This window comes from Pseudomonas sp. FG29 (assembly GCF_057809355.1).
Window position 1 is genome coordinate 1 of sequence record NZ_JBMDJU010000012.1, and the last position, 55,570, is coordinate 55,570.

At 63.3% G+C, this 55,570-nt stretch carries 53 protein-coding genes and 2 pseudogenes (1 of these 55 cut by a window edge); 27 read left to right on the forward strand and 28 right to left on the reverse strand.

What is annotated here, in order from left to right; translation table 11 throughout:
* A partial coding sequence (locus ACODS1_RS13805; RefSeq protein ID WP_489086101.1) for a hypothetical protein occupies positions 1–211 on the forward strand: 211 nt, incomplete at its 5' end.
* A gap of 43 nt (positions 212–254) precedes the next feature.
* Positions 255–656, forward strand: a complete 402-nt coding sequence (locus ACODS1_RS13810) for a hypothetical protein (RefSeq protein WP_489086102.1) — start codon at positions 255–257, stop codon at positions 654–656.
* 6 nt (positions 657–662) lie between these two features.
* Here ACODS1_RS13810 and ACODS1_RS13815 read toward each other — a convergent pair whose 3' ends face one another.
* From ACODS1_RS13815 to ACODS1_RS13840, 6 genes are all read right to left on the reverse strand, one after another.
* Positions 663–1,361 carry an SDR family NAD(P)-dependent oxidoreductase gene (locus ACODS1_RS13815; RefSeq protein ID WP_489086103.1) on the reverse strand — a complete coding sequence of 233 codons (699 nt, stop codon included), beginning with the start codon at positions 1,359–1,361 and terminating at the stop codon, positions 663–665.
* The gene (locus ACODS1_RS13820) at positions 1,358–1,891 is read right to left on the reverse strand and encodes a DUF3833 domain-containing protein (RefSeq protein ID WP_489086104.1); all 534 of its coding nucleotides are present in this window, start codon (positions 1,889–1,891) and stop codon (positions 1,358–1,360) included. Before ACODS1_RS13820 ends, ACODS1_RS13815 begins: the two co-directional genes overlap by 4 nt.
* An 8-nt stretch (positions 1,892–1,899) precedes the next feature.
* The gene (locus ACODS1_RS13825) at positions 1,900–2,439 is read right to left on the reverse strand and encodes a chalcone isomerase family protein (protein ID WP_489086105.1); all 540 of its coding nucleotides are present in this window, start codon (positions 2,437–2,439) and stop codon (positions 1,900–1,902) included.
* Positions 2,440–2,568: 129 nt separating this feature from the next.
* Positions 2,569–4,347, reverse strand: coding sequence for an acyl-CoA dehydrogenase C-terminal domain-containing protein (locus ACODS1_RS13830; RefSeq protein WP_489086106.1), 1,779 nt, complete (start codon positions 4,345–4,347; stop codon positions 2,569–2,571).
* A 230-nt stretch (positions 4,348–4,577) separates the two neighbouring features.
* Positions 4,578–5,270, reverse strand: coding sequence for an SDR family oxidoreductase (locus ACODS1_RS13835; RefSeq protein WP_489086107.1), 693 nt, complete (start codon positions 5,268–5,270; stop codon positions 4,578–4,580).
* On the reverse strand, positions 5,267–6,130 hold the full coding sequence (locus tag ACODS1_RS13840) for an MBL fold metallo-hydrolase (RefSeq protein WP_489086108.1): 864 nt from the start codon (positions 6,128–6,130) through the stop codon (positions 5,267–5,269). The genes ACODS1_RS13835 and ACODS1_RS13840 overlap by 4 nt, the downstream gene beginning before the upstream one ends.
* Positions 6,131–6,231: 101 nt before the next feature.
* On the opposite strand from ACODS1_RS13840, the gene ACODS1_RS13845 reads away from it, so the two are divergent.
* From ACODS1_RS13845 to ACODS1_RS13855, 3 genes are all read left to right on the forward strand, one after another.
* Positions 6,232–7,131 (forward strand): LysR family transcriptional regulator, encoded by a 900-nt coding sequence (locus ACODS1_RS13845; protein WP_489086109.1) that lies wholly within the window; start codon positions 6,232–6,234, stop codon positions 7,129–7,131.
* Between the two features lie 72 nt (positions 7,132–7,203).
* A complete protein-coding gene (locus ACODS1_RS13850) occupies positions 7,204–8,559 on the forward strand; it encodes a putative bifunctional diguanylate cyclase/phosphodiesterase (RefSeq protein WP_489086110.1) in 1,356 nt (451 codons plus the stop codon).
* Between the two features lie 202 nt (positions 8,560–8,761).
* Positions 8,762–9,427 carry a TIGR04211 family SH3 domain-containing protein gene (locus ACODS1_RS13855; protein WP_489086111.1) on the forward strand — a complete coding sequence of 222 codons (666 nt, stop codon included), beginning with the start codon at positions 8,762–8,764 and terminating at the stop codon, positions 9,425–9,427.
* A gap of 4 nt (positions 9,428–9,431) precedes the next feature.
* Here ACODS1_RS13855 and ubiM read toward each other — a convergent pair whose 3' ends face one another.
* From ubiM to ccoG, 3 genes are all read right to left on the reverse strand, one after another.
* The gene (ubiM, locus tag ACODS1_RS13860; protein ID WP_489086112.1) at positions 9,432–10,604 is read right to left on the reverse strand and encodes a 5-demethoxyubiquinol-8 5-hydroxylase UbiM; all 1,173 of its coding nucleotides are present in this window, start codon (positions 10,602–10,604) and stop codon (positions 9,432–9,434) included.
* 229 nt (positions 10,605–10,833) lie between these two features.
* Positions 10,834–12,246 carry a GntR family transcriptional regulator MpaR gene (mapR, locus tag ACODS1_RS13865; protein WP_489086113.1) on the reverse strand — a complete coding sequence of 471 codons (1,413 nt, stop codon included), beginning with the start codon at positions 12,244–12,246 and terminating at the stop codon, positions 10,834–10,836.
* A 166-nt stretch (positions 12,247–12,412) separates the two neighbouring features.
* Entirely contained in the window at positions 12,413–13,825 is a 1,413-nt protein-coding gene (ccoG, locus tag ACODS1_RS13870; protein ID WP_489086114.1) for a cytochrome c oxidase accessory protein CcoG, read from the reverse strand.
* 342 nt (positions 13,826–14,167) lie between these two features.
* On the opposite strand from ccoG, the gene ACODS1_RS13875 reads away from it, so the two are divergent.
* The 5 genes from ACODS1_RS13875 to ACODS1_RS13895 all read left to right on the forward strand — a co-directional run bounded on the left by ACODS1_RS13875 (position 14,168) and on the right by ACODS1_RS13895 (position 19,284).
* Complete coding sequence (locus tag ACODS1_RS13875; RefSeq protein ID WP_489086115.1) at positions 14,168–15,835, forward strand: nitrite/sulfite reductase; 1,668 nt, start codon at positions 14,168–14,170, stop codon at positions 15,833–15,835.
* Positions 15,832–16,350, forward strand: coding sequence for a DUF934 domain-containing protein (locus ACODS1_RS13880; RefSeq protein ID WP_489086116.1), 519 nt, complete (start codon positions 15,832–15,834; stop codon positions 16,348–16,350). The genes ACODS1_RS13875 and ACODS1_RS13880 overlap by 4 nt, the downstream gene beginning before the upstream one ends.
* Complete coding sequence (locus tag ACODS1_RS13885; protein WP_489086117.1) at positions 16,347–16,703, forward strand: CidA/LrgA family protein; 357 nt, start codon at positions 16,347–16,349, stop codon at positions 16,701–16,703. Before ACODS1_RS13880 ends, ACODS1_RS13885 begins: the two co-directional genes overlap by 4 nt.
* Positions 16,700–17,383, forward strand: coding sequence for an LrgB family protein (locus ACODS1_RS13890; protein ID WP_489086118.1), 684 nt, complete (start codon positions 16,700–16,702; stop codon positions 17,381–17,383). Before ACODS1_RS13885 ends, ACODS1_RS13890 begins: the two co-directional genes overlap by 4 nt.
* A 293-nt stretch (positions 17,384–17,676) precedes the next feature.
* Positions 17,677–19,284 (forward strand): malate:quinone oxidoreductase, encoded by a 1,608-nt coding sequence (locus tag ACODS1_RS13895; RefSeq protein ID WP_489086119.1) that lies wholly within the window; start codon positions 17,677–17,679, stop codon positions 19,282–19,284.
* 234 nt (positions 19,285–19,518) lie between these two features.
* Here ACODS1_RS13895 and ACODS1_RS13900 read toward each other — a convergent pair whose 3' ends face one another.
* The 8 genes from ACODS1_RS13900 to ACODS1_RS13935 all read right to left on the reverse strand — a co-directional run bounded on the left by ACODS1_RS13900 (position 19,519) and on the right by ACODS1_RS13935 (position 26,714).
* Entirely contained in the window at positions 19,519–20,232 is a 714-nt protein-coding gene (locus ACODS1_RS13900; RefSeq protein ID WP_489086120.1) for a trypsin-like peptidase domain-containing protein, read from the reverse strand.
* Between the two features lie 187 nt (positions 20,233–20,419).
* Positions 20,420–22,918: a glycerol-3-phosphate 1-O-acyltransferase PlsB gene (gene plsB, locus ACODS1_RS13905; RefSeq protein WP_489086121.1), complete on the reverse strand. Its 2,499-nt coding sequence runs from the start codon at positions 22,916–22,918 to the stop codon at positions 20,420–20,422.
* 446 nt (positions 22,919–23,364) lie between these two features.
* Positions 23,365–24,207, reverse strand: a complete 843-nt coding sequence (locus tag ACODS1_RS13910) for an EamA family transporter (protein ID WP_489086122.1) — start codon at positions 24,205–24,207, stop codon at positions 23,365–23,367.
* A gap of 86 nt (positions 24,208–24,293) precedes the next feature.
* Positions 24,294–24,869 (reverse strand): hypothetical protein, encoded by a 576-nt coding sequence (locus ACODS1_RS13915; protein ID WP_489086123.1) that lies wholly within the window; start codon positions 24,867–24,869, stop codon positions 24,294–24,296.
* A complete protein-coding gene (locus ACODS1_RS13920; RefSeq protein WP_489086124.1) occupies positions 24,866–25,282 on the reverse strand; it encodes a GFA family protein in 417 nt (138 codons plus the stop codon). Before ACODS1_RS13920 ends, ACODS1_RS13915 begins: the two co-directional genes overlap by 4 nt.
* Before the next feature lie 147 nt (positions 25,283–25,429).
* On the reverse strand, positions 25,430–25,645 hold the full coding sequence (locus ACODS1_RS13925) for a hypothetical protein (protein WP_489086125.1): 216 nt from the start codon (positions 25,643–25,645) through the stop codon (positions 25,430–25,432).
* A gap of 209 nt (positions 25,646–25,854) precedes the next feature.
* Positions 25,855–26,256: a lysozyme inhibitor LprI family protein gene (locus tag ACODS1_RS13930; protein ID WP_489086126.1), complete on the reverse strand. Its 402-nt coding sequence runs from the start codon at positions 26,254–26,256 to the stop codon at positions 25,855–25,857.
* Positions 26,257–26,342: 86 nt separating this feature from the next.
* Complete coding sequence (locus ACODS1_RS13935) at positions 26,343–26,714, reverse strand: MAPEG family protein (RefSeq protein WP_489086205.1); 372 nt, start codon at positions 26,712–26,714, stop codon at positions 26,343–26,345.
* Between the two features lie 193 nt (positions 26,715–26,907).
* Here ACODS1_RS13935 and ACODS1_RS13940 point away from each other — a divergent pair.
* A pseudogene (locus tag ACODS1_RS13940) lies at positions 26,908–27,099 on the forward strand (IS110 family transposase); the annotation flags it as partial.
* A gap of 109 nt (positions 27,100–27,208) precedes the next feature.
* On the opposite strand, the gene ACODS1_RS13945 reads toward ACODS1_RS13940, so the two are convergent.
* Complete coding sequence (locus ACODS1_RS13945; RefSeq protein WP_489086127.1) at positions 27,209–29,008, reverse strand: methyl-accepting chemotaxis protein; 1,800 nt, start codon at positions 29,006–29,008, stop codon at positions 27,209–27,211.
* A gap of 381 nt (positions 29,009–29,389) precedes the next feature.
* Here ACODS1_RS13945 and ACODS1_RS13950 point away from each other — a divergent pair, with 381 nt between their 5' ends.
* The 5 genes from ACODS1_RS13950 to ACODS1_RS13970 all read left to right on the forward strand — a co-directional run bounded on the left by ACODS1_RS13950 (position 29,390) and on the right by ACODS1_RS13970 (position 34,505).
* The gene (locus ACODS1_RS13950; RefSeq protein WP_489086128.1) at positions 29,390–30,310 is read left to right on the forward strand and encodes an ABC transporter ATP-binding protein; all 921 of its coding nucleotides are present in this window, start codon (positions 29,390–29,392) and stop codon (positions 30,308–30,310) included.
* Complete coding sequence (locus tag ACODS1_RS13955; RefSeq protein WP_322978445.1) at positions 30,310–31,041, forward strand: ABC transporter permease subunit; 732 nt, start codon at positions 30,310–30,312, stop codon at positions 31,039–31,041. Before ACODS1_RS13950 ends, ACODS1_RS13955 begins: the two co-directional genes overlap by 1 nt.
* Positions 31,042–31,053: 12 nt before the next feature.
* Complete coding sequence (locus ACODS1_RS13960; protein ID WP_489086129.1) at positions 31,054–32,886, forward strand: GldG family protein; 1,833 nt, start codon at positions 31,054–31,056, stop codon at positions 32,884–32,886.
* Between the two features lie 189 nt (positions 32,887–33,075).
* On the forward strand, positions 33,076–34,065 hold the full coding sequence (locus tag ACODS1_RS13965; RefSeq protein WP_489086130.1) for a DUF4340 domain-containing protein: 990 nt from the start codon (positions 33,076–33,078) through the stop codon (positions 34,063–34,065).
* Positions 34,066–34,295: 230 nt separating this feature from the next.
* Positions 34,296–34,505: a cold-shock protein gene (locus ACODS1_RS13970; protein WP_322978442.1), complete on the forward strand. Its 210-nt coding sequence runs from the start codon at positions 34,296–34,298 to the stop codon at positions 34,503–34,505.
* Positions 34,506–34,810: 305 nt separating this feature from the next.
* Here the strand turns inward: ACODS1_RS13970 and ACODS1_RS13975 are convergent, their stop codons facing one another.
* The 3 genes from ACODS1_RS13975 to dapE all read right to left on the reverse strand — a co-directional run bounded on the left by ACODS1_RS13975 (position 34,811) and on the right by dapE (position 37,286).
* On the reverse strand, positions 34,811–35,182 hold the full coding sequence (locus tag ACODS1_RS13975) for a hypothetical protein (RefSeq protein WP_489086131.1): 372 nt from the start codon (positions 35,180–35,182) through the stop codon (positions 34,811–34,813).
* A 5-nt stretch (positions 35,183–35,187) separates the two neighbouring features.
* Entirely contained in the window at positions 35,188–35,997 is an 810-nt protein-coding gene (locus tag ACODS1_RS13980) for a putative RNA methyltransferase (protein WP_489086132.1), read from the reverse strand.
* Positions 35,998–36,143: 146 nt separating this feature from the next.
* A complete protein-coding gene (gene dapE / locus ACODS1_RS13985) occupies positions 36,144–37,286 on the reverse strand; it encodes a succinyl-diaminopimelate desuccinylase (RefSeq protein ID WP_489086133.1) in 1,143 nt (380 codons plus the stop codon).
* Between the two features lie 141 nt (positions 37,287–37,427).
* Between dapE and tcdA the strand changes: the two genes are divergently transcribed.
* The 3 genes from tcdA (at position 37,428) to ACODS1_RS14000 (ending at position 39,610) form a co-directional block, all read left to right on the forward strand.
* Complete coding sequence (gene tcdA / locus ACODS1_RS13990; protein ID WP_322978438.1) at positions 37,428–38,243, forward strand: tRNA cyclic N6-threonylcarbamoyladenosine(37) synthase TcdA; 816 nt, start codon at positions 37,428–37,430, stop codon at positions 38,241–38,243.
* A gap of 95 nt (positions 38,244–38,338) precedes the next feature.
* The gene (locus ACODS1_RS13995; RefSeq protein WP_489086134.1) at positions 38,339–39,121 is read left to right on the forward strand and encodes a substrate-binding periplasmic protein; all 783 of its coding nucleotides are present in this window, start codon (positions 38,339–38,341) and stop codon (positions 39,119–39,121) included.
* Positions 39,122–39,139: 18 nt separating this feature from the next.
* A complete protein-coding gene (locus tag ACODS1_RS14000; protein WP_489086135.1) occupies positions 39,140–39,610 on the forward strand; it encodes a YehS family protein in 471 nt (156 codons plus the stop codon).
* Here ACODS1_RS14000 and ACODS1_RS14005 read toward each other — a convergent pair.
* From ACODS1_RS14005 to ACODS1_RS14020, 4 genes are all read right to left on the reverse strand, one after another.
* Positions 39,607–40,011 (reverse strand): SufE family protein, encoded by a 405-nt coding sequence (locus ACODS1_RS14005; RefSeq protein WP_489086136.1) that lies wholly within the window; start codon positions 40,009–40,011, stop codon positions 39,607–39,609. The genes ACODS1_RS14000 and ACODS1_RS14005 overlap by 4 nt on opposite strands.
* 118 nt (positions 40,012–40,129) lie before the next feature.
* Positions 40,130–41,335 (reverse strand): aminotransferase class V-fold PLP-dependent enzyme, encoded by a 1,206-nt coding sequence (locus ACODS1_RS14010; RefSeq protein ID WP_489086137.1) that lies wholly within the window; start codon positions 41,333–41,335, stop codon positions 40,130–40,132.
* 168 nt (positions 41,336–41,503) lie between these two features.
* Complete coding sequence (gene dapD / locus ACODS1_RS14015) at positions 41,504–42,538, reverse strand: 2,3,4,5-tetrahydropyridine-2,6-dicarboxylate N-succinyltransferase (RefSeq protein ID WP_322978433.1); 1,035 nt, start codon at positions 42,536–42,538, stop codon at positions 41,504–41,506.
* A 37-nt stretch (positions 42,539–42,575) separates the two neighbouring features.
* Complete coding sequence (locus tag ACODS1_RS14020) at positions 42,576–42,923, reverse strand: ArsC family reductase (protein ID WP_322978432.1); 348 nt, start codon at positions 42,921–42,923, stop codon at positions 42,576–42,578.
* A 158-nt stretch (positions 42,924–43,081) separates the two neighbouring features.
* Between ACODS1_RS14020 and ACODS1_RS14025 the strand changes: the two genes are divergently transcribed.
* Positions 43,082–44,716, forward strand: a complete 1,635-nt coding sequence (locus ACODS1_RS14025; RefSeq protein ID WP_489086138.1) for a Na+/H+ antiporter — start codon at positions 43,082–43,084, stop codon at positions 44,714–44,716.
* A 163-nt stretch (positions 44,717–44,879) separates the two neighbouring features.
* Here ACODS1_RS14025 and dapC read toward each other — a convergent pair whose 3' ends face one another.
* Complete coding sequence (gene dapC / locus ACODS1_RS14030; RefSeq protein WP_489086139.1) at positions 44,880–46,076, reverse strand: succinyldiaminopimelate transaminase; 1,197 nt, start codon at positions 46,074–46,076, stop codon at positions 44,880–44,882.
* Between the two features lie 225 nt (positions 46,077–46,301).
* Between dapC and ACODS1_RS14035 the strand changes: the two are divergent.
* Both ACODS1_RS14035 and ACODS1_RS14040 read left to right on the forward strand, forming a co-directional pair.
* Positions 46,302–47,309 (forward strand): annotated as a pseudogene (locus ACODS1_RS14035) (cache domain-containing protein); the annotation flags it as partial.
* A 90-nt stretch (positions 47,310–47,399) separates the two neighbouring features.
* Positions 47,400–48,164, forward strand: a complete 765-nt coding sequence (locus ACODS1_RS14040; RefSeq protein ID WP_489086206.1) for a methyl-accepting chemotaxis protein — start codon at positions 47,400–47,402, stop codon at positions 48,162–48,164.
* A 45-nt stretch (positions 48,165–48,209) separates the two neighbouring features.
* Here the strand turns inward: ACODS1_RS14040 and ACODS1_RS14045 are convergent, their stop codons facing one another.
* Positions 48,210–50,909 carry a [protein-PII] uridylyltransferase gene (locus ACODS1_RS14045; RefSeq protein WP_489086140.1) on the reverse strand — a complete coding sequence of 900 codons (2,700 nt, stop codon included), beginning with the start codon at positions 50,907–50,909 and terminating at the stop codon, positions 48,210–48,212.
* 33 nt (positions 50,910–50,942) lie between these two features.
* Positions 50,943–51,725 carry a type I methionyl aminopeptidase gene (gene map / locus ACODS1_RS14050; RefSeq protein WP_322978427.1) on the reverse strand — a complete coding sequence of 261 codons (783 nt, stop codon included), beginning with the start codon at positions 51,723–51,725 and terminating at the stop codon, positions 50,943–50,945.
* Between the two features lie 284 nt (positions 51,726–52,009).
* On the opposite strand from map, the gene rpsB reads away from it, so the two are divergent.
* The 5 genes from rpsB to uppS all read left to right on the forward strand — a co-directional run.
* Complete coding sequence (gene rpsB / locus ACODS1_RS14055) at positions 52,010–52,750, forward strand: 30S ribosomal protein S2 (RefSeq protein ID WP_322978426.1); 741 nt, start codon at positions 52,010–52,012, stop codon at positions 52,748–52,750.
* 112 nt (positions 52,751–52,862) lie between these two features.
* Positions 52,863–53,726: a translation elongation factor Ts gene (tsf, locus tag ACODS1_RS14060; RefSeq protein WP_322978425.1), complete on the forward strand. Its 864-nt coding sequence runs from the start codon at positions 52,863–52,865 to the stop codon at positions 53,724–53,726.
* Between the two features lie 189 nt (positions 53,727–53,915).
* Positions 53,916–54,659 (forward strand): UMP kinase, encoded by a 744-nt coding sequence (gene pyrH, locus ACODS1_RS14065; RefSeq protein ID WP_322978424.1) that lies wholly within the window; start codon positions 53,916–53,918, stop codon positions 54,657–54,659.
* Positions 54,656–55,213: a ribosome recycling factor gene (gene frr, locus ACODS1_RS14070; RefSeq protein WP_322978423.1), complete on the forward strand. Its 558-nt coding sequence runs from the start codon at positions 54,656–54,658 to the stop codon at positions 55,211–55,213. The genes pyrH and frr overlap by 4 nt, the downstream gene beginning before the upstream one ends.
* 18 nt (positions 55,214–55,231) lie before the next feature.
* On the forward strand, positions 55,232–55,570 hold the 5' end (the start) of the coding sequence (gene uppS / locus ACODS1_RS14075; protein ID WP_489086141.1) for a polyprenyl diphosphate synthase. 408 nt of this gene lie beyond the right edge of the window; only the first 339 of its 747 coding nucleotides appear in the window; the start codon lies at positions 55,232–55,234; its stop codon lies beyond the right edge, outside the window.

Sequence of the window (55,570 nt, forward strand, 5' to 3'; positions counted from 1 at the left end):
GAGTGAGCGAACCCTCGCGCAGCGAGGGCCGGATGAACGGGCGGAAGGGTTTGGTTACTTTGCTCGCAAAGTAACTTGCCCGGGAGGGCAAAACCAAAAACATCAACAAAAACGCGGCAATTCGGAACAGACACCAAAAAACACAAATTTGCTAGTCCGGTATCAAGCCAGCATTCCCCGCAACATGTTCATGACGTCAGCCAGCCGGTAGCCATGGATGGGCAGCTCGCCTGGCTATGGCTATGATCAGAACCATGAATTCCCCATTACCTCTGCGTAATCCCTGCCCACCGGGTGCCTGCGACTGCCAGCGCGACGAGCTGCTGGACATGCCGGGTGCCGACACGCGCGTGCTGCTGCTAACCCGCAACGAGGAGCAGCGCCTGCTCGAACGCCTGGAAAATCTGCAAAGCCTGGAAGACCTTGAGCGCATGCAACAGCGCATGTTCGAGAACCTCGGCATTCGCCTGCATATCGAGCCGAGCCATGGTGAGGTGCGCAGCATGCGCGGCATTCACATGCGCTTCGACGCGCATCCTGGTTTGTGCCGCAAGACCCGGCAGAGCATTCCTGCCGCCATCCGCCGAGCCATGGAAAAGAACCCGGAAATCGCCTGGCGTCTGCTGGATTCCTTCGATCTGTTCGGCGGCCTGTAACGGCCCTTACCAGGGCAGTGGCTGTCCATCATAGGCGTGGAAGCTGCCGCTGTGCTCGGGGCCGAGGCTGTCGATCACCTGCAGCATTTGCGCGGCGGCCAGGTCTGCCGGTCGCGCGGCTGTGGCGCCGCGAAAGGGTTGCGACAGCGGGGAGATCACCGTGCCGGGGTGCAGGCTGAGCAGCCGCGCCTTGGGCTTGCTGCGCGCCAGTTCGATGGCGGCGGTCTTGATCAGCATGTTCAGCGCGGCCTTGGATGCGCGGTAGGCGTACCAGCCGCCCAGGCGGTTGTCGCCGATGCTGCCGACCTTGGCCGAGAGCATGGCCATGGCGCCCTGTTTATCGAGCAACGGCAGGAAGTGACGCAGCACCAGCGCCGGGCCCAGGGCATTGACCTGAAACACCGCCTGCAAGGCATCGGCCTCGATGGCGTTGAGGCTTTTCTCCGGGGCGATGCCAGGGCGATGCAGCAGCCCTGCGGTGTGCAAAATAAGCTGGAAAGGCCCTTCGTCAGCAAGCGCTTCAGCGGCAGTGGCAATACTGTGCGGGTCTTCCAGATCGAGCGCCGGCGTGCTGTTGCGGCTCAGCTCACATACGCTGGCGCAGTTGTCATCGGCGCGCAGCAATTGGCAGAAGGCCTGGCCAACGGTGCCGCTGGCGCCGATCACCAGTGCCTTATAGCCGCTGCCCAGGCTCGTCAGGCTCATGGCTGCGCCGCGCCACGACGGAAGAACAGCGTCACCTGACCGAGTTCGACACCGAATTTGCTCATCACCGAGCGGTTGACCATGGTGTCGTCGTCCATTAGGTACATCCAGTCATCGAAATGGACGACGTAGGTGCTGTCATCCACCGGCAGGTTGAGGTAGTAGCGCCAGTGCAGGGCATTGCCGGCGACTTCGCCGATGGCCTCACCGACCACATCGCCGGCGGTACCGATCCAGCGGCCCGTGCCGTCGGGCGTCAGCGTCCAGACCCGGCGCTGGCGAGTGCCGTCGCTGTAGAGGAAGCGCTCATCGAGGATCAGCTTGTCGCCCTCGCGGCGGCTGTCGATGTTTACATGGAAGCGTTTGATCACCTCACCGGAACGATCCTGGAACATACCCCAGGCTTGTACAGGGCCGGAGAAGAAGGTCGGCAGATCCAGAGCCGGTTTCTCGTTGGCGTAGCGCTCGACCGGCACCTGGCCACAACTGATCAGCAGCAGGCTGGCGAGCACCATCAACAGGGCTTTCATGGAATACCTCATGGGTTGAGCCCGAGCAGCGCTGCGCGCAGTTTCGGGCTGCGGGTCTGCGGATCGAGCCAGATGGAAAAGAAGGCGCGGGCGAAGGCCGGGTCGTCGACCTCATGCTGCAGCTTGCCGTCGACATAGAACTGGCAACCCTTGCCGGGCAGGTACACGCCGGTGATGCGCGTGCCGTCACTTACATCGACGAAGGCTTTGCTCATCTGCCGGGCCCATTGCACCTCGCGTTCGCCTTGCAGGGCGTTGGCGTCGATGCGGCGTATCTCGTCGAGGCTGGTCTCGACCAGGGTTTCGCGGCTGATACTGCGGCGGTAGGTCAGCTCCAGTGCGAAAGGCTCCGCGAAATCCACCTGCGGTGATGGGCTCCATAGCTTGGCGTTGTAGACCGAGAAGCCGAACCAGCTGAAATCACCACTGCCCACCAGGTTGGCTTGCGGCAATTGCTCACGCCAGCCCTGGCTGTTGGCCTGCACCGGCAGAACCAGTACCAGGCTGAGCAGGCAGGCTGAACACAGGCGCAATGCAGGCGTCGCCATGTTCCATCCCTCCGATGGCTGGGTGGTCGTGACCGCTGCGGGTCACGACCACGGAATAAAAAAATCCGACAACCAAAAAGGGGGAGTGGTGGGTTGTCGGATTGCGCAGCTTGTCGAGGCTGCCCGGCGTCAGGCAGCAAACTCCTCTTCAGTGAAGGCCATCAGGCTGGCTTTGCCAGCCTTGATTTCGTTGAGCAGGGCTTCGGTCTCGGGCAGCACCCGAGCCACGAAGAAGTCGGCCGACTTGATCTTGGCCGAATAAAAATGGGTTTCCGCGCTGCCGGCATCCAGTTGTCGTTGGGCAACCTGAGCCTGCTGCGACCACAGCCAGGCCAGGCTGCTCAGGGCGAACAGACGCAGATAGGGCGTGGCAGCGGCGGCGGCCTGTTCCGGATCCTTGCTGCCTTCGCTGGCCAGCCACAGGGTGGCCTGTTGCAGTTGCCGCAGCGTCTGGGTAACGGCCGCCACGTGCGGCGCTTCCGGGTTGGCCTTGAGCCAGCTATCTACCAGGGCGAAGAAGGCCCGTACCGCGCGACCACCGCCGAGGGCGAGCTTGCGGCCGACCAGATCCAGCGCCTGGATGCCGTTGGTGCCTTCGTAGATGCGTGTGATGCGGCTGTCACGCACCAGTTGTTCGATGCCCCAGTCCTCGGTGAAGCCGGAACCACCCAGCACCTGCAGGCCTTCGTTGGCGCAGGTGAAGCCCTCATCGGTGAGGAAGGCCTTGACCACCGGCGTGAGCAGTTGCACCAGGTCGTCGGCACGGCTGCGCGCTTCGGCGTCCTCAGCGCCATGGGCGATGTCCTGTTGCAGACCGGTGAAATAGGCCAGGGCGCGGCAGCCTTCGATCATCACTTTCTGCCGCAGCAGCATGCGCCGCACGTCCGGATGCACCAGGATCGGATCGGCCGGCTTGTCGGCGGCTTTCGGCCCGGATATGGAGCGGCTCTGCAGGCGTTCGCGGGCGAAGCCGAGGCTGATCTGGTAGGCGCTTTCGGCTACGCCCAAACCCTGCATGCCGACCATCAGGCGCGCGGAGTTCATCATGGTGAACATGCAGCTCAGGCCTTTGTTCGGCTCGCCGATCAACCAGCCCTTGGCACCCTCGAAATTCATCACGCAGGTGGCCGAGCCCTTGATGCCCATCTTGTGTTCCAGGCCTCCGCAGAACGCAGGATTGCGGCTGCCGTCCTCGAGGAACTTGGGTACCAGGAACAGGGAGATGCCTTTCACGCTGTCCGGCGCATCCGGCAGCTTGGCCAGCACCAGATGGACGATGTTGTCGACCAGATCGTGCTCACCGCCGGTAATCCAGATCTTGGTACCGCTGATGGTGTAGCTGCCGTCGGCCTGAGGCACGGCGCGGGTGCGAATCAGACCCAGGTCGGTACCGCACTGCGGTTCGGTGAGGCACATGGTGCCTGTCCACTCACCGCTGATCAGGCGCGGCAGGTACTGCGCCTGCTGTTCGGGCGTGCCGTGGCTGGTCAGGGCGTTGATGGCGCCATGGGTCAGCCCCGGATACATGCCCAGCGACAGGTTGGCTGAGCAGGTCATTTCCTCGACCAGCATGTTGAGCACGTGGGGCAGGCCCTGACCACCGAATTGCGGGGTGCATGCCAGAGCGGTCCAGCCACCTTCGGCAAACTGTTTGTAAGCCGCCTTGAAACCTTCCGGGGTGCGTACCGAGTGAGTCTGCGGATCGTACTGGCAGCCTTGCTTGTCGCCCGGGCCATTGAGCGGCGCCAGGACATTCTCGGCCAGCTTGGCCGCTTCTTCGAGGATCGCACCACCCAGGTCAGCGCTGAGCTCCTGATGCTCGGGCAGAGCCTGGAGTGTCGTGTAGGCATCGAGCACTTCCTCGAAAACGAAGCGCATGTCACGAAGCGGGGCGCGGTATGACGGCATGGCGATTCACTCAAAGCTGTACAAGGATTTTTTGTGTACAGCTTTTGTATAGCTATGCGCATCGTTTTGCAACCCCCTCGGCGTGTTATTGCCGATAAAACAGGTTCGCCCAACTGATATCCGCTGGCCGAGGCTGAAGCTTTACCGTGCAGGTTGTACGGCTTGTACAGCTTTTGCAGGGGCAGACAGCAAAGCGCCCGACGATGCCGGGCGCGGTTTGCGAGGCGGGTCTACCAGGGCAGGGCTTGACCCTGGTAGTCGAGAAAGGCGCACTGACCACGCCCTAGCTGGGCAATGATCACGTCGCGCAGGCCGCTGGCGCTCTGCTCCACGCTCAACGGCGCGGCATCGCCACCCATGTCGGTGCGTACCCAGCCGGGATGCAGGGCCAGCAGGCTCCAGGGCAGTTGCGGCATCTGCGCCTGCCAACTGCGCAACAGGCTGTTCAGCGCGGCCTTGCTGGCGCCGTACAGCGGCATCTCGGCGGCGCGCGCCAGTTCCAGGCTGGCCATCTGCGAACTCATGAAGGCGATCACGCCGCCGTCGACCACCTGCTCGGCCAGTTGCTGGGCCAGGCGGATGGGGGCGATGGCATTGCTCACGAACAACTGAGCGATGTCGTCGGCCTCGGCCTGTCGTGGATCCTGATGCACCGGGCCGTAGACCCCGGCGTTGAACAGCGCGCAGTCCAGGCGCTGGCCAGCCAGCGCGGCACCGAGGGTCCAGGAGGCGTCGAGCCGGTCGAGGTTGCAGGCGATCACCTGCAGTGCTTCGGGATGCTGCGTGTTCAGTGCCTCCAGCGGGCTAGCCGGGCGCAGCTCGCGCACCACGGCATGTACCTGCCAACCTGCATCGAGAAAGGCGCGCACCAGGCCGAGGCCCAGCCCACGCGAAGCACCGCAAATCAGGATCTGGCGTTTCATGGCCACTGCATCTCTCCCTTGAGCACCTTGGCGCTCAGCTCCAGGCTGCTGTCATCCTGAAGGTTCGGATAACGCGCCTTCATCGCCGCGATCAGCGCCTGGCTGTTCTTGGCCTTGGGCAGTTCCTGCTCCAGGGCCTGCAGGTAGTCGCGGGTGAAATGCAGGTCGGCCAGGTTCATCGCCGGTTCACCGAGATAGTGGCCGGGGATCAGCGTGGTCGGTTGCAGGGCTTCGAGTTCGTCCAGCGACTTCAGCCAGTCCTGCCGCGCTTCGCTGCTCTGCGCATCGGCGACCCACAGGTGGATGTTGGCGCTGGTCAGCACGCTGCCAACCACGGCCTTGATGCTGGGAATCCACAGGCTGGTGTGCTGTGGATCATGGCCGACCACCTCGATGCGCTGGCCTTCCAGCTCCAGCAGGTTGCCCTGCAGCACCTGCGGCACCAGGGTGCGGGCCGGCGCGCTGTCCTTGAGGATCGGCCCCCAGTAGGCCAGCTTCGGCGCGCGGGTTTTCTCGATGTAGGCGACGGTGGCCGGGGTGGCCAGCACCTTGGCTTCGGGGTAGGCGCGGGTCAGCACGTCGAGGCCGAAGTAATAGTCGGGGTCGCCATGGCTGATGAATATGGTGGTCAGGCGCTTGCCACTGGCGCGAATGCGTTCGACCAATGCCTGGGCTTCTGTATTGGAAAACTGCGCATCGACCAGAATGGCATCCTTCGCGCCAGTGATCAGCGTCGAACTGACCGGGAAGACGGCGTTTTCACGCGGGTTGTAGGTGTCCAGGGTGAGCGGCTGGGCGAGGGCGCTGCCAGCGGCGGCGAGCAGGCCGATGCTGGCGATGAGGCGGGTGGCGAGGGACATGACGATCTCCAGGCAGGTGAGGGTGGCTGCATCCTATGCGCTACCCGGCGAGCGAAAAGCCCCGTAAGCTGGCCATCTTCATTGCATGAATCGAGCGAATCATGGATCGACTGACGGCAGCGCGGGTATTTGTCGAGGTGGTGGAGCGGGGCAGTCAGACCGCTGCTGCCGATGCGCTGGACATGTCGCGGGCGATGGTGTCGCGTTACCTGGCCGAACTCGAAGGCTGGGCCGGCGTGCGCCTGTTGCACCGCAGCACGCGCAAGCTGAGCCTGACCGTGGCCGGCGAGCAGATGCTGCCGCAGTGCCGCGAGATGCTGGCGCTGGCCGAGCGCATGCAGGCGCTGGGTCAGAGCGCGGACGATACGCCACGCGGCACCTTGCGCATGACCTGCAGCCAGTCCTTCGCTCAGGCCTGGCTGGTGCATGCATTGCAGGCCTTCACCGAGTGTTATCCGCAGGTCAGCGTCGACCTCCTGGTCGGCAGCGAAGCGGTCAATCTGGTGGAGGCGCGCATCGACCTGGCGCTGCGCATCACCAACCAGCTCGATCCCAATCTGATCGCCCGACGCCTGGCCGTATGCCGCTCGGTGGTCTGCGCCAGCCCGGCCTACCTGGCACGGCACGGCACGCCGCAGCGCCCCGAGGATCTGGCCCGGCACAATTGCCTGGCCTATGCCTATTTCGGCCGCAGCCTGTGGGAGTTCGAGCATCAGGGCGAGATGAGCGCCGTTTCGGTAGCCGGCAGCCTCAGTGCCAACGAGTCGATGGTATTGCTGGAGGCGACCCTGGCTGGCAGCGGCATCAGCCTGCAGCCGCTGTACTCCGTGGACAGACTGCTGCGCGAGGGACGCCTGGTACGCCTGCTGACGGATTACCGTCCGCCGGAGCTGGGCATCCACGCTCTCTACGGCACGCGGCGGCAGATGCTGCCGGCGATGCGCCTGTTGCTGGATTTCATCGCCGAACGCCTGGCCAGCGAGGCACACTGGCAACCCTGAAACACCAGCCATACTTGCATTCGGCCAGCGACCTTCGAGAATGAAGGTGATGGCATATCGGATATCACCTCCATGCTCGCCAGTTTCCTCAAACGTATTCGCCAGCTCTGGGATGCCCCGGATCTCGCGCTGATCGGTCAGCGACGGGAGCGGCGCATGCGCCTGTTGGCCAGCCTGGTGATGCCACTGGTAGGGCTGAGCTGGGGTCTGTTCTTCGCCGTCCGGGGTTATTGGCCCATCGTGGTCATGGATGTGGCGCTCATTGCCAGTGGCGTGGCCGTTTTCATCCTGACCCTGAAGAACCGGGTACGCGGCGCCAACCTGGTGATGTTCGCCGCGCTGATTCTGGTCATCGTCGGCTCGACCCTGTTTCTCGATCCGCAGACGGCAGCCGCGCCACGCGCGACCCACCTGTACCTGCTGCCAGTGGCGGTCGCCGCGCTGATGGCCTTCCGCGATGAAGCCCTGTGGCTGCGCTACGGCATGTGCCTGTTCTGCTTCGTGCTGTTTCTGGCGCTGGGCGCCTCTAACTGGTCGCCGACCCTGGCCTACGCCTTGCCCGACGAGGTGCGTGCGTTCGGCTCCTGGCTACAGGGCGCGGCGGCCATGGCCATGCTGTTCATGCTCCTGCATATCCTGCAGACCGACACTGCCGAGCGTTCCGGGCTGGATCGCGACCTGCAGGCCGCTCTGCGTGAACAGCAGTTCGTGCTCTATTACCAGCCGCAGCTGGACGACCACAATCGGGTACTCGGCGCCGAGCTGCTGATCCGTTGGCAGCACCCGCAACGGGGGCTGCTCGGCCCGGGCGAGTTCATCGATCATGCGGAAAAGACCGGCCTGATCATCGCCATCGGCCAGTGGGTGCTGGAACAGACCGCCGCACGCCTGCGCCAATGGCAGGTCGACCCGCTCTACCAGGATCTCAGCCTGGCAGTGAACATAAGCCAGAAGCAGGCCGGCCAGGCCAGTTTCGTCGCCGAGATCCTCGACCTGATCCAGCGCCATGGTATCGACGCACGGCGCCTGGAACTGGAACTGACCGAAACCCTGATCGTGCAGGACATGGAAGACCTCACCAGCAAGATGGCGGCGCTGGTCGAGCGTGGCGTGCGTTTCTCGCTGGATGATTTCGGTACCGGGTTTTCTTCCCTCAGCCACCTCAAGCGCTTGCCGCTGAGCAAGCTGAAGATCGACCGCTCGTTCATCTGCGACGTCCCCACCGATGCCAACAGCGAAACCATCGTGCGTACCGTGATCGCCCTCGGCCAGAGCATGGGCATGACGGTGATCGCCGAGGGGGTGGAAACCGAGGCGCAGTTGCATTTCCTCAACGATAACGGCTGCCACCAGTTCCAGGGCTACCTGCTGGGCAGGCCGATGCCCTTCGAAGACTTCTGTCACTTCGTTCAGCGCCATAACGGCTGAACCGTCCATCCTCCATTTGCGCTTCGACTGAACTCGCAGCGGCCTGCCAGGGTCTGTCTGCTGTTGGCTTGTCAGGGCGGGATTTAATGGCCATTTGCTTTCATTTTGCAGCTTTCGGTGGCGATCCTGTATTCAACCTGTTGGCCTTCCTCTGTCACGCCCGTCAGTCGGGCTTCGTACCATTGCCAGTCGAAGATTTCCTATGCGCTTATCCCGCCCGCTTTCCGTTCGCCATACTCCGACACCGTCCCGCTTGCTGGGCGCCTGCCTGCTTGGCAGCCTGCTCTGTGCTGCACCCCTGCACGCCGAAGAAGCCGCCAGCGATCAGCGCTGGGTCAGCGACAGCCTCAACACCTACGTACGCAGTGGCCCGACCGATGGCTATCGCATCGTCGGTACCCTGGTCTCCGGGCAAAAAGTGACGCTGCTACGTACCCAGGGCGATTACAGCCAGGTGCGCAGCGAGAACGGCGATGCTGTCTGGATTCCCAGCCGCGACCTGCAATCGGTGCCGGGTCAGGCCGAGCGCCTGCCGCAACTGGAGCAGAAGGTCGCCGACCTGACGGCCGAGCTCAAGGGCATCGACGATGCCTGGAAGGCGCGCGTGCAGGGCATGCAGGAGACCCTGGATTCACGCAAGCAACTGATCGACGAGTTGCAGGCCGCTCGTGGTGCGCTGGATGCCGAGCTGACCACCACCCGTTCGCAACTGCGTGATGCCCAGGCGCAACTGGGTAACGAGCAGCAGCAGGTGCTGATGCGCTACATGGCCTATGGCGGCAGTATCGCCGGTGCTGGCCTGCTGCTCGGGCTGATCCTGCCGACCATGCTGCGCGTGCGCCGAAAGCGTAACGATCAGTGGGTGTGAGGCCTCAGGCGCTGGCCGTGAGATGACGGGCGATGCCTTTCTTCAGCGGCAGCAGGCCCTGTGCCACGCGCAATCCGGCGCCGCGTAGCAGGCGCGCGGGGAGGCGGTCGTTGGTGTACAGCTCCACCAGCAGGTTGGTGGCCTGGTACAGCGGCCAGGTGGCCAGGCGCAGTTGCCGCTCGTAGCGCGCCAGGGCGGAGCTTGCAGCGATGTCCTGGCCCTTGGCATGAGCCGCCAGCAGGGCGTCGCTCAGTAGCTGCACGCCTATAAGCCCGAAGTTGAAGCCGTGCGCGGTGACCGGGTGCATGCCCACGGCGGCATCACCGAGCAGGGCGCAGCGGTTGCCGACCATGCGCCGCGCATAGGCGCCTACCAGCGGGTAGGCATGGCGAGCGCTAACCAGTTGCATGGCGCCCAGGCGGCGGTCGAAGCGCTGCTCCATCTCGCGGGCGAAGGTGGCTTCGTCCAGCTTCTGCAGGCGCTCGATCTCGCGTGGCGGCAGGGTCAGCACGGTGGACGACTGCCGGCCATTCAGCGGCAGCAGGGCGAGGGTCTGGCCGTAGCCGAACCACTCCCAGGCCACCTGCTGGTGATCCTGTTCGTGCTGCATGCGGCATACCAACATGGTCTTGCCGAAGTCCTTGAGTTGCGCACCGATGCCGAGCTGACGACGGGTCTCGGAGAAGCGGCTGTCGGCAGCCACCAGCAGGCGCGGTTGCAGCACCTGGCCGTCGTGCAGCAGCAGTTTCACCTTGCTCTCTCCGTGCTCGATGGTGCGCACGCTGCTTTCGCACAGCAGTTGCACATCGGCGCAGTCGCTCACGGCCTGATAGGCGGCGCGGCGGATCGCCTGGTTGGCCACCAGATGGCCGAGGCGCTCGGCCCCGGCTTGCTCGGCGCGGATCTTCAGGGCGAACAGCGACGGCCCGTTGAACACCTGGGCATCGCGCAGCACGGCGACCTCTTCATCGGGCAGGCGCGCCCACAGCCCGAGGCGTTCGAGCAGCGCCTGCGAGCCATGGGTGAGGGCGATCTCACGGCCGTCGAAAGCCGGCTCCGCCACGGCCTGTTCGGCCTGGCGCTCCAGCACGAGAATGGACAGGCCGTGCCCGGACAGGGCGCGCGCCAGGCACAGGCCCGCTGGGCCGGCGCCGACGATGACGATATCGGGGGACATGCTGCTGCTCTCCGTGCGGGTTGGTGGGGCGGGCGAAGCCCGCCACGAGGGCGGCGGGTTTCACCCGCCCTACGTGAACTCGGAAGGGCGAGTCTAGGCCGGCAGGTAGTGCCTGATATTGTCCGGGATCATGGTTAGCAATCGCGGCTAAAGCCGCTCCTACCTGCAGGCGCAGATGATTTGTGGGAGGGGCTTTAGCCGCGACAGGAAATGAAGCACTTGTCGCGGGCTATAACAATCCGGCCACCAGACGCCCCAGCACTTCCATGGCCTGTTCGCTGCGCGGATTCCATGGGTGGCCGTAATTCAGCCGTGCGCAGTGGCGAAAGCCCTGGCTGGCGGAGAAGATCGGCCCCGGCGCCAGGCTGATGCCCTGGGCCAGTGCCAGGCGTAGCAGTTGCAGTGAATCCAGGCGCTCGGGAAATTCGAACCAGAGGAAGTAGCCGCCGGCTGGCCGCGTGACCCGCGTGCTGGCGGGAAAGTGTCGGGCAGCCGAGGCGAGCATCGCGCTCTGCTGCATTTCCAGGGCATGGCGCAACTTGCGCAGGTGGCGGTCGTAGCCGCCATGCTGCAGGTAGTCGGCCAGCGCCGCCTGGGCCGGTACCGAAGGGGAAATGGTGGTCATCAGCTTGAGCCGGGCGATCTGCTCGGCATAGCGTCCGCCGGCCACCCAGCCGATGCGATAACCCGGCGCCAGGCTCTTGGAGAACGAGCTGCAATGCATCACCAGGCCGTCGCAGTCGAAGCTCTTCACCGGCTTGGGCGGGTGGCTGCCGAAGTACAGCTCGGCGTACACGTCGTCCTCGATCAGCGGCACCTGATGCTCCACCAGCAGCTCGTACAGCGCCTGCTTCTTCTCCTCGCTCATGCTCGCGCCCAACGGGTTCTGCAGGCTGCTCATAAACCAGCAGGCCTTGATTGGCAGTTGTTCCAGGCTCTGCGACAGAGCCTTCAGGTCGATGCCCTCGCGCGGGTGCACGGGAATTTCCACCGCCTTGAGCTGCAGGCGTTCCAGCACCTGCAGGCAGGCGTAGAAGGTCGGCGACTCGATGGCCACCAGATCGCCCGGCTGGGTCACGCATTGCAGGCAGAGGTTGAGCGCTTCCATGGCGCCGTTGCTGATCACCAGCTCCTCCATCGGCAGCATCACGCCGCTGACCATGTAGCGCAGGGCGATCTGCCGACGCAGGTCGGCGTTGCCGGCGGTCATGTCGGCGATGATCTCGTGCGGCGAGAGTCTGCGCAGGGCGTGCGCCATGCTCTTGGCCAGGCGCGGCAGGGGGAACAGATCGGGGCTGGGGAAGGCTGAGCCGAAGGGCACGGTGTGTGGGTCTTTCAGCGACGCGAGTACGGAGAACACCAGCTCGCTGACGTCGACCTCGGTGGTGTGGGCTGCGTGGGCGCTAAGCTCCGGTTCGTGCAGCGGGCGCTTGGCGTGTTCGCGAACGAAGTAGCCGGAGCGTGCGCGCGCCTGGATCAGGCCACGGTCTTCCAGCAGGTAGTAGGCCTGGAACACGGTGGACGGGCTGACGCCGTAGGTACGGCTGGCATGGCGCACCGAGGGCACTTTTTCACCGGGGCCGAGCACGCCGGTGCGGATCAGCTCGGCAATCTCGTCGGCGAATTTCTCGTAGCGTTTCATCCTGTCCTGGTTCACCGCCGCAAAGGGTATGGGCGAACACTTTACGGGGTGAGCGGCAGACATGGCAGTGCCTCGTGAATCGTTCAGGAGGAGGATGGCGGATGTAGCCCGGATGCAATCCGGGGAACGGGCACAGAGCCCCCGGATTGCATCCGGGCTACAGGCCTCAACGCAGCGGCGCGAGGAAGGTGCTTTGGGTGCTGACGCGGCTGTCCGGGTTGGCCTGATCGCTCACCTCGAATTCCACCGTACGTGTGCTGGCGCCGTTGTTGGTAGAGGTCAGGGCGACATTGACCGGCAGATCGCGAATCTCGCCCGGTGCCAGGTTCAGCGTGCGCGGGCCGTGCAGTTCGAAGTCGCCAGGCTTTACCAGGGCGATGGCATAGCTGCGCGGCTGCTGGGTCTTGTTGATGATCTTCAGGCTGTAGATGTTCTCGATCTGACCCAGGGCGTTCTCGCGGAACAGACCACGGTCGCGGGTCACGTCGAGGGAGATCAGCGGGCGCTCTGCCAAGGCCCAGACGAAGGCGCCGATCATCACCGCCAGCATCGCCGCGTAGCCGATCAGGCGTGGGCGCAACCAGTGGGTCTTGCCGCCGGCCAACTCGTTCTCCGAGCTGTAGCGCACCAGGCCGCGTTCATAGCCGAGCTTGTCCATGATGCTGTCGCAGGCGTCGACGCAGGCACCGCAGCCGATGCACTCCAGTTGCAGGCCGTCGCGGATGTCGATGCCGGTGGGGCAGACCTGCACGCACATCGTGCAGTCGATGCAATCACCCAGGCCCTCGGCCTTGTAGTCGGCGTCCTTGCGCCGTGGGCCACGGTTTTCGCCACGGGCGGCGTCGTAGGAGATGACCAGCGTATCGCTGTCGAACATCACGCTCTGGAAGCGCGAGTAGGGGCACATGTCGCGGCACACCTTTTCTCGCAGCCAGCCAGCGTTGATATAGGTGGCGGCGGTGAAGAACAGCACCCAGAACGCCGTGGTGGCGCCGACTTCGAAGGTCGCCAGGTCGAGCGTCAACTGGCGCACCGGGGTGAAGTAGCCGACGAAGGCCAGTGCGGTGAGCAGGCTTACCGCCAGCCACAGGCTGTGCTTGGCGCTGCGCCGGGCCAGTTTCTGCAGCGACCAGGGCGCGGCGTCGAGCTTGATGCGCTGGCCACGGTCGCCCTCGGTGATCTGCTCGACACGCATGAAGACCCAGGTCCACACGCTCTGCGGGCAGGCATAGCCGCACCAGACGCGGCCAGCCAGCACGGTGATGAAGAACAGGCCGAAGGCGGCGATGATCAGGATCGCCGAGAGCAGGATGAAATCCTGTGGCCAGAAGGTCGCGCCGAAGATATGGAACTGGCGGTTCTCCAAGTCCCAGAGCACGGCCTGGCGGCCGTTCCAGTCGAGCCAGGCGGTGCCGAAGAACAGCAGGAACAGCAGGCCGGCGCCGAGCAGGCGCAGGTTGCGAAAGCGCCCGGTGAAGCTGCGCGTATGGATCGGGCCGCCGGCCTGGGCCGGTGTCAGGCGGATGGGTTTGCTCGGGTCGAGGGTCTCGACGCTGCGCACGGGGATCAGATCGGTCATTTAGTTGCCCTCATCAGGCGTTTATTCAGGCTGGCGGCATGATCCGAGTGGGGCTGTTTGCAAAACAGACTCAGGTTTTCGATAAAAAAGCAGATCAGATGGCTGAGGCGAACGCAGGGGGTGGTGTCAGACAGCTCGTTAAGCCGCGCCCTGTCTGGCGCCTGTAGCTTTGCTGGTTGGCGATATAGAGGCCGCCCTGCGACATCGCGCCACGCCAATCAGTGCGCTGCAGCGATCCATGGCGTACCGATCTGATCCGCTTTTTTAAGGCTTTTCTGGCGCTGTTTTCGGTGCACGCCTGGCAGGCATAGTCGGCTCCCCGTGATCAGGAGGCCTGCCGGCATGTACCAATACGACGATTATGACCGTGCGCTGGTGCGCGAGCGCGTCGCCCAGTTCCGCGACCAGGTACAGCGGCGCCTGGCCGATGAGCTGAGCGAGGAGGAGTTCCTGCCGCTGCGCCTGCAGAACGGCCTGTACCTGCAAAAGCATGCCTACATGCTGCGCGTGGCCATCCCCTACGGCACCCTGTCGGCCAGGCAGATGTGCGCGCTGGCGCATATCGCCCGTGAGTACGACAGCGGCTACGGCCACTTCACCACGCGGCAGAATATCCAGTTCAACTGGATCGAGCTGGAGCGCGTGCCGGACATCCTCGACTGGTTGGCCGATCACGACATGCATGCCATCCAGACCTCGGGCAACTGCGTGCGCAACATCACCACCGAGGCCTTCGCCGGGGTCGCCGCCGACGAATACCTCGACCCGCGTCCTCTGGCCGAGATCCTCCGTCAGTGGTCGACGGTCAACCCGGAATTCCTCTTCCTGCCGCGCAAGTTCAAGATCGCCCTGTGCGCCGCCGAGCAGGATCGCGCAGCGGTGCAGGTGCACGATATAGGCTTGCAGGTCTACCGCGACGCTGCTGGCGAGCTGCTGCTGCGCGTCTTGGTCGGCGGCGGTCTGGGGCGTACGCCGATCATCGCTCAGCCACTGCGTGAGGGCCTGTCCTGGCGCGACCTGCTGTCGTATGTCGAGGCCATCCTGCGCGTGTACAACCGCCATGGCCGGCGCGACAACAAGTACAAGGCGCGCATCAAGATCCTGGTCAAGGCCCTCGGCATCGAGGCCTTCGCCGCCGAGGTGGAGCGTGAGTGGCAGATGATCAAGGACGGCCCGGCGCAACTGACCGAGGACGAGTATCAGCGCGTCGCCGCTTCTTTCCGTCGGCCTGCCTACGCGTCGCTGGCGCAGACCGATCTGGACTTTGGCACCCACCTGGCGCGCGACGCCGGTTTCGCTCGCTGGGTCGCGCGCAATGTCATGGCGCACCAGGTGCCGGGTTACGTCAGTGTGGTGCTGTCGACCAAACCCGGTATCAGCGCGCCGCCCGGTGACATCACCGCTGCGCAGATGCAGGCCGTGGCCGAGTGGAGCGAGCGCTACGGTTTCGGCGAGATTCGCATCGCCCACGAGCAGAACCTGGTGCTGCCCGATGTACGCAAGGCCGATCTGCATGCGCTATGGCTGGAGGCTCAGGCAGCCGGCCTGGGCACCGCCAACGCCGGCCTGCTGACCGATATCATCGCCTGCCCCGGGGGTGACTTCTGCTCGTTGGCCAATGCCAAGTCGATCCCCATTGCCCAGGCCATCCAGCTGCGTTTCGACGACCTCGACTACCTGCATGATCTGGGCGAGCTGAGCCTGAACATCTCCGGTTGCATGAACGCTTGCGGCCATCACCATATCGGCAACATCGGCATCCTCGGCGTCGACAAGAACGGCAGCGAGTGGTACCAACTCACCCTCGGCGGCAGCCAGGGTCAGCAGGCGGCGCTGGGCAAGGTGATCGGCCCGTCGTTCGCCGCCGAGCAGGTGCCCGAGGTGATCGAGCGCATCGTCGGCACATACGTGGACTATCGCGAGGTGGGCGAGGGCTTTCTCGACACCTTCCAGCGCATCGGCCTGGAGCCGTTCAAGGAGCGCGTGTACCGCCGCGAGGAGGTGGCATGAACAACCTGATACGCCTGGTCGAGGGCCAGGCCTGCATCGTCGACGACGATCCCTGGCAACTGCAGGGCGAAGAGAGCGGCGCGCCGCTGATCCTGCCCCTTGCCGCCTGGCGCGAACGGCAATCCGCCGAGGTGCTGAAGGGCAGGGCGATGAGCGCCGACGGCCTGCTGTTGCAGGTGGATGACGAGCCGCAAGTGCTGCAGCCGTTTCTCGCCAGCCTGCCGCTGATCGCCATCGACTTTCCCAGCTTCCGCGACGGCCGTGGCTACAGCCAGGCGTACCTGCTGCGCACCCGCCTGGGCTGGCGCGGCGAGTTGCGCGCGGTGGGTGACGTGCTGCGTGACCAGTTGGCGCATATGCGCCAGTGCGGCTTCGATGCCTTTGCCGTGCGCGCCGACAAATCGTTGGAGGATGCGCTCAAGGGGCTGGCTGGCCTGAGCGTGCTCTATGGCCGCTCGGCCATCGAACCGCGCCCCCTGTTCCGGCGCGGACGCATCAGGGAGGAGTCGCTATGACGCTGCTGCGCGGCCTGTTCTGGCTGGTGCTGCTGCAACTCGCGGGTGTCGCGCTCAATCACTGGCTGCTGCCGATGCTGCCGGCCGCCATCATTGGTCTGTTGCTGCTGTCGGTGTGGCTGATGTGGCGTGGCAGCGTGCCCGAGCCGTTGCAGCAGGCCGCCGGTGGCTTGCTGCCATTTCTGCCGCTGCTGCTGGCCGTGCCGGCCTCGGGGATCATGACCAGCGGTGACCTGCTGCTCGCCGAACTGCCGGTGATCGCCACCGCGCTGGTGCTGTCGCTGCTGATCACCGTGCCGTTCTGCGGCTGGTTGCTGCAAACCCTGATCCGCCGCCAGGAGCGCAAGCGATGAGCGCGCTGACTCAACATCCGCTGTTCGCCATCGCGCTGACCCTGGCGGCTTTTCTCATCGCCGCCTGGCTCTATCGGCGCAGCGGCTGGTTGCTGTTGCAACCGGTGCTGGTGTCCGTGGTGCTGATCGTCAGCACGCTGCTGGCCTGCGGTGTCGACTACGCCACCTACCGCGCCGGCGCCGAGCCCATCGCCTGGCTGCTGGGGCCGGCCACCATCGTCCTAGCCGTGCCGCTGCAGCACAATATCGCGCGCATTCGCCAACTGTTCTGGCCGGTGCTGATCACCCTCTGTGCCGGCGGTGTGCTGTCGGTGGCGTTGACCCTGGGCATCGGCTGGGCGCTGGGCGCCGACTGGAGCGTGGTGATGAGCCTGGCGCCCAAGTTCGTCACCATGCCGATTGCCATGCCGGTGGCCGAGCAGATCGGCGGTGTGGCGTCGCTGGCAGCGGTGATGGTGATGCTCACCGGGGTGATCGGCACGGCGCTGGGGCCGCTGTTGCTGCGCTGGGCAGGCGTCGAGCATCCGGCTGCGCGCGGCCTGAGCTACGGCATCAACGCCCATGCCATCGGCACCGCCCACGCCCTGCAGGAAGGTGAAGAGTGCGGCGCCTTCGCGGCGTTGGGCATGAGCCTGCTGGGGATCATCACGGCCTTGCTCTTGCCGCTGCTACTGGCTTGAGCGGGCGAAATCCCGCCACCTGCCGTGGCTGCTGCTCAGGTATCTGGCGAGTTCTCGCCAGATTCTCCTGAGGCCTGCGGCAGAAAGCCGCGAAAGTACAGCTGAAACCTTTCAGCGGCACGTAACTTGCTCTAGCCCGCGGCGCGCTGGAGTACGCCCATCAAGAGGCCTGAAGCACCCTTCCTCCCGCCGCGCCGCAGACCTGCGGCTATCGCCCATGAGCGGCCCATACGGCTGCTACTCGAAACCTTGCCTGCATGGCTCATCGCCGTGCGACAACACTGGACTGTCCCATGAAGAAAATCCTGCTGACGCTGCTCTGCCTCAGCGTCATCGGTTGCTCCAAACCCCAGGAGCCCGAGAAAACCGTCGACGTCGTACTGATTGGTGCTGGCGTCATGAGTGCCACCCTCGGCACGTACCTCAACGAGCTGCAGCCCGACTGGAGCATCGACATCTACGAGCGTCTCGACCGTGTTGCCGGCGAGAGCTCCAACGCCTGGAACAACGCTGGTACCGGTCACTCGGCCTTCTGCGAGCTGAACTACACGCCGGAAACCGCCGACGGCGGTATCGACATCAGCAAGGCCATCGTCATTAACGAATCGTTCGAGATCTCCAAGCAGTTCTGGGCTACCCAGGTCGAGCGTGAGGTGCTGAGCAAGCCCAAGAGCTTCATCAACAATGCACCGCACATGAGCTTCGTCTGGGGTGAAGAGAACGTTGAGTACCTGCGCAAGCGCCACGCCGCGCTGCAGCACAGCAATCTGTTCCGTGGCATGGAGTTCAGCGAGGATCACGCGCAGATCGCCCAGTGGGTGCCGCTGATCATGCAAGGCCGTGACCCGCAGCAGAAGGTCGCAGCGACGCGCATGGCCATCGGCACCGACGTCAACTTCGGCGAGATCACCCGCCAGTTGATCGACTCGCTGATCGGCAAGGACAAGGCCAGCCTGCACCTGGAGCACGAAGTTCGTGACCTGCAGCGCAACGACGACGGCACCTGGCGCGTGACCGTGGCCGACCTGGCCAAGGGTGGCGTGGAGCAGACCGTCAACGCCCGCTTCGTCTTCATTGGCGCCGGTGGTGGCGCACTCAAGCTGCTGCAGAAGTCCGGCATCGAAGAAGCCGAGGGTTACGCCGGCTTCCCGGTCGGTGGCCAGTTCCTCATGACCCGCAATCAGGACGTGGTCGCCCAGCACCTGGCCAAGGTCTACGGCAAGGCTTCGGTGGGCTCGCCGCCCATGTCCGTGCCGCACCTGGACACTCGCGTGATCGATGGCGAGACCGTGCTGCTGTTCGGCCCGTTCGCTACCTTCTCCACCAAGTTCCTCAAGAACGGCTCGCTGCTCGACATGTTCAGCGCGATGACCACCGATAACTTCATGCCCATGGTCAACGCCGGCATGGACAACTGGTCGCTGAGCACCTACCTGATGGGGCAACTGATGCTCAGCCGGGAAGAGCGCATGGCATCCTTGCGCGAATACTTCCCGCAGGCGCGTGACGAAGACTGGGAACTGCTCGATGCCGGTCAGCGCGTGCAGATCATCAAGAAAGACCCGGAGAAGGGTGGCGTGCTGCAGTTCGGCACCGAGGTGGTGACCTCCGCCGACGGCAGCATCAGCGCGCTGCTGGGCGCTTCGCCGGGTGCCTCCACCGCCGCACCGATCATGCTGCACCTGATCGAGAAGGCCTTCGCCGACAAGGTCGCCACCCCCGAGTGGCAGGCACGCCTGAAGGAGATCATCCCGTCCTATGGGCAGAAGCTCAACGATGACCTGGAACTGACCAACCGCATCCGTCAGTGGAGCAGCGAGCGTCTGCAACTGCAGTACATCGAGGTGGCGCCGGATATGGAAATGGCCGTCGAGCCCGAGCCGAAAGCCGTGACCCTGTAAGGTCGCCCGGCGCAGTAGATAAACCCGCCCTGCGTGATGCGCACGGCGGGTTTTTTATTGGGCGGCTGAAATTCGTGAGCTGAAGCGTTCGCGGCTGAAGCCGCTCCTACTCGACCAATAAACACCTTTAGGAGCGGCTTCAGCCGCGATCTTTTTGTCTGCCCAAGTCACCGGCTTGCATGCAAGTACCGTAGCCCAGTCGCAACCCGGTGACATGCCCACGATGTCATACGGTTACTCCGTCAGCGTCATCAGAATATCGGCATACCAGGTGCAGTTCAGGCCCAGTGCTTCGTCCTGATCTTCGTCGCGGTTGCCCAGCAGGCGGGTGGAGTGGATGCCCAGCAACGTCCACGGCAGTTCGCTGTCGATGTTGGCGCGTTTGACCACCGGCGCGCCGCTGAGGCCACGATGGGTGCGGCCATCGGTCAGGAAGTAGCCCAGCCCGTGGAAGCGCAAACCGAAGGACGAGGCCAGCCCGGCATGGCGTGCCACCGGCATGCGGTGCAGGGTGTCCTGAAAGCCCAGCGGGAAGCCGACCACCAGCAAGGTCGAGCCGATCTCCACGTGTTCGTCGGCTTGCAGCAGATGCTGCGGGGTGAAGGCCTGGTAGGCGCCGTTGTGGGGCAGGGCGGCCTGATCCAGTTCGATCACCGCCACATCGATCTCGCCCGCGCCATCCATGCCTTGTCGCCACAGCTGCTGCTCGCCGTCATACAGCGGGATGGCGAAGCTGACGGTGCTGGCCAGGTTGTCGGCATCGGTGTGCAGTTCGATCTGCAGGCTGTCCGGCTGGTGGCCACTGGGCTCGTCGAGCACGACGTGGCGGCTGCTGACCAGATACAGACGGCCCTCACGGCGGAAGAAGAAACCACTGGCGTTGGTCAGTATCTGCCCAGCCGCCAGCGTGGTAATGCGTGCTGCGCTGAGCATCAGGGAATCGATCATGGTCGCGGCCTCCTGCCGGTATGGGGCTTATCCAATGACTGCCAGGCGCGAGACTGGTTCGTCTTTATTCGCGCCTGGCGCATCGAGCTGGCACGGTGGATGTAAAAAGCGACAGCTACGCGCCCCGATCCACCCTACAGCTTCGTAGGGTGGGCTTCAGCCCACCACGCTGCCAGCCCTGGGTGTGCTAAATCCCATCCGCGTTTGCGCTAGTCGGTTCGTCCTCGTTGCGATCGAGCGCCACCTGGCGGATCGACAGGCGAATCTCGGCTGGCAGCACGCGCTTGGCGGCACCTTCGGCCAGTTCGCTGAGCAGCGGGTGATGGCTGAGCTTGCCGGCTTCGTCCTGACGCAGCACGCCCTGATCCAGCAGGCTCTGGATGAAGTGACGGAACAGGCTCTTGTCGAAGAACTCCGGCGCGTTCAGCCCATGCAGGATCGACAGGCGCTGGGCCATGACCGTGCACAGGTCTTCCAGCTCCTCGGCGCTGATCGCGTTCTGCCCGGCGTTGAGCAGCAGGGCGATGGCCATGTAGAAGCGCTGCAGGGTCTGCGCCACCGAGCGCGACAGCAAGGTCAGCAGTACAAACTGGCGCGAGCTGGGCGCCGGGCGCACATACACGTCGCCCTCGACCTTGAGCAGGCCCTGCTCGACGAATGCGGCCAGCCACTGGTCGATCACGCCTTCCAGCTCGCTCGGCTCCCAGCGGATGAACAGCTCGGACTGCAGATAGGGATACAGCGCACCGGCGTAGCGCAGAATCTGCTCGCGGCTGATCCGCGCGCTGCTCTGGAAGAAGCTGGCCAGCAGCGCCGGCAGGGCGAAGATGTGTAGCACGTTGTTGCGGTAGTAGGTCATCAGGACGGCATTCTGCTCGTCCAGATAGAGAATCTTGCCCAGCGCGTCCTTCTGCTCGGCCAGCAGATTCATGCCCTTGACGTGCTCGATCAGCGCCGCGCCGTCGCCTTCCGGCAGGGTGGTGTGCGGCGAGTAGGGCACTGCGCGCAACAGCGCCAGGTACAGGTCGAGTACGCGAGCCAGGGCGCGGTCGTCCAGTGCCAGCTTGCTGGTGGACAGCAGCGCCAGAGCCACCAGGTTGACCGGGTTGATCGATGCCGCTTCGTTGAGGTGGCGCGCCACGCGCTCGCCGAGGCGGTTGGTGGTTTCGTTGAGCCAGGCCGGGCGGTACTGCGGGCCCAGCTCCTGCTGGCGCCAGCCGGGTTGCTGCTGGTCGAGGAACTCGGCCAGCTTGATCGGCTCGCCGAAGTTCACCGAGACCTGGCCGAAGCGCTGCTTGAGCGCGCCTAGCACCTTGAACAGATCGAAGATCGACTCCTTCTTCTTGCTCGCACCACGCAGCTCGCCCAGGTAGGTGCGGCCTTCCAGCACGCGCTCGTAGCCGATGTACACCGGCACGAAGACGATGGGCAGGCGGTTGCTGCGCAGGAAGCTGCGCAGGGTGATGGCCAGCATGCCGGTCTTCGGCCGCAGCATGCGCCCGGTGCGCGAACGGCCGCCCTCGACGAAGTACTCGACCGGGAAGCCCTTGCTGAACAGGGTATGCAGGTATTCGTTGAATACCGCCGTGTACAGCGGGTTGCCCTTGAAGGTGCGGCGCATGAAGAAGGCGCCGCCACGGCGCAGCAGGCCGCCGATCACCGGCATGTTGAGGTTGATGCCGGCAGCGATATGCGGCGGCGTCAGGCCGTTGCGGAACAGCAGGTAGGACAGCAGCAGGTAATCGATATGGCTGCGGTGGCAGGGCACGTAGATCACCTCGTGGCCCTGGGCGATGTCGCGCACGCCTTCGACGTTGTGCACCTTGATGCCGTCGTAGATCTTGTTCCAGAACCAGGAGAGCACCAGTTCGAGGAAGCGGATCACCGTGTAGGTGTAGTCCGAGGCGATCTCGTTGCCATAGCGCAGCGCCTGGGCTTCGGCCTTCTCCAGGCTGATCTTCTCGCGCTCGGCTTCCTCGGCAATCGCCTGGCGCACCATGGGGTCATGCACCAGGCCCTTGACCAGGTTGCGCCGGTGCGACACGTCCGGGCCGATTACCGCCGCCTTCTGGTTGCGGAAGTGCACGCGCAGAATGCGATGCACCATGCGCAGGGTGCGCTCCTGGCCCTTGTCCTGCTCGACCAGCTCGCGCAGGTGGATCGGCGTGGAGAACTGCACGCGGGTCTTGCGCCCGAGAATCAGGATGCTGATCAGGCGGCGCAGGCGCCCGGTGACGGCCCAGCTGTCGGCGAACAGCAGCTTCCAGGCGCTGGTCTCGCGATCCGGCGACTGGCCCCAGAATACGCTGACCGGCACGATCTGCGCGTCGTCCACGGCGTGCTGGCTGAGGGCGCTGACCACGCGATCGAGGGTCGGCGAAATACCGCGTTTGTCCTGGCGGCCGAACCAGTCCGGTTCCGGCGTCAGGTAGAAGAAGGCGGCAGGCTCGATATGCTCCCCGACGGCCACCGGTAACACCGGGCGCGGCAGGCCGGCCTTGGTGCACTCGCGGTCGACCACCGCCAGATCGCTCACAGAGGGCTGCTGCAGCACGTAGAACACCGGCTTGCTGCGGTCGAGCCTGAGGGTGAACGCGGACTGGTTGATGGTTTCCGAGCGTACCCAGAGGTACAGCAGGCGGCGCAGCGCGCTGAAGGCCATGCGGCGGAAGGGGGAACGGGTCATACGAACTCTTGGGCAGTTAAACGAGCGCATGCTCGGGAAGGGCGCTAGTGTGCCGCAAGCCGCGTCTGGCGGGCAAAAAACTCTCGCCTGCAGCCGCGCAGCCCGACCCAGCATGACGGCGGCGTATGACGAAAAAACGGCCAACGACTCAGCACCCGTTGCTCAACAGAACTGCAAAGCGGGTCTGGGGTTCCCGAACGGAATGCCGAGTCAGGCCGTTGCCATGACGCGGATCGCCTCCTGCCGTGCGGGTAGCGTTCAGGATCATGTAGGAGCGAGCTCTGCTCGCGAAGCTTTTTGCCTGGGGATTCGCGAGCAGAGCTCGCTCCTACAGGTGTCCTTGCGGCCTGGGCCGGGCAGCGATTCGTTTCAGCCAAGCACTCGCTGCGACTTTGCTGCAGGGCGTAGGGTGGGCTTCAGCCCACCACCTGTACCACCGCAATCCCTCACGCCAACTTCATCACCACCACGCCGGATGCGATCACCACGCACGCCACCAGGCGAATCGGCCGCAACCTCTCCTTGAGCAGCACCATCCCCAGCAGCACGGCGAACACCACGCTGGTCTCCCGCAGAGCCGACACCAGCGCCACCGGCGCCTGGGTCATCGCCCAGATGACGATGCTGTAAGCCGCCATCGACATCGCCCCACCGGCCAATCCCCCACGCCAGTGCGGGCCCAGCGCGAGGAAGGCGCGTGGCCCACGGCTGACGGCCAATACCACGGCCATCACCACGCCGTTGACGCTGAACAGCCACAACGAATAGCTCAGCGCATCGCCATTGCTGCGCGCGCCCATGGCATCGCTCAGGGTATAGCCGGCGATGAACAGCGCCGTCATCAATGCGCAGAACAGCATCGCCCCCTGCGGCGCCTTGTGCTGGCCGCCGCGCAGGGCCATCAGCCAGATGCCCGCTACCAGTACCAGCAACCCCAGCAATTGCAGAGTGCTCAGCCCGTCGTGCAATAACAGCAGGGAGAGCAGGACGACCATCAGCGGCGAGCTGCCCCGGGCAATCGGGTAGACCTGACCCAGGTCGCCGTACTGGTAAGCGCGGGCGAGAAAGAAGTTGTAGCCGATGTGCAACAGCGCCGACAGCGCGATCCACGGCCAGGCCGAGGCCTGCGGCAGCGCAACCAGTGGCAGCGCGCAGAGCGCCACCAGACCGGCGCCGATCTGGATCAGCGTGGCAGTGAGGAAGCGGTCGAGGCCGATCTTGAGCAGGGCGTTCCAGCCGGCATGCAGGGCGGCGGCAGCGATGACGGCGAGAAAGACCGTGGTATCCAAGGTGGGCCTCGGTGTGGGGGCAGGGATGGCGTGTTTGCAGCGAGTCTATCTGCAACGCAGCCTCGACCGCGACCAGCTTGGTGCTGTCAGCTGTCCGAGTCCTTTGCCCGGCGACAGACTTCCACTACCAGCGCTTGCAGCAGCGTGGCCTCATCGTATGCCGCCGTGATCGAATCGACAGCCCAGCCGCAGCCGGCCAACTCGAAGTCCATCTGCCAGTTCTCGCGGGCACGCAGCTCCTGCAGATTCAGAGATACCGACCCGCCGCGCTCCATATGGCCGCCGCCAATCGACTCGCCGACCTCGAAAGGCCTGCCTCGGAACGGATAGAGATAGACGCAGTACACGTGATGCGAAGGGTGTTCCACTGTCGGCGCCTGGTTGCGATAGCCCAGCCGCAACACCTGATGCTCCAGTTCCGCCTGGGCCAGGGGCGTGGAAAGCGCGAAGGCCTCGGCGGCCTCCAGCTCGATCCCCGGTGCCCAGTGCAGGCGCTGCCCATCGATACGCACATGCTTGTAGTGGTTGGGATAGGCCAGCAGCGGCCAGTTACGCTGTTCACGCAGCGGGCCGAGGTCGAGCAGGCGAGGAGAGGCACCAGCGAACACCAGCACCAGGTGCCAGCGCTCGGTGGGCATCACATGGAGGAGCCGCGCGGTCATTTGCGTGTGCGCTGGTTCTGCGGCGCCTGTTCCAGCCCCGAGATGTCCTGCGTCCAGGGCAGGGCCGCCTCGCACCATTTCTGCCAGGTTGGCGGCAACTGCCGACGCTCGTCCAGCACACCGACGCGCAGGCCATACGCCACCGGATTGTCCGCGTCATAGGTGAACAGTTGCGAGCCGCAATCGCCACAAAATGCCTGCGCGCGCCGCGATCCGCTCTCGGCCACCTTCACATAGACCTTCGGCGTTCCCGTGAGCAGCTTGAAGGTGCCAGGCAAGGCGGGGGTGGACAGGCGAAATGCCGTACCGGTGAGCTTCTGGCAGTCATTGCAATGGCAAATGCTGACCAAGGCCGGATCGGTCTCGGCTTCGAACTGGATCTGATTGCAGTGGCAGCTACCGTGGACTTTCATGGGATCTCCCAGGGGCTGGTGGGCAAGGGCGCAGCAGAGATAGTCGGGAGTTTATTACCGATATACAACTGTGTTGCTGCTTTGAAGAGGAGTTGATCTGTTGGGCATTGTAGCGACACGAGGGGTGTTGGTGGTGTGCTCTTATTCTTATGGTCGATCATCTTCTTTCTTGTCTTGACTGTTCCATGCTGATTCCATGAAAAACCCAACAGCTAGGAAAATCACAATGGCGCCAATGAAGAAAAATATCTCTTCGGTATGAAGCGTGCCTCGACCGACGCTGGGCGATGCTCCTGGCGGAGGCGCTCCGGCATAGCTTAAAGAGCTTGTGAATAATAAAAATATGAATATGAGCTTGGACATAAAATCCTTCTAGGGTATGACCTGATCCCTCTCGATCAGGAACAATTTTCTGCGGGTATGCTTGCGTTCGCCGGCATATTCGGCGCCCTCGAAGGTCATCTGTTTCATTGGCATATCCGGGCTAGCAAGAGTGCTTGTTTCAACAGGCTCTGGAAGTTAAATTCAGAGTTTATTTGAAGCGCCAGTAGCATGAATCTTGAGTTAAAGACTCAATTGCAGAAATTCTCAGTTCTGCATGCAATTTTCCTTAAATATTCAATTCGTTTCCGAAGTTCTTCTTCTTGGCAGGACGAACTGAACGTCGACACCCACGCGCTTGAGCCGCCTTCTAGTCCACCTTCGAGAGCACAATTTTCTTGGACGTAAACTAGCCAGGCACGCTGCGATTTTCGTAACTGCTCTTGTTGTTTTCTTGGGTCAGATTCATCGTGTACAGGTAAAGACTTAAGTGCGGATGGATAAATACGATTAAGCTCTTTGTCCAATCGGTTTAACTCTTCATGCTGGCATTGATCCTGCTCAGCATGTGATTGGGCCATCGACATGCAGCTTTTCTCGTCTGCTACTGTGCTGCTAGCGGCTAGTACAAAGATAAAAAGTATTCGTTTCATGCGAAAGTCTCAACGCTTGTTTAAGGCGCGGGCTTTAGTCGCTCCGAGTGAGCGGCTTGAACCATCTTTTGGGGTGTTGCACCCGGCTATAACGTAAGAATTACAACAGCCCACAATCCGAGAGTGGCTAGGAAATTTATTGTGAAAACTAAACCGCGCAACCGTATGTTTGTGGTGAGTAGTTGTACATAGCTATGAGCCATGCGCCCCAGAATGAAAATCCACGCTAGCCAGGTTGCAGTGGCTAAGTCTGATTGGTTTTGTATTAGTAGAATGCACGCTGCATAGAAAAATACGGGCCACTCGAACTGGTTTGAAAGATTAGCACTAATTCGGGGCTCTACTGCTGCCCATGGATTGCTTCCATCTGGTTTTTTGCCTATGCCCCACACCTTAGGTGCGCGTGCGATAGTTAATAGCACGTAAAGAAAAGCGGTGAGTGCTATATGAGCTGCCATAGGAAGTATGAGTGGATTCAATTTGGTGGCGCTCCATAACGACAATTTTAAATCAGCAGCCTGACGTTTAGTTAAGGGGCAGGCTTTAGCCCGTTCCAAGTGAGTGAAGCAAACGGTTTGAATGCTGTAATGGACTCTCCCCAAACCACTGCCCTATACAGGCGTAGTGGTAGTAACAGTTAGGAGAGCTGTTATAAGGCGAATCGTTGTTGAACTGGCCAAGTCCGTTTACCAAGTTGCCGAGAGTGTCCGTTTCGGCCAGGTGGTGCAGCGCAAGCGGCTGAACCGAGAGGCGTTCCGGCAATATATACAGGAGCAGGTCGGGTTGGTCGAGTGGGTGATAGAAGCCTGCGGCAGGACGCATTACTGGGCGCGCCTGGTGCAGCCTTCTCAGTCAACTCCTGATCTCGGCTAACGTTTGCCTGGAGCGCTTTCCATATGCTGCTTTTTGTACTTGCGAGCGGTCTATATCGCTCTGCAGCTTTGCGCGTGGCTTACGACTTACCCAGCAAACGCGCAGCGTCGAAACCCATGCGCAGGTTGCCCCAGTGGCGGCCTTCGAAGAAGAAGGGTACGTCGATCTCGGTCATGATTTCGCCGGTGTCGCGCAGGTAGGTCTGCAGCAGGAAACGCTGGGTGTTGCTGGCCGCCCGCAGGCCCACCGGGTCGGAGAATATGCGCTTGTTGCGGCACACCGGCAGATCGACTTCGCGCGTGCCGGTCGGGGCCTTCGAGACCCAGCTGTTGTTCACCGGGCAATAGCCTTTGCTGTCGACGATGAAGGAGACGATGCCGCCCTTGGTGCCTTTGGTCAGGGCGTCTATTTCGTCCTGACAGATGCGCGCGAAGCGCTCGGTATAACCGGTCATGTATTGCTTGGGGTCGGTATTGGGGATGGCTTTGTAGTTCTGGTCGAACAGGTTCACGCCTTCGCGTTGCAGCGCCGCCAGGCGCGTCTGCAGGGCATCGCGGCAGCGGGTGGCACGAGTGATGGCGGCGTCGAGTTCGCCTTCGCCGAGGATGAAGCGGCCGAGCAGGGTCTGCACACTTTCGGCTACGGTGGACAGGTCGCGGGTGGCGATGGCCGAGCTTTGCATGCGCTGGTCGATGGCCTGGCTGTCGGCATGGATCTGGGTGACGCGGTGGTTGATCCCGGTGTTGGCGTCGGCGACCTGGAGGATGTGCTCGGCGATCTCGGCCAGCTTGCCGTTGGTAGATTCGAAGTCGCCGATCATGCTCTCGAAATGCTGGGTGGCGCGCTCGACCACCACCTGCGTCTCGCGGGCGCTCTGGCTGATCTTGGCAGTTTGCTCGTGGGTCGAACTCACTTCCTTGAGCATGGCGTCGATGTTCTGCGAGATGTCGCCGGTGGCCTGGCTGACGCTTTGTGCCAGGGTGCGCACTTCATCGGCGACCACCGCGAAGCCGCGCCCGCTCTCACCGGCGCGGGCTGCTTCGATGGCGGCGTTGAGCGCCAGGAGGTTGGTCTGTGAGGAAATCTGCTGGATCAGGCCGACCACGGATTTGATGTTCGAGGAGCGCTCGTTCAGTGCGGCGACCAGGCCGCTGAATTCGTCGAGCCTGCTGGAGATATCGCTGATGTTGCCGGTAACTTCCAGCAGTTCGGCGTAGGAATCCTGCGCCATGCTCAGGTTGTGCGCGGTGCTGGTGGAGATCGCTTGGGTTTGCTGCGACACCTCGTCGATGCGACCGACCGCGATGTTGCTCTCGCTCATCACTTCATTGGCGAAGCGTGCCTGGTGGGTGGCGCTGTCGCTGGAGTCGCTGATGTTCTTCAGCGAGCGGGCGGATTCCACGGCGATCTGTACGGTCAGCGCCTGCACGTTGCTGATGATCTCGCGCTGCTTGGCCAGGAAGCGGTTGCAGGTGCTTGCCAGGGTGCGGATTTCGTCGTGGGTCAGCAGCGGCAGGTCGCGCGACAGGTCGCCTTCGCCGTTGGCGATTTCTTCCAGGGCGCGGGTCATGTTGTTGACCGGGCGCACGATCAGGTGGCGGAAGTACCAGACCATGAAGCTGACCATGGTCAGGGTGAACAGTGCGCTGAGCGCCAGGGCGGTGCCGAGGGTGTCGAGCTTGCCTTCGACCTGCTTGAGCAGGGCGGGGTCGAGTTGGCTGCCGTGCAGCAATTGCACGATGTCGGCGCGCAGGCTGATGGCCACCCAGAACAGCATGCCGCTGACCAGCACCAGCAGGAAGAGGCTGGAGAGCTTTTTGGTCAGGGTATCGAAGAAGTTTCTCTCGATAGCGTCGTACAGCGACTTTACCGACTGCATGCAGTAATTCCTTGCCAAAGATTCCTGGGTTGTCACTGCTGTCGACTGGTAGCGCAGAACCTTTAACGAAAGATGTCTGTGCGCCAGCACCGCGGGCTGGCCTGGATGGGTTTTGCGGCGTTATCGTCAGGAGCGAGATAGCGCCGCCAGCGCATGCCACGGCAACGGCCTTTCGTGGGGGTAAACGGCCATGAAACTGTCCCTTCGCTGAACCCATATTCCATTTACAGCCTGTTGCAATTGGCTGACTGAACTTTTTGCTTTTGTCAGGGTCATGCCCTCGTCCGGGCGCGTGCTTTTGCAGTGCGCTCGGCGTTCTTGCGGGCTGCGCGTGTGCGGTGGTTTCGCTGAGCGCAGCGCCCTTCGCGACGGTGAGAGGCCATGATCGAGATAAGAAACCTGACCAAGCGTTTTGCGCAGCATACGGCAGTCGATGATCTGTCGTTCAGTGTCCAGCCAGGGGAAGTGCTGGGCTTTCTCGGCCCCAACGGGGCCGGTAAATCCACCACCATGAAGATGCTCACGGGGTTTCTCGCGCCGACCTCCGGCACGGCGAGCATCCTCGGCTTCGATATCCAGACGCAGACCCTCGAGGCCCAGCGGCAGATCGGTTATCTGCCGGAAGGCGCGCCGTGCTACGGCGACATGACGGTGCGCGGGTTCCTCGAGTTCATCGCTGAGGTGCGCGGTTTTCGCGGCGCTGAGAAGAAGCTGCGGGTGCAGCGTGCGGTGGAACAGCTAGAGCTGGACAAGGTGCTGGAACAGAGCATCGAGACGCTGTCCAAGGGTTTCAAGCGCCGCGTCGGCCTGGCCCAGGCGATCCTGCATGATCCGCGTGTGCTGATTCTCGACGAGCCCACCGATGGCCTCGACCCCAACCAGAAGCATCAGGTGCGCCAGCTCATCCAGGGCCTGGCGCGCGACAAGATCGTGATCATTTCCACCCATATCCTCGAAGAGGTCACGGCGCTGTGCACCCGCGCCGTGGTGATTGCTCATGGCAGGCTGTTGGCCGATGGCACGCCGCTGGAGCTGGAAAGCCGCTCGCGCTACCACCAGGCGGTGACGCTGGTGGCTGAGGAGGCGCTGGATCAGGCTGCCCTGGCGGCGTTGCCCGGTGTTGCGGGCGTCGAGGAAAACGCCCGTGAGCACAGCCTGAGCGTGCTGGCGCAGCCGGGTGCGGTGATCTTCCCGCAGGTCAATGCGCTGATCGCCGAGCGCGGCTGGAAGGTGCGTGAACTCAATGTGGAGCGCGGTCGCCTCGATGAGGTGTTCCGCACGCTGACCCGGGGAGAGCAGTGATGACCCAGTTGCCCGTGATCTTCAAACGCGAGCTGGCGAGCTATTTCGCCACGCCGCTGGCCTATGTGTTCATCGTCATCTTCCTGGTGCTGTCCGGGGTGTTCACCTTCTACCTGGGCGGCTTCTTCGAGGGTGGCCAGGCGAACCTGTCGGCCTTCTTCAACTTCCATCCCTGGCTGTACCTGTTCCTGGTGCCGGCCATCGCCATGCGCCTGTGGGCGGAGGAGCGCAAGTCCGGCTCCATCGAGCTGCTGATGACCCTGCCGATCACCCGCTTCGAGGCGGTCACCGGCAAGTTCCTGGCGGCCTGGGTGTTCGCCGGCATCGCGCTGCTGCTGACCTTCCCGATGATCATCACCGTCAATTACCTGGGCGAGCCGGACAACGGCGCCATCGTCACCGGCTATATCGGTAGCTGGCTGCTGGCTGGTGCCTACCTGGCCATCGGCTCGTGCATGTCGGCGCTGAGCAAGAACCAGGTGATCGCCTTCATCCTCGCGGTCAGTGCCTGCTTCCTGTTCATCGTCAGCGGCTTTCCCATGGTGCTCGACGCCTTCGCCTGGGCGCCGCAGTGGCTGGTGGACGCCATCGCCTCGCTGAGCTTTCTGGTGCGCTTCGATGCCATCAGCAAGGGCGTGATCGATGCGCGCGACCTGCTGTATTTCCTCTCGCTGATCGCCGCCTGGCTGACCGCCACCGCCGTGGTCATCGATCTGAAGAAAGCTGACTGAAGGAATGCGCCCATGAAAAAGCTGATCTATTCCGGCGCCGGGCTGCTGCTGATCGCGGTCGCCTTCATCGCCTTCAACCTGCTGGCCGGTATCGGTCTGGGCGGTGCGCGCCTGGATCTGACCGAGCAGAAGCTCTACACCATCTCCGACGGCACCAAGCAGATCCTTTCTGAGTTGGACGAGCCGATCAACCTGTACTTCTTCTACTCGGACAAGGTGGCCAAGGACCTGCCGGCGCTGCGCACCTACGCCCAGCGCGTGGAGGAGATGCTCAAGGCCTACCAGGCGCAGGCGGGCGGCAAGATCCACCTGCATATCATCGACCCCGAGCCGTTCTCCGAGGACGAGGACAAGGCGGCGCAGTACGGCCTGCAGGCCATTCCGCTGCAGCAGGGCGGCGATTCGATCTACTTCGGCCTGGCCGGCACCAACGGTCTGGACGACACCCAGGTGATCCCGTTCTTCGCCCTGGATCAGGAGGAGCACCTCGAATACGAGCTGAGCCGTCTGGTGCAGACCCTGGCCAAACCGCAACTGCCGGTGGTTGGCGTGCTCTCCGGGCTGCCGATGACCGGCGGCTTCAACATGATGACGCAGCAGCCGACGCCGCCGTGGATGGTGCTGGAGCAGGTGCGCCAGTTGTTCCAGATCGAGAACCTCAAGCCTGATGTCGATCAGATTCCCGACAAGGTCTCGGTGCTGTGGCTGGTGCACCCGAAAAACCTGCCGCAGCAGACGCTCTATGCCATCGATCAGTTCGTGCTGCGTGGCGGCAAGCTGATGGTGTTCGTCGATCCCTATGCCGAAGCCGATATGGGGGGGATGCCGGGCGAGATGGCGGTGGACAAGTCGTCCGATCTCGAGCCGCTGTTCAAGGCCTGGGGCCTGCGCATGGTGCCGGACAAGGTGCTCGGCGACGGCTCCTATGCCATGTCGGTCAACCGTGGTCAGGGCCAGCGCCCGGTGCGCCACGCGGCCTGGTTGAACCTGCCGCGCAAGGCGCTGGATCAGAACGACATCGCCACCGCCGGGCTGGAGAACATCACCGTCGCTACCGCTGGCATCCTCGAACCTGTGGAAGGGGCGAAGACGCATTTCACCCCGCTGATCCAGAGCTCCGAATACGCCATGCCCTTCGACGCGCAGCGTTTCGCCATGCTCAGCAATCCGGAGGAACTGATCCGCGAGCTGGAGCCGACCGGCGAGCGTTACGCCATCGCCGCGCGCATCGACGGGCCGGCGCAGAGCGCTTTCCCCGATGGCATCGAGGGCCACAAGGACGGGCTCAAGCAGGCGGACAACATCAACGTCATCGCCGTGGCCGACACCGATATCCTCAGCGACCGCATGTGGGTGCAAGTGCAGGACTTCTTCGGCCAGCGCATGCCGCAACCCTGGGCGGACAACGGCAGCTTCACCGTCAACGCACTGGACAACCTGACCGGCTCCGACGCGCTGATCAGCGTGCGTTCGCGTGGTCGCTTCAGCCGTCCGTTCACCGTGGTGGATGAGTTGCAGCGCGCCGCCGAGCAGCGTTTCCGCGACAAGGAGCAGGCCCTGCAGGCGCGCCTCAGCGAGACCGAGCAGCAATTGGCCGCGCTGCAGCACAGCGATGATCCGAACAAGGCCCTGGAACTGACGCCGGAGCAGCAGAAGACGCTGCAGCGTTTCATCCAGCAGAAGCTGGAGATCCGCAAGGAGCTGCGCGACGTGCAATACCAGCTCAACGCCAATATCGAGGCGCTGGGGCGGACGTTGAAGATCATCAACATTGCCCTGGTGCCGGCGTTGCTGACCCTTGGTGTGTTGGCGCTGTGGTTGTGGCGCAGACGTCGTCGTGCGTGAGGCCAACACCAGTGGGTGGGGCTGAGGGCTCCACCTGTGGGAGGCGCTTGAGCGGCGACAGTCGCGGCTAAAGCCCTTCCCACGAACCGAGCGTAGGGTGGATGTCGCTTTTTACATCCACCGCAACGGTGGAACGGTGAAACGTGATCCACCCTACGCCGTATCCGAGTCATCAACAGTGAGACGAGTATGGGACGCAAAGGTCTGATCGCATTGATCGTCATCGTACTGTTTTGCGTTGCGGGCTACCTGGCCGTGCAACGCAATCAGCAACAAAGTACCGCGCAGCTCGAGCAGGCACCCTGGCTGGCCGCCGAGCAGGGCTACCTTGGCAATCTGCAGGCGCTGGTGATCGAATCGCACGGCCAGCCGCCGGTGCGTATCGAGCGCCATGGCGAGGCCTGGGTGGTGCCGGCCAAGGCCGATTATCCAGCGGCGCCACAGGTGCTGGCCGACCTGCTGCGCGGCTTGCGTGAGGCGCGCATCGTCGAGGCCAAGACCGCCAACCCGCAATGGCACGCGCGCCTGGGCCTGGCTGAGCAGGGCGAAGCTGACGAACAGGCGCAGCGCCTGACGCTGACATTCGACGGCCATCCGGATTTGCAACTGCGCCTGGGCAAGCTGTCGCAGCAGGCTGGCGGGCAACTGGTACGGCGCGCCGGAGAGGATCAGGTCTGGTTGATCGACCAGGCGCTGCAACTGCCGACTGCGGAGCTGGACTGGCTGGATCGGCGCATGACCGATATTCCCTTCCTCGATATCGCCCGCCTCGAACTGCGTCACGCCGATGGCCAAACACTGACCCTGACGCGCGCCGATGCCAAGCAGTACAACCTGTCCGTCGAGGAACTGGGCAAGGAGCAGAAACTCAGCTTTGAGGGCGCTGCCAATGGTGTGGCCACGCTGTTCTCCAACCTGCAGTTCGCCGACGCCGCGCCGCTGGCGCAGATTGGCTTCAAGCAGGCACCGGTGCTGCGCCTGAGCCTCAGTGGTTTTACCGGGCAGAAGCTCGAAGGCGCGCTGTACAAGCAGGGCGAGGGCTACTGGTTGGTGCTCGACAAGCACGAGGGCTTCAAGGCGGGCGAGGTGAATGCGCGCCCGGACTGGGCCTATCGGCTGACGCCGGAACAGGCGCAGCGGCTGATGAAGAAGTTGCGCGATCTGCTGGCCAAATCCTGAGAAAGCCTGGCAAAACACGCGAATCCGAGGGGCTTTTGCACCAGCCAAAAAAGCGCTTTTCAGCCGCAATTCATGCTTTATACTCGGCCTTCGGCTGCAGCAAGAACGCGAATCGCTTGACCTGCTCCATGCGCGATGCCGGGGGTGGCGAAGGCTGAGAAGAACGTCTTTACCGAGCCGTCAAAGCGCCTACGGGACAATAAAAAATCGCGAGTTTGGAGAAGTTGCTAATGGCAGAACGTGAGACCGGAACCGTCAAATGGTTCAATGATTCCAAGGGGTACGGGTTCATTCAGCGCGAAAGCGGCCCGGATGTGTTCGTTCACTATCGCGCCATCCGTGGTGACGGTCACCGCACGCTGATCGAAGGCGATAAGGTCGAGTTCGGCGTGACCCAGGGCCAGAAAGGCCTGCAGGCCGAAGACGTCTCCAAGCTCTGAGCCCCAGGCTCGATATGACAAGGCCCGTCACCGACGGGCCTTGTCGTTTCTGCAACGCGCACTTCGTAGGTCGGGTGCAACCCGCCAGAAAGCTCACGGCCTCATGGTTGTCGCTCGTGCGTAATCCGGGAAGTCCGGCGCCGGTTCCCGGATTGCATCCGGGCTACCCCCTGGATACGCCGTAGGGCGGGTGAAACCCGCCAAGAAAGCCCGCGCTCTAACAGCCCTGGACGCAACCCCGCGTAGGAGGATTCGCGGCGGGGCGCCGCTCCTACAGGTTTGGCGCTGGCGCGAAGCGGCTGCTTTTATTCGGTGCGCCAGACGATTTCGCTTTCACCGTCGGTATCGATCTTGATCCAGCGGTCGGCTTCTTCATCGCTCTCGTCTTCGACCCAGGTGCCCGGTGCGCAGCGAATCTGCACGCCGAGTGCGGCATGGGCGGCGCGGGCGCAGGCCAGGTCGTCGGCCCAGGGCGTGGCGTCGCTTTCCAGGTACAGGCTGTGCCATTTGCCCACGGCTTTCGGCAGCCAGGTCACTGGCACGTCGCCAGCGGTGCACTTGAAGGTCTGGCCTTTTTGCTGCCAGTCGGTGCACGGGCCGAGTGCCTCACCCAGCCACTGCGCCACGGCGTCACGTTCTGCGTCTTTCAGGTAGATCTCGATGTCGGGTTGGCGCATTAGGTTCATTCCTGAGTGTTGACGATCCAATCGTAGCGGATCGAAACGGTGACATCGAAGGGCGCGGCAATCACCGCCTCGCGGCGTTCGGCACTGGCGCGCCAGCCGTGTGGAGTCATGGCCAGCAGGTCGGCACGAGCCTGGGCGTCGGCCAGGTGCAGAGTGAACTCCAGGGTTTCACTGTGCGCCAGGTGCATGCCCGGCGGGATCAGTGCTAGGTGCTTCTCATCGTCATAGTCGCGTACTTCGTCGTACAGCTTCTGCCGCAGCTCCATCAGGTGCACGCGGGTCGGGCCCATGCGCAGCAGGCCGCCGCCGCGGGCGAGCAAACGCTGCGCTTCACCCCAATCCAGCGGGCTGAACACGCTGGCCAGCAGGTTGCAACTGGCATCGGCCAAGGGCACGCGGGCCATGCTTGCCACCAGCCAGCTCAGTTGTGGCGCGCGTTTGCAGGCGCGCTTGACCGCCTCGCGGGAGATGTCCAGGGCGTAGCCATCGGCGTGGGGCAGGGCGCGTGCGATCTGCTCGGTGTAATAGCCCTCGCCGCAGCCGATATCCACCCAGCGTGCTGGGGTGCGTTCGGCGGCGAGTTCCGCCAGGCGTTTGGCCAGCGGGGCGTAATGGCCGCCTTCGAGAAAGCGCCGCCGTGCCTCGACCATGGCGGCGTTGTCGCCAGGGTCGCGGCTGTTCTTGTGCTGCACCGGCAGCAGGTTGTAGTAACCCTGCCGCGCGCGGTCGAAGCTGTGGCGGTTGGCACAGGCCAGACCGCTGCCGCTTTGCTCGAGCGGCGTCTGGCAGATGGGGCAGATCAGCATGCGTAAAATCCGTGAATAGGCCGTCGCGAGCGCGCCGAGAGCAAGGCGGACGGAACGCAGCGACGAGACATATCGAATAGATAGGCGAGGAGCGAGTACCGCCCAACGCAGCTATCGGTGTGCGCAGCAGGCATATTCATGGATTTTCATGCGAGCAGTTTCACCAGGGTTTGGTAGTACACCTCGGTGAGCAGGTCGAGATCGCTGGCCAGCACGCGTTCGTTGATCTGGTGAATGGTGGCGTTGACCGGGCCAAGCTCGACCACCTGGGTACCCAGGGTAGCGATAAAGCGACCGTCGGAAGTACCGCCACTGGTCGACGGCGTGGTGTCGCGGCCGGTGACGTTCTTGATGCTGGCGGCCACTGCGTCGAGCAGGTCGCCCGGCTGGGTCAGGAAGGGCAGGCCGGACAGCGCCCACTCCAGGTGATAGTCCAGGCCATGCTTGTCGAGGATGGCGGTGACGCGCTGCTGCAGGCCCTCGACGGTGGATTCGGTGGAGAAGCGGAAGTTGAACACCGCCTTCAGCTCACCGGGGATGACGTTGGTCGCGCCGGTGCCGGAATTGAGGTTGGACACCTGGAAGCTGGTCGGCGGGAAGTAGTCGTTGCCGTGATCCCAGTGCTCGGCGGCCAGTTCGGCCAGCGCCGGGGCGGCCAGGTGAATCGGGTTCTTGGCCAGGTGCGGGTAGGCCACGTGGCCCTGCTTGCCGTACACGGTGAGGGTGCAGCCGAGTGAGCCGCGGCGGCCGTTCTTGACCACGTCACCGAGCAGGGTGGTACTCGACGGCTCGCCGACGATGCACCAGTCCATACGCTCGCCACGCTCGCGCAGGCGCTCGACTACCGCCTTGGTGCCATGCTGCGCCGGGCCTTCTTCGTCGCTGGTGATGAGGAAACTGATGGCGCCCTTGTGCTTCGGGTATTCGGCGACGAAACGCTCGACGGCGATGATCATGCTCGCCAGGCTGCCTTTCATGTCCGCCGCGCCGCGGCCGCAGAGCATGCCGTCTTCATCGACGCGCACGTCGAACGGCTGGTATTGCCAGGCGTCCAGCGGGCCGGTGGGCACCACGTCGGTGTGGCCGGCGAAGCACAGCACCGGGCCTTCGCCACCACGTTTGGCCCAGAAATTCTCCACCTCTTCGATGCGCATGCGCTCCACCTCGAAGCCGCAGGCGGCCAGACGGCGCATCATCAGTTCCTGGCAGCCTTCATCGACCGGGGTCACGGACGGGCGGCGGATCAGGTCGAAGGCGAGTTCCAGGGTCGGGGTGAGGGGGGCGGTCATGGCGGCTCCGGTACAGCGGCTGGCGTGAAAGCCGGCCATCTTAGCAGGCCCGGGCAGAAACTACCCAGCCACCGGCCGTCTGTCGGGCTTGGGTGGGGGCGGTGCTGTCCCTATAATGCGCGCCTTCCTGCAGGGGGTGAGATGAACACAGACGATCAGCGTTTCGGCGGCATTGCCCGGCTTTACGGCCAGGAGGGCTATCAGCGCCTGGCGGCTGCGCATGTGGCGGTGGTCGGTATTGGCGGCGTCGGCTCCTGGGTGGCCGAGGCGCTGGCGCGTTCCGGCGTCGGCGAGATTTCCCTGTTCGACCTCGATGACGTCTGCATCACCAACACCAACCGGCAGATCCAGGCGCTCGACGGCGCGGTGGGCAAGGCCAAGGTGGACGTGATGGCCGAACGTATCCGTGCCATCAATCCGAACTGCGTGGTACATGCGGTGGCCGATTTCGTCACCCGCGAGACCATGGCCGAGTACATCACCGAACAGCTCGACGGGGTGATCGACTGCATCGACAGCGTGCCGGCCAAGGCGGCGCTGATCGCCTGGTGCAAACGGCGCAAGATCCAGATCGTCACCACCGGCGGCGCGGGCGGGCAGATCGACCCGACCCAGGTGCAGGTCGCCGACCTGAACAAGACCTTCAATGATCCGCTGGCGGCCAAGGTGCGCTCCTTGCTGCGCCGCGACTATGGTTTTTCCCGCACGCCGGGGCGCAACTACAGCGTGCCCTGCGTGTTCTCCACCGAGCAATTGCGTTACCCCAAGCCCGACGGCAGCGTGTGCCAGGCCAAGGGCTTCGTCGGCGAGGGGGTACGCCTCGATTGTGCCGGTGGTTTCGGTGCGGTGATGATGGTCACTGCCACCTTCGCCATGGCCGCGACGGCCAAGTTGGTGGACAAGCTGGTTGCCGGGGCGCGTAGACCCTCCGAGCGCGCGGGCGTGCAGCCGCGTTGACACTATTAGCGCAGGGACGCTCTGACCTTATCAAGTCATTGAGGTGAGTTGTGCCGTACCTGTTTTCGCGCTGGTTAAGGATGCCGGTGCTGTTGATGGCCGCGTTGCTCCTGTCGGGCATGGTGGCCGTGCGAGCTGAGCAGCCGCTGCTGCGAGTCGGTACTGGTGACTGGGTGCCTTATGTCGATCAAGGTCGGCGCGATGGCGGTGCACTGGCGCGGCTGATCAGCGCGGTATTCGCCGAGGCTGGTTATCGCGTCGAGTTCGTTTTCCATCCCTGGGATCGCAATGTGCTGATGCTGCAAAAAGGCGAGCTGCAGGCGATCATGCCCTACAACTGCAGCCCAAGCCGGCTTGGCTATGGCATCTGCAGTGACCCGTTGGTGCGCGGTGAGGTGGTGCTGTTCCATCGTCGAGACATGACGTTCGATTGGCAGTCCATCGACGACCTTGCGCCTTATCGTATCGGCACCACGCTCGGTTATTCCTATGGGCCGGCCTTCGATGAAGCCGCGCAAAAGGGACGTCTACAAATCGAGCTGAGCGGCAAGGAGGACACCAGTTTTCGCTTGCTCGAACTCGGGCGCATCGATCTGCACCCGCAGGATCGTGCCGTTGGCTATGCCGCGTTGCGGCGTCTTTTTCCGGGCGACCCATTACAAACGATCACCCATCATCCGCACGAACTGAACAAGGAGCCGCTGCGCCTGCTGTTCCGCAAGGACGATGCAAGGAGCGCCAACTTGCTGCGTCAGTTCAATAGCAGCCTGCGTCATTTTGCCGAGCGCGGTGATTTACGCCGCCTGCAGGACGCCCTCAATAGTGGTAATGCTGACGACTGGCGGCCCAGCGGGCCGATTCAGGCTTCGCGAAACTAGCGGTCCAGGAGGCCTGAAATGCTCAACAACGATGTGCTGCGCAGTGTGCGTTACCTGCTGAATATCAGCGATGACACGCTGGAGTCGTTCTGCCGACTCGCCGATTACTCCGTCGAGCCTGGCTTGATCTCCGCCTGCCTGTTACGTGAGGACGAGCCCGGTTACCGTTCCTGCAGCGATGTGCTGCTGGCCCATGTGCTCGAAGGCCTGGTGTTTCACAAGCGCGGCAAGGACGACAGTCGACCGCGTATACCGGTGGAAAAGCGCCTGAGCAACAACCTTATCCTGAAGAAGTTGCGCGTGGCCTTCGAGCTACGTGATGACGACATCCAGGCAATCCTGCAGGCAGTCGATCTGCCGATGACCAAGGCCGAGCTGGGTGCTCTGTTCCGTGCGCCGGGGCACAAGCACTATCGCGAGTGCGGTGACCAGATTCTGCGCAACTTCCTGCGTGGGTTGACGTTGCGCGAGCGGGGCGCTGCAGCTTAACGCGCCAACTCGCGCATGCGTTGCAGCACGGCATTGAGCCCGTTGCTGCGTGAGGGGGAGAGCTGGCGCTGCAGGCCGAGCTGGTTGAACCAGTCAACCAGGTCGAGCGTCGTCAGTTCGGCATCGCTCAAACCCTCGACGCGTACCAGCAGCACCGCCAGCAAACCGCGCAGCAGGCGGGCATCGCTGCTGGCGCGAAAATGCGGGCGCTCGGCATGGCGCTCGGCAACCAGCCAGACCAGGCTTTCGCAGCCGTGCACGCGATTATCCTCGATCCGCTCGGCGTCGCTGAGTGGCGCCAGGCGCTCGCCCCATTGCATCAGCAGGCGCGCGCGCTGCTCCCAACCAGGGCAGGCGGCGAAGGCTTCCAGTGCTTCTTGAGCGGCGACTGACAGGCTCATGGCGAGAGACTCCCATGGCCTGTAGGAGCGGCTTCAGCCGCGAAGATCCATACGCGTTCTTTCGCGGCTGAAGCGGAATGCCGCCCAGCCGTTCCTGCGGAGAGCCGTTGCTGGTGTTTCATCGCAGCAGTTCCAGGGCATTGTCCAGGGCGGCGAAGAAGCGCTGCAGGTCGGCGCCATCGTTGTACAGCCCGAGCGATACGCGAGTCGCGCCGGCCAGGCCAAGGCGTTTTATCAACGGCATGGCGCAGTGATGCCCGGTGCGCACGGCAATGCCTTGCTCGCTGAGCAGGTGGGCCAGGTCGGCGTTATGCACACCTTCGACATGAAAACAGGCCAGCGCCAACTGCGGCTCGCCGAGCACCTGCACGCCTGGGCGGGCTTGCAGGCCGGCCAACAACTCGGCGTGCAACGCGGCTTCATGCGCGGCGGCGGCGGCCTGATCCAGCCTGCTCAACCAATCCAGCGCGGCGCCCAGGCCGATCACCGCGGATACCGCCGGGGTGCCCGCCTCGAAGCCTAGCGGGGCGGCGCGAAAGCGTGCGTCCTGATAGTCGGCATCGAACACCATCTCGCCGCCGAATTGCCAATGCTGCAGCTTCGCCAGCGCTTCGCTGCGGCCGTAGAGCAGGCCCACACCGTCCGGGCCGTAGAGCTTGTGTGCCGAGCAAACGTAGAAGTCGCAGCCCAGTGCCTGCACATCCGGCCTGGCGTGCACAGCGCCTTGCGCACCATCGATGACGGTCAGCGCGCCCTGCGCCTTGGCCTGGGCCAGCAAGGCGTCCACAGGTTGCCAGCGACCCAGCACGTTGGACAGCTGGGTGATTGCCAGCAGGCAGGTGGCCGGGCCGATCAGCCGGGCGGCCTCGTTGAGGTCGATGCTGCCGGCCTGATCCAGCGGCAGGATCACCAGTTCCAGGCCGCGCCGCTTGGCCAACTGTTGCCAGGGCAGCAGGTTGGCGTGGTGCTCGGCGGCACTGACGACGATCTGCCCGCCGGGTGGTAGCAGGTGCTCCAGGCCATAGGCGAGCAGGTTGAGCGATTCGGTGCTGCCGCGGGTGAAGACGATCTCGTCACTGCTGAGGGCGTTGAGCCATTGCGCGGCCTTGCTGCGCGTGGCCTCGAAAGCGCGGGTGGCGCGTTCACCCGGCAGGTGCTGGGCACGATGGACGTTGGCCACACCACCGGCCAGGTAGGCGAGCAGCGCGTCCAGCACCGCCTGGGGCTTCTGGGCGGTAGCGGCGCTGTCCAGATAGGTCTGGCCGTCGGCTTCGAGGGCACGGATGCCGGGGAACTCGGCGCGCCAGGGGGAGATCAGTGACATGGATGCTTCCAGAGATCATCCGGCGGTTAAAAGTTGGGTTTAACGTGTTGCGAGCGACGGCCAGACAAGGCGCGATAAGGCGAGGACGCGGAGTTTACTGGTGTAAATGAGCGTCCGAGCCTTATTGCAACGCAGTATGGGCTAGCGCAGCAGCGTTAAACCAACTTTTCAGTTGTGGGCGTGCAGGGCTTCGTTCAGTTCGATGGCCGACTTGTGGGTCTTGCACTCCACGGCGCCGGTCAGCGAGTTACGACGGAACAGCAGATCCGGCTGACCAGCCAGGTCACGCGCCTTGACCACCTTGACCAGGGCGTTGCCTTCGTCGAGCAGATTCACCTTGGTGCCAGCGGTGATGTAAAGACCGGCTTCGACAGTGTTGCGGTCGCCCAGCGGGATGCCGATACCGGCGTTGGCACCGATCAGGCAGCCTTCGCCGACGCTGATGACGATGTTGCCGCCACCGGACAGGGTGCCCATGGTCGAGCAGCCGCCGCCCAGATCCGAACCCTTGCCGACGAACACGCCAGCAGAGACGCGGCCTTCGATCATGCCCGGGCCTTCGGTGCCGGCGTTGAAGTTGGCGAAACCTTCGTGCATCACGGTGGTGCCTTCACCGATGTAGGCACCCAGGCGCACACGGGCGCTGTCGGCGATACGCACGCCAGCCGGCACTACGTAGTCGGTCATTTTCGGGAACTTGTCCACCGAGAACACTTCCAGCAGCTCGCCCTTCAGGCGTGCTTCCAGTTGGCGTTCGGCCAGTTCGGCGAGGTCGATCGCGCCCTGGCTGGTCCAGGCCACGTTGGGCAGCAGCGGGAAGATGCCGGCCAGGTTCAGGCCATGCGGCTTGACCAGGCGGTGCGACAGCAGGTGCAGCTTGAGGTAGGCCTCGGGGGTGCTGGTCAGTGCCGCGTCTTCAGCCAGGAAGGTGGCCACCAGCGGGTTACTGCTTTCGGCCAGGCGGGTCATCAGCGCAGCCTGAGCGGCGTCGATGCCCTTGAGGGCTTCGGCCAGGTCACGGGCCTGGGCATTGCTGAAGGCGATGGCCTGGTTGCCGCCTTGGTAGCCGAGAGTTTCGGCGGCCTTTGCCACCAGATCGGCTGCCGGATTGAGCAGGGGCAGGGCGTAGAAGACTTCCAGCCAGTTGCCTTGACGGTTCTGGGTGCCGACGCCGAAGGCGATGCTGAAGAGAGAGGTGCTCATCGATGGGATTCCTTGCAACAAATTCGGGAGTGATTGATCAGGCCAATGCCGCTTGATAGTGATCCGCCTTGAAGCCGACCAGGGTCTTGTCGCCCAGGTCGAGCACCGGGCGCTTGATCATCGAAGGCTGGGCCAGCATCAGGTCGATGGCCTTGGCCTGGTCGAGATCGGCTTTCTGCGCGTCATCCAGCTTGCGGAAGGTGGTGCCGGCACGGTTGAGGACGGTTTGCCAGCCATGCTCGTTGCACCATTTCTCCAGGTTCGCACGGTCGATTCCGGCGCTCTTGTAGTCGTGGAAGGCATAGGCGACACCGTGCTCGTCGAGCCAGGTGCGGGCCTTCTTCATGGTGTCACAGGCCTTGATGCCATACAGGACGTAACTCATGGTCTTCCTCTGATGAGTGGCGTGCCGGGATGTCCGGAAAAAACGGCCGGCCATTATGCCATGGCTCGTGGGCAGCGTCTTGGCACGAGGGTAACTGTCGGTTGCAGGCCGGCGAGGGCTAGAATGGCGCTCTAGCTCGCGCCTTCGATGGTTATCCCATGCAATTGCTCTACACCATTCTGATCATGCTGCTGGTGGTCAGTGGTACGCGTATCACCGCTCAATTCATTCCGTTGCCGCTGCCCCTGCTGCAGATACTGATCGGCGCGCTGTTGGCGATTCCGGTGCTGGGGCTGCATGTACGCCTCGACCCGGAACTGTTCCTGCTGCTGTTCATCCCGCCGTTGCTGTTCGTCGACGGCTGGCGCATGCCCAAGGGGCAATTTCGCCAGTTGCGCACGCCGATCCTGCTGCTGGCCTTCGCCCTGGTGTTCTTCACCATTCTCGTGGCCGGGCATTTCATTCACTGGTTGCTGCCGCAGGTGCCGCTGGCCGCCTGTTTCGCCCTGGCCGCCGTGCTGTCGCCGACCGATGCGGTGGCAGTATCGGCGATCACCCATGGGCGTCTGCCGAGCACATTGAACAACCTGTTGCAGGGTGAGGCGTTGATGAACGATGCCTCCGGCCTGGTAGCGTTCAAGTTCGCGGTGGCGGCGACGCTGACCGGCGCGTTCTCGATCACCGATGCCGGTGTGCAGTTCGTCCTGGTGGCGGTTGGCGGCCTGGCCATTGGCGTCGCGCTCAGCTACCTGCTGGGGCGTCTGCGCGCCTGGATGATTGCCCGTGGCTGGGAGGATCCGGCACCGCACGTTTTGCTGCTCCTGCTGCTGCCGTTCGCCGCCTACGTGGCCGCGGAGCATCTGGAGCTCTCCGGCATTCTCTCGGCCGTAGCGGCGGGGATGATGCAGAGCCGCCTCGATCTGCTGCCCAAACAAACCTCCACACGTCTGCTCAACCGCAGTGTGTGGGCGTTGCTGGAATTCACCTTCAATGGCCTGATCTTCCTGCTGCTCGGTCTGCAACTGCCCGACATCCTCGAGGCGGCGATTGGCGAACATACCGCGCCCTGGCAGTTCGCCTTGCAGGCGCTGGGTATGGTGGTGGCAATCTTCGCGGTGTTGATGCTGCTGCGCTTCGTCTGGGTGTATGGCTACTGGCGGGTGTCGGGGGCGTTGCGCCGGTTGCGCGGTGAGCCAACGCGTTTCGCCGGACAGTCACGGATCGCCCTGAGTGCGGTGCTGACCCTGGGCGGCGTGCGCGGTGCGGTGACCCTGGCGGGCGTCATGTCGTTGCCCTTGCTGCTCAACAATGGCCAGGCCTTCCCTGAGCGCGACCTGCTGATCCTGATTGCTGCCGGGGTGATCCTGCTGTCGTTGCTGGTGGCCAGCGTCGCCTTGCCGCGCATCCTGCCGCGCCTGCCGCAGGACAACGTGGCGCTGCACGAGCGTGAGCTCAATCGGCATCGCGCCGCCGTGCTGGAAGCGGCGATTCGTTATCTGGAGTCCGAGGATGAACGGGCTGCCGATGCCGAAGGGGCTATCGCCGCGGTCGAGGTGAAGGCTCGATTGATGAGCGAATACCGCGACTTGCTGGAACGCGCCCGTGGCGGCGACGAAGCGCATGAGCAGCAGCGCGAGACGGATCGCCTGGAGTACCGCCTGCGCTTGCAGGCCCTGCGTACCCAGCGTCTGGAGCTGTACCGCATGCGCCATGACAACGAGCTGGATGACGACCTGCTGGCCGAGATCCTGCGTGATCTGGATATTGCCGAGGCGCGCTTGCACAAGAGCTGAGGCGGTTCAGGCGTAGGGCGGATTCAGGCGCGCAGCTAACAATCTGCCGGGCCTTGCCTCAGTAGCGGGGGAGGGTGGCGGGTTGCACCCGCCCTACGGGTTCAGGCCCCTCCGCTCGCTTGATTGCTGTGGGAGGGGGCTTTAGCCGCGACTATAGACAGCTTCAGGCGCCGCGAATGAAATGGGCGATGCGCTCGGCTGCCTCGATGCACTCGGCCAGTGGTGCGACCAGCGCCATGCGCACGCGCCCGGCGCCCGGGTTGATGCCATTCACTTCGCGCGACAGGTAGGAGCCTGGCACCACGGTAACGTGCTCGGCAGCGAACAGCTCGCGGGTGAACTGCGCGTCGTCACCCGGCGTGCGGGCCCACAGATAGAAGCCGCCATCGGGGCGCTGCACGTCCATCACCGGGGCGAGGATCTTCAGCACCGCATCGAACTTCTCGCGGTACAGGTCGCGATTGGCGCGCACGTGCGCTTCGTCGTTCCAGGCCGCGACGCTGGCCAGCTGGGTTTGTACCGGCATGGCGCAGCCGTGGTAGGTGCGATAGAGCAGGAAGTGCTTGAGGATTTCGCCATCGCCGGCGACGAACCCCGAACGCAGACCCGGCAGGTTGGAGCGCTTGGACAGGCTGTGGAACACCACGCAGCGTTTGAAATCGCTGCGGCCCAGCTCGGCGCAGGCGCTGAGCAGGCCGGGCGGCGGGGCGTCTTCGTCGAAATACAGCTCGCTGTAGCACTCGTCGGCGGCGATGACGAAATCATGCTCGTCGGCCAGGGCGATCAGCTTCTTCAGGGTTTCCAGCGGGATCAGGGCGCCGGTCGGGTTGCCTGGCGAGCAGAGGAACAGAATCTGGCAGCGCTGCCAGACTTCAGCCGGCACCGCGTCGAAGTCCGGGTTGAAACCGTGGTCTTCCAGGCAGGGCAGGTAATGCGGCTCGGCGCCGGCGAGAAACGCTGCACCTTCGTAGATCTGGTAGAACGGATTGGGGCTGACCACCAGGCCCTTGGCATTACGGTCGACCACCGCCTGGGTAAAGGCGAACAGTGCCTCGCGCGTGCCGTTGACCGGCAGCACGTGGCGCGCGGCATCCAGCCAGCCAGTCGGTACGCCGAAGCGGCGTTCGCACCAGGCGCTGATGCTCTGACGCAGCTCGGGCAGGCCCAGGGTGGTGGGATACACCGCCAGCTTGTCGAGGTTGGCGGTCAGGGCCTGGCCGACGAAGTCCGGCGAACGGTGCTTGGGTTCACCGATCGACAGGGCGATGGGCGAGCGGTCGGCGGCAGGCTGCACACCGGCGAGCAGGGCGCGGAGTTTCTCGAACGGGTAGGGCTGCAACTGGGCGAGGGCGTGGTTCATGATGATCCGACGGGTCCTTTGTGAGGCGGCGACAAAGGCGGCGACACTAGCACGGGGAGTGCCCGGAGGAAAATTCCGCTGCTTGTCCGTTTTGCGTTCGTTTAGGTCGCAATGCTGATGCTGGGCGAGGTCAAGAAATGGTCATTGGCTGCCGATAGCCTGCGGGTATGACTTTTTTCTGACGAGGCTTCTCTCATGCGCACCCTGAAGTTCAGCCACAAGATCATGCTGGCTGCATCCCTGGTCGTCATCGCAGCCTTCGCCTCCTTTGCGCTGTACAACGACTATCTTCAACGCAATGCGATCCGTGATGGCCTGGCCAACTACCTGAACGACGTGGGGCTGGTCTCCACCGGTAACATCCAGAACTGGCTCGATGGGCGCATGCAACTGCTGGATAACCTCGCCGAGTCGGTGCAGGACGACAGCTCTTCCGAGGCGTTACGCAGGAATCTGCAGCATCGCAGCATTGCCTCGGCGTTCCTCTACGCCTACTTCGGCCAGGCCGATGGCACCTACACGCAGTTTCCCGCCAGTGAACTGCCGGCCGGTTACGATCCGCGCCAGCGTCCCTGGTACAAGAGCGCAATGGGCAGCAGTGGCCCGGGGCTGACGGCGCCCTACCTGGCAGCTGACCCGCGCGATGGCCTGTTGATCACCATCACCCGGCCGGTCAGCGCCGGTGGCAGCCTGCAGGGCGTGGTCGGTGGCGACCTCAAGCTGCAGACCATCGACGACATCCTCAATTCCTTCGATCTTGGCGGCATGGGCTACGCCTTCCTGGTCGATGATCAAGGCACGGTGCTGGTGCACCCGGACAAGAGTCTGGTGTTGAAGAAACTGCCGGATCTCTACCCAGGCACTGCACCGAAGCTGGTTTCCGAGTTGCAGAATGCGACAGCTGTCGATGGCAGTGCCCGTATCGTCACCTTCCTGCCGGTCAAGGGCCTGGCTGGTGTGCGCTGGTACGTCGGTCTGTCGGTGGACGAAGACAAGGCCTTCGCAGCGTTGCGCGAGTCGCGGCTATCGGCGTTGATGGCCACGGTCATCGGCGTGGTGACCATTTTCCTGCTGCTTGGCGTGCTGATCCGCATCCTGTTGCGCCCGTTGCATGTCATGAGTCAGGCCATGAGCGGCATCGCCGATGGCGAGGGTGACCTGACCCAGCGTTTGCAAAGCGACTCCGGTGATGAGTTCGGCGAGCTGGCCGGCGCCTTCAACCGCTTCGTCGAGCGGATTCACGAGTCGATTCGTGAAGTGGCTTCGGCCACGCGCGAGGTGCATGCGCGCGTCAGCACGGTGGTGCAGGCGTCCAATGCGTCGATGGGCAACTCCAGTGAGCAGGCGGCGCGTACCGACAGCGTCGCAGCCGCGATCAACGAACTAGGCGCTGCTGCCCAGGAAATCGCCCGCAACGCCGCCGATGCGTCGGTGCAGGCCAGCGATGCCCGGCGTGATGCCGAAGAAGGGCAAGGCATGGTGGAGCGCACCCTGAGCTCGATGAGCGAGTTGTCGGAGAAGATCCAGGCGGCCGGCCGGCATATCGAACAGCTCAGCGAGAAGAGCAACGACATCGGCCAGATTCTCGACGTGATCAAGGGTATTTCCGAGCAGACCAACCTGCTGGCGCTCAACGCGGCCATCGAAGCGGCGCGCGCCGGTGAGGCCGGACGTGGCTTTGCCGTGGTGGCCGACGAGGTGCGCAACCTGGCGCAGCGCACGCAGAGTTCGGCCCTGGAAATCCAGCAGATGATCGAGCAACTGCAGGTGGGCGCCCGTGATGCCGTATCGACCATGGCCGAAAGCCGGCGCTTCAGCGATGACAGCGTGCGCATTGGCGGTCAGGCCGGTGAGAACCTGCGCGGCGTGACTCACCGCATCGGTGAAATCGACGGCATGAACCAGTCTGTGGCCACGGCGACCGAGGAGCAGACCTCGGTGATCGAAAGCCTGAACATGGATATCACCGAGATCAACACGCTGAACCAGGATGGCGTGCGTAACCTGCAGGCCAGCCTTAGCGCCTGTACCGAGCTGGATCAGCAGGCCGGACGCCTGAAGCAACTGGTGGAGAGCTTCCGTATCTGACCGTCTCGCCTGCTGCGTTTGGTAGCGCGCAGCAGGCGGGAGCCATCAGAAGGTGATCTGCGCCGGGCTCGGTGTGCTGCTCGGCTCCGATAGCTTGGCGATGATGGTTTCCTGCAAGCGCGCGCACAGCTCCGGATCGGACAGTGGCTGGCCGTCCGCGTCGGTAACGAAGAATACGTCCTCGACCCGCTCGCCCAGGGTGGCGATCTTGGCGTTCTGCAGCGACAGGTCGTATTCGAGGAAGATCCGCCCGATGCGCGCCAGCAGGCCGGGACGATCCGGTGCCGTCAGCTCGAGGATGGTGACCGGGCGCTGGGCATCGTTGTGGATGGTCACCTGCGGGGCGAAGGCGAAATGCTTGAGCTGGCGCGGCACCCGGCGCTGGATGATGGTCGGGTAGTCGTCGGGGTTGCGCAGGGTGGTGATCAGGCCCTCGCGGATCTGCTGGATGCGCGCCGGGTTGTTGCCGATCGAGCTGCCGTCGGCATCGAGCACGATGTAGGTGTCCAGGGTGAACTGGCTGGTCGAGGTGATGATCCGCGCATCGTGAATGTTCAGGTTCAACTGGCTCATCGCGGCTACCGTCACGGCGAAGAAGTCATGCTGATCCGGCGCGTAGATGAAGATCTGCGTGCCGCCCTCGAACTCGCGTTGAGTGGTTTCCTTGATCAGTACCAGCGGGTCGCTGCCAGGCGGATGCTGGAGAATGGCCTCGGTGTGCCAGGCGACGTCGCTCGAGGTATGGCGCAGGAAGTAGTCGTCGCCGAGCTGGCTCCAGAGCTGCTCGGCATCGTCCTGGTCGATGCCGCTGCGCACCAGGATGTCGAGAGCGGCAATCTGTGTCTGGCGAATCTGTTCTTCACGATCCACCGGGTTTTCCAGGCCACGACGCAGCGCACGCTTGGTCTCGGTGTACAGCTGGCGCAGCAGGCTGGCGCGCCAGGAGTTCCACAGGCTGGGGTTGGTGGCGTTGATGTCGGCCACGGTCAGCACGTAGAGATAGTCCAGATGCGTCTGGTCGCCGACGAACTGGGCGAAGTCGTGGATCACCTGGGGATCGGAAAGATCCTTGCGCTGGGCGGTGGTGGACATGACCAGGTGGTGCTGCACCAGCCAGACGATCAGGGCGCTGTCCCAGGCCGGCAGATGGTGGCGGCGGGCGAAGGCCTCGGCGTCCACTGCGCCCAGCTCGGAATGATCGCCGCCACGGCCCTTGCCGATGTCGTGATAAAGACCGGCGAGGTAGATCAGTTCCGGCTTGGGCAGCTTGTCGATGAGCTTGCTGGCCAGTGGGAATTTCTCTGCCAGCTCCGGCCAGCGGAACTTGCGCAGGTGCTTGATCAGGTTGAGCGTGTGCGCATCGACGGTATAGATGTGGAACAGGTCGTGCTGCATCTGCCCGACGATATGGCCGAACTCCGGCAGATAGCGACCGAGGATGCCGTAGCGGTTCATCCGCCGCAGGTTGCGGTGGATGCCTTCCTTGCACTTGAACAGCTCGATGAACAGGCTGGTGTTGCGGATGTCCTTGCGGAAGTCGTCGTCGATCAGGTGGCGGCTGTCGCGCAGCAGGCGGATGGTGTCGGCGCGTACGCCCTTGATCTCCGTGTGCTGGGCCATCAGTACGAAGATCTCGATGATGGCGAACGGCGTGCGCTTGAAGATGTTGGGGTGAATCGCCTCGATATAGCCGTCACGCACCTGGAAGCGGCTGTTGAGCGGCGTTGCCTGGCTGCCTTCGCCGGCGCGCAGGATGACTTCCTCGAAGTGCTGGTTGATCAGATCCGACAGCTCGGAAATGCCCATCACCACGCGGTAGTACTTCTGCATGAAGTGTTCGATGCTGCGCTTGCCGTCGCCGTCCTGGTAGCCGAACAGGGCGGCGATGCGGGCCTGGTAGTCGAACAGCAGGCGATCCTCGGCGCGCCCGGCAAGCATGTGCAGGGCGTAGCGCACCTTCCACAGGAACTCCTGGCTGGAAGAGAGCAGGGCGTATTCGCTTTCCAGCAGGAAACCGTGGCTGACCAGCGCTTGCAGATTGAGCGTGCCGAACTGGCGGCGGGCGACCCAGAGCACGGTCTGGATGTCGCGCAGGCCACCGGGCGAGCCTTTGACGTTGGGTTCGAGGTTGTACTCGGTGTCGTTGTACTTGGCGTGGCGCGCTTTGCGCTCCTCGCGCTTGGCTTGATAGAAGTGCCTGCTCGGCCACATCTGTTCCGGGCTGGTGACCTGCTGCATGCGCTGGCGCAGGTGTTCGGGGCCGGCGATGGTGCGGCTTTCCATCAGGTTGGTGATCACCGTCAGGTCGGCGCGCGCTTCTTCGGCGCACTCGTCTACCGAGCGCACGCTCTGGCCGACTTCCAGGCCGATATCCCAGAGCAGGGTGAGAAAGCCCTCGATTGGCTCGCGGAAAACTTCCTGATCGCTGCTGCCGAGCAGGATCAGCAGGTCGATATCGGAGTAGGGGTGCAGCTCGCCGCGGCCATAGCCGCCCACGGCGAGCAGGGCGATGTCGGCATCTTCGCTCCAGGTGAAGCGTTTCCAGGCTTCCTGCAGGATCTGATCGACGAACCAGGCGCGATCCTCCACCAGGCGGCGAATTTCGCGCCCATCGCGATAGCGTGCATCCAGCACTTCATGCGCGCGGCGGATGGCTTTCTTGAACGCGGCGATGGGGCTGGATTTGAGGGCCAGCTCGGCCTGGAACTGGCCGCGGTCGAACAGTTCGGGATCCATCTGCGGCATGCAGAAGCCTTCCTTCTATCGGTGAGCCTGGGTTCAGGCGGAAGTGCGGGGCAGGGTGTCGTCGCTGCGCAGTGTCAGAATCTCGTAACCGTCAGCGGTAACCAGTACCGTGTGTTCCCACTGTGCGGAGAGCTTGCGATCCTTGGTGATGGCGGTCCAGCCGTCACCCAGCAGGCGGGTTTCCGGGCGGCCCTGGTTGATCATCGGCTCGATGGTGAAGGTCATACCTTCTTTCAGTTCCATGCCGGTGCCGGCTTTGCCGTAGTGCAGCACTTGCGGCTCTTCGTGGAATACCGCGCCGATGCCATGGCCGCAGTACTCGCGCACCACGGAGAAGCCGTTCTTCTCGGCGTGCTTCTGGATCACTTCACCGATATCGCCCAGGCGGGTGCCCGGCTTGACCAGTTCGATACCTTTATACATGCATTCCTGGGTGATCTTGGCCAGGCGCTCGGCCCATTCGGCGACCTTGCCGACCATGAACATCTTGCTGGTGTCGCCATGGTAGCCATCCTTGATCACGGTGATGTCGATGTTCAGTACATCGCCATCCTTCAGCGGCTTGTCATTGGGGATGCCGTGGCACACCACATGGTTGATCGAGGTGCAGATCGATTTGGGGAAGCCCCGGTAGTTGAGCGGCGCGGGAATGGCCTGCTGCACGTTGACGATATAGTCGTGGCAGATGCGATCCAGTTCTTCGGTGGTGACGCCGGGCTTGACGTGCTCGCCGATCATCTCCAACACCTCGGCGGCCAGGCGACCGGCGACGCGCATTTTCTCGATTTCTTCGGGGGATTTGATGGTGACGGTCATGGCAAGCTCTCGGGTGCATACAAATAAAGGCGGGTATCTTAGCAGCTACAGGCTTTGCGCTACAGGCGCAGGTGGCAGGCTGCCGGCCAATGCTCAGCTTGCTGCTCGAGGCTTGTAGCTTATGGCAGCTCTTTGTGGTATAAAACGCGCCGCTTTACGGGCAGTGGCCCGAAAGCTCTAAACCCACACACGTATCGACACGGTTTCCTGGGTGCCTTTCGACAAGTTCGAGGGTTGGAAGCTGGGATACGTGGAGGCCTAACCCGACTTATCAAGGAACTATCATGTCCCAAGTCAACATGCGCGATATGCTGAAGGCCGGTGTGCACTTCGGCCACCAGACCCGTTACTGGAACCCGAAAATGGGCAAGTACATTTTCGGCGCGCGCAACAAGATTCACATCATCAACCTGGAAAAAACCCTGCCGATGTTCAACGACGCTCTGTCGTTCGTTGAGAAGCTGGCTGCCGGCAAGAACAAGATCCTGTTCGTAGGCACCAAGCGTTCGGCTGGCAAGATCGTTCGCGAAGAAGCCGCTCGTTGCGGTTCGCCGTTCGTCGATCACCGCTGGTTGGGCGGCATGCTGACCAACTACAAAACCATCCGCGCCTCGATCAAGCGCCTGCGTGAGCTGGAAACCCAGTCCCAGGACGGCACCTTCGCCAAGCTGACCAAGAAAGAAGCCCTGATGCGTACCCGTGATCTGGAAAAACTGGATCGCAGCCTGGGTGGTATCAAGGACATGGGCGGCCTGCCGGACGCGCTGTTCGTGATCGACGTTGACCACGAGCGCATTGCTATCACCGAAGCCAACAAGCTGGGTATCCCGGTCATCGGCATCGTCGATACCAACAGCAGCCCGGAAGGCGTTGACTACATCATCCCGGGTAACGACGACGCCATCCGCGCCATCCAGCTGTACATGGGTGCCATGGCTGACGCCGTGATCCGTGGTCGCAGCAACGCTGGCGGCGCCACCGAAGAGTTCGTCGAAGAAGCTGCGGCCGAGAGCGCCGAAGGCTAAGCGGTAACGCCAAGCATTTAGCGTTATGCGCTGTGCAAGAAGGGGGCTAAGCCCCCTTTTTGCCACTCACAGATTTTGATTTGGTTGAAGACCTACCGAGAGGATTTTCAAGATGGCAGAGATTACTGCAGCCCTGGTTAAAGAACTGCGCGAGCGTACCGGCCAAGGCATGATGGAATGCAAGAAGGCCCTGGTTGCCGCCGGTGGCGACATCGAGAAGGCCATCGATGACATGCGCGCTTCCGGCGCCATCAAGGCTGCCAAAAAGGCTGGCAACATTGCCGCTGAAGGTTCCATCGCCGTTCGCGTCGAAGGTGGCCGTGGCCTGATCATCGAAGTCAACTCGCAGACCGACTTCCTGGCTCTGCAGGACGACTTCAAAGCTTTCGTCAAAGAAAGCATCGACGAAGCCTTCGAGAAGAACCTGACCGAAGCTGCTCCGCTGATCGCTTCCCGCGAATCCGCTCGCGAAGCGCTGGTTGCCAAGTGCGGCGAGAACGTCAACATCCGTCGTCTGACCGCTGTTGCCGGCGACACCGTGGGTGCTTACCTGCACGGTCACCGCATCGGTGTTCTGGTCGTCCTGAAGGGCGGTAACGACGAACTGGCCAAGCACGTTGCCATGCACGTTGCTGCTTCGAACCCGGCCGTAGTTTCCCCGGATCAGGTTTCCGAAGAGCTGGTTGCCAAGGAAAAAGAAATCTTCCTGCAACTGAACGCCGAAAAAATCGCCGGCAAGCCGGAAAACATCGTCGAGAACATGGTCAAAGGTCGTATCGCCAAGTTCCTGGCCGAAGCCAGCCTGGTCGAGCAAGCCTTCATCATGGATCCGGAAGTCAAAGTCGGTGACCTGGTGAAGAAAGCCGGCGCCGAAGTCGTTTCCTTCGTCCGTTACGAAGTGGGCGAGGGCATCGAGAAGGTCGAGACCGACTTCGCTGCCGAAGTTGCCGCTCAGGTTGCTGCCAGCAAGCAGTAATCGGTTTTCCGGTATGTACCCCCAGAGAGGCTGCCCGTTTGCGCGGGCGGCCTCTTTGCCGAATAAGGGGTGAAGAATAAAGTGGCGGTCGTTCCAACGAATGACCGTCGGTGCTGTCGAAGTGCCAGATCATTGCAGCGGCTCAGCGCGCTGCGTCCAAAACACATATCGCCGCAGGAGAGACTTGCAATGGCTCAGCAGACGACGGGTCGCCAACCTCGCTACAAACGCATTCTGCTCAAACTCAGCGGCGAGGCCCTGATGGGCTCTGAAGATTTCGGCATCGACCCCAAGGTGCTCGATCGCATGGCGTTGGAAGTCGGCCAGTTGGTCGGCATCGGCGTGCAGGTCGGCCTGGTGATCGGTGGCGGTAACCTGTTCCGCGGTGCGGCACTGTCCGCTGCCGGTATGGATCGTGTCACCGGTGACCACATGGGCATGTTGGCGACCGTGATGAATTCGCTGGCCATGCGCGATGCGCTGGAGCGCTCGAACATCCCGGCGATCGTCATGTCGGCGATTTCCATGGTCGGCGTGACCGATCATTACGACCGCCGCAAGGCCATGCGCCATCTGAAAACCGGTGAGGTGGTGATCTTCTCCGCGGGTACCGGCAACCCCTTCTTCACCACCGACTCTGCCGCTTGCCTGCGTGCCATCGAGATCGATGCCGACGTGGTGCTCAAGGCGACCAAGGTCGATGGCGTGTACACTGCCGACCCGTTCAAGGATCCGCATGCCGAGAAGTTCGAGCGCCTGACCTATGACGAGGTGCTGGATCGCAAGCTGGGGGTGATGGATCTGACTGCCATCTGCCTCTGCCGTGATCACGCGATGCCGCTGCGGGTCTTCAACATGAACAAGCCTGGCGCCCTGTTGAACGTGGTAGTGGGTGGCGCCGAAGGAACCCTGATCGAGGAGGAAGCACAATGATCAACGACATCAAGAAAGACGCTCAGGAGCGTATGGGCAAGTCCCTGGAAGCGCTGGATCGCAACCTGGCCTCCATCCGTACCGGCCGCGCTCACCCGAGCATTCTCGACAGCGTCCGCGTGCCTGCCTGGGGTAGCGAGATGCCGCTCAATCAGGTTGCGGCCGTTACCGTCGAAGATGCCCGTACCCTGAAGATCGTCGCGCACGACAAGAACCTTGGCGCTGCCATCGAGAAGGCCATCTTGACCTCCGACCTGGGGCTGAACCCATCCAGCGCCGGTACCACTATCCGCGTACCGATGCCGGCCCTGACCGAGGAAACCCGCAAGGGCTACACCAAGCAGGCGCGTGGCGTGGCTGAGGATGCCAAAGTGGCGGTGCGCAACGTGCGTCGCGATGCCCTGGCCGAGCTGAAGAAGCTGTCCAAGGCCAAGGAGATCAGCGAGGACGAAGAGCGTCGCGCCGCTGACGAGCTGCAGAAGATCACCGACAAGTTCATCGCCGATGTCGACAAGGCCCTCGAGGTCAAGGAAAAGGACCTGATGGCCGTCTGACGGCCCGGGCGTCCCGACATGGATAAGAACAAGCAAGGGGCGGTGCCTCGGCATGTCGCCATCATCATGGATGGCAACAATCGCTGGGCCAGAAAGCGCCTGTTGCCTGGCGTGGCCGGGCACAAGGCGGGGGTCGATGCCGTTCGCGCGGTGATCGAGGTCTGTGCCGAGTCCGGTGTCGAGGTGCTGACGCTGTTCGCGTTCTCCAGTGAGAACTGGCAGCGTCCGGCCGATGAAGTCGGCGCGCTGATGGAGCTGTTCCTGGGCGCCTTGCGGCGGGAGGCCAGGCGTTTGCTCGACAACGACATCGCCTTGCGCATCATCGGTGATCGCTCGCGCTTCCATCCCGAGCTGCAG

Coding starts and splice junctions, on each gene's coding strand:
- ACODS1_RS14000 (WP_489086135.1), top strand. CDS start 39,140: ATGCTCAACAACGATGTGCTGCGCAGTGTGCGTTACCTGCTGAATATC.
- ACODS1_RS13945 (WP_489086127.1), bottom strand. CDS start 29,008: ATGCAGTCGGTAAAGTCGCTGTACGACGCTATCGAGAGAAACTTCTTC.
- ACODS1_RS14045 (WP_489086140.1), bottom strand. CDS start 50,909: ATGCCGCAGATGGATCCCGAACTGTTCGACCGCGGCCAGTTCCAGGCC.
- ACODS1_RS13895 (WP_489086119.1), top strand. CDS start 17,677: ATGAAGAAAATCCTGCTGACGCTGCTCTGCCTCAGCGTCATCGGTTGC.
- ACODS1_RS13980 (WP_489086132.1), bottom strand. CDS start 35,997: ATGCTGATCTGCCCCATCTGCCAGACGCCGCTCGAGCAAAGCGGCAGC.
- ccoG (WP_489086114.1), bottom strand. CDS start 13,825: ATGACCGATCTGATCCCCGTGCGCAGCGTCGAGACCCTCGACCCGAGC.
- ACODS1_RS13820 (WP_489086104.1), bottom strand. CDS start 1,891: ATGAAAGCCCTGTTGATGGTGCTCGCCAGCCTGCTGCTGATCAGTTGT.
- ACODS1_RS13975 (WP_489086131.1), bottom strand. CDS start 35,182: ATGCGCCAACCCGACATCGAGATCTACCTGAAAGACGCAGAACGTGAC.
- ACODS1_RS13845 (WP_489086109.1), top strand. CDS start 6,232: ATGGATCGACTGACGGCAGCGCGGGTATTTGTCGAGGTGGTGGAGCGG.
- ACODS1_RS13885 (WP_489086117.1), top strand. CDS start 16,347: ATGACGCTGCTGCGCGGCCTGTTCTGGCTGGTGCTGCTGCAACTCGCG.
- ACODS1_RS13825 (WP_489086105.1), bottom strand. CDS start 2,439: ATGGCGACGCCTGCATTGCGCCTGTGTTCAGCCTGCCTGCTCAGCCTG.
- ACODS1_RS13810 (WP_489086102.1), top strand. CDS start 255: ATGAATTCCCCATTACCTCTGCGTAATCCCTGCCCACCGGGTGCCTGC.
- ACODS1_RS13965 (WP_489086130.1), top strand. CDS start 33,076: ATGGGACGCAAAGGTCTGATCGCATTGATCGTCATCGTACTGTTTTGC.
- ACODS1_RS13815 (WP_489086103.1), bottom strand. CDS start 1,361: ATGAGCCTGACGAGCCTGGGCAGCGGCTATAAGGCACTGGTGATCGGC.
- ACODS1_RS13880 (WP_489086116.1), top strand. CDS start 15,832: ATGAACAACCTGATACGCCTGGTCGAGGGCCAGGCCTGCATCGTCGAC.
- ACODS1_RS13840 (WP_489086108.1), bottom strand. CDS start 6,130: ATGTCCCTCGCCACCCGCCTCATCGCCAGCATCGGCCTGCTCGCCGCC.
- ACODS1_RS13920 (WP_489086124.1), bottom strand. CDS start 25,282: ATGAAAGTCCACGGTAGCTGCCACTGCAATCAGATCCAGTTCGAAGCC.
- ACODS1_RS13830 (WP_489086106.1), bottom strand. CDS start 4,347: ATGCCGTCATACCGCGCCCCGCTTCGTGACATGCGCTTCGTTTTCGAG.
- ACODS1_RS13835 (WP_489086107.1), bottom strand. CDS start 5,270: ATGAAACGCCAGATCCTGATTTGCGGTGCTTCGCGTGGGCTGGGCCTC.
- frr (WP_322978423.1), top strand. CDS start 54,656: ATGATCAACGACATCAAGAAAGACGCTCAGGAGCGTATGGGCAAGTCC.
- ACODS1_RS14005 (WP_489086136.1), bottom strand. CDS start 40,011: ATGAGCCTGTCAGTCGCCGCTCAAGAAGCACTGGAAGCCTTCGCCGCC.
- map (WP_322978427.1), bottom strand. CDS start 51,725: ATGACCGTCACCATCAAATCCCCCGAAGAAATCGAGAAAATGCGCGTC.
- ACODS1_RS13930 (WP_489086126.1), bottom strand. CDS start 26,256: ATGAAACGAATACTTTTTATCTTTGTACTAGCCGCTAGCAGCACAGTA.
- dapE (WP_489086133.1), bottom strand. CDS start 37,286: ATGACCGCCCCCCTCACCCCGACCCTGGAACTCGCCTTCGACCTGATC.
- ACODS1_RS13960 (WP_489086129.1), top strand. CDS start 31,054: ATGAAAAAGCTGATCTATTCCGGCGCCGGGCTGCTGCTGATCGCGGTC.
- ACODS1_RS13900 (WP_489086120.1), bottom strand. CDS start 20,232: ATGATCGATTCCCTGATGCTCAGCGCAGCACGCATTACCACGCTGGCG.
- ACODS1_RS14025 (WP_489086138.1), top strand. CDS start 43,082: ATGCAATTGCTCTACACCATTCTGATCATGCTGCTGGTGGTCAGTGGT.
- tsf (WP_322978425.1), top strand. CDS start 52,863: ATGGCAGAGATTACTGCAGCCCTGGTTAAAGAACTGCGCGAGCGTACC.
- mapR (WP_489086113.1), bottom strand. CDS start 12,246: ATGAAACGCTACGAGAAATTCGCCGACGAGATTGCCGAGCTGATCCGC.
- ACODS1_RS13915 (WP_489086123.1), bottom strand. CDS start 24,869: ATGACCGCGCGGCTCCTCCATGTGATGCCCACCGAGCGCTGGCACCTG.
- pyrH (WP_322978424.1), top strand. CDS start 53,916: ATGGCTCAGCAGACGACGGGTCGCCAACCTCGCTACAAACGCATTCTG.
- ACODS1_RS14020 (WP_322978432.1), bottom strand. CDS start 42,923: ATGAGTTACGTCCTGTATGGCATCAAGGCCTGTGACACCATGAAGAAG.
- ACODS1_RS13890 (WP_489086118.1), top strand. CDS start 16,700: ATGAGCGCGCTGACTCAACATCCGCTGTTCGCCATCGCGCTGACCCTG.
- dapC (WP_489086139.1), bottom strand. CDS start 46,076: ATGAACCACGCCCTCGCCCAGTTGCAGCCCTACCCGTTCGAGAAACTC.
- ACODS1_RS13875 (WP_489086115.1), top strand. CDS start 14,168: ATGTACCAATACGACGATTATGACCGTGCGCTGGTGCGCGAGCGCGTC.
- tcdA (WP_322978438.1), top strand. CDS start 37,428: ATGAACACAGACGATCAGCGTTTCGGCGGCATTGCCCGGCTTTACGGC.
- rpsB (WP_322978426.1), top strand. CDS start 52,010: ATGTCCCAAGTCAACATGCGCGATATGCTGAAGGCCGGTGTGCACTTC.
- ACODS1_RS13970 (WP_322978442.1), top strand. CDS start 34,296: ATGGCAGAACGTGAGACCGGAACCGTCAAATGGTTCAATGATTCCAAG.
- ACODS1_RS13935 (WP_489086205.1), bottom strand. CDS start 26,714: ATGGCAGCTCATATAGCACTCACCGCTTTTCTTTACGTGCTATTAACT.
- ACODS1_RS14010 (WP_489086137.1), bottom strand. CDS start 41,335: ATGTCACTGATCTCCCCCTGGCGCGCCGAGTTCCCCGGCATCCGTGCC.
- ACODS1_RS13850 (WP_489086110.1), top strand. CDS start 7,204: ATGCTCGCCAGTTTCCTCAAACGTATTCGCCAGCTCTGGGATGCCCCG.
- ACODS1_RS14040 (WP_489086206.1), top strand. CDS start 47,400: ATGGGCAACTCCAGTGAGCAGGCGGCGCGTACCGACAGCGTCGCAGCC.
- dapD (WP_322978433.1), bottom strand. CDS start 42,538: ATGAGCACCTCTCTCTTCAGCATCGCCTTCGGCGTCGGCACCCAGAAC.
- ACODS1_RS13855 (WP_489086111.1), top strand. CDS start 8,762: ATGCGCTTATCCCGCCCGCTTTCCGTTCGCCATACTCCGACACCGTCC.
- ACODS1_RS13950 (WP_489086128.1), top strand. CDS start 29,390: ATGATCGAGATAAGAAACCTGACCAAGCGTTTTGCGCAGCATACGGCA.
- ubiM (WP_489086112.1), bottom strand. CDS start 10,604: ATGTCCCCCGATATCGTCATCGTCGGCGCCGGCCCAGCGGGCCTGTGC.
- ACODS1_RS13995 (WP_489086134.1), top strand. CDS start 38,339: ATGGCCGCGTTGCTCCTGTCGGGCATGGTGGCCGTGCGAGCTGAGCAG.
- ACODS1_RS13925 (WP_489086125.1), bottom strand. CDS start 25,645: ATGTCCAAGCTCATATTCATATTTTTATTATTCACAAGCTCTTTAAGC.
- ACODS1_RS13955 (WP_322978445.1), top strand. CDS start 30,310: ATGACCCAGTTGCCCGTGATCTTCAAACGCGAGCTGGCGAGCTATTTC.
- plsB (WP_489086121.1), bottom strand. CDS start 22,918: ATGACCCGTTCCCCCTTCCGCCGCATGGCCTTCAGCGCGCTGCGCCGC.